General features: G+C 52.5%; 47 protein-coding genes (2 of these 47 only partly in view). 38 read left to right on the forward strand and 9 right to left on the reverse strand.

Annotation, left to right across the window (positions count from 1 at the left end):
• From nrdG to JSQ80_RS18405, 12 genes are all read left to right on the forward strand, one after another.
• Window positions 1-465, forward strand: the 3' portion of a protein-coding gene (nrdG, locus tag JSQ80_RS18350) for an anaerobic ribonucleoside-triphosphate reductase activating protein (protein ID WP_206097654.1). It extends 15 nt beyond the left edge of the window; 465 of the gene's 480 nt are visible here — the last part of the coding sequence; its start codon lies off the left edge, out of view; the stop codon is at window positions 463-465.
• A gap of 51 nt (window positions 466-516) precedes the next feature.
• Window positions 517-1,587 (forward strand): AI-2E family transporter, encoded by a 1,071-nt coding sequence (locus JSQ80_RS18355; protein ID WP_087432427.1) that lies wholly within the window; start codon window positions 517-519, stop codon window positions 1,585-1,587.
• A 465-nt stretch (window positions 1,588-2,052) separates the two neighbouring features.
• The gene (gene alaS, locus JSQ80_RS18360) at window positions 2,053-4,695 is read left to right on the forward strand and encodes an alanine--tRNA ligase (RefSeq protein WP_206096242.1); all 2,643 of its coding nucleotides are present in this window, start codon (window positions 2,053-2,055) and stop codon (window positions 4,693-4,695) included.
• Window positions 4,696-4,850: 155 nt separating this feature from the next.
• Complete coding sequence (locus tag JSQ80_RS18365; protein ID WP_087433044.1) at window positions 4,851-5,111, forward strand: IreB family regulatory phosphoprotein; 261 nt, start codon at window positions 4,851-4,853, stop codon at window positions 5,109-5,111.
• A 99-nt stretch (window positions 5,112-5,210) separates the two neighbouring features.
• A complete protein-coding gene (ruvX, locus tag JSQ80_RS18370; RefSeq protein ID WP_087432429.1) occupies window positions 5,211-5,627 on the forward strand; it encodes a Holliday junction resolvase RuvX in 417 nt (138 codons plus the stop codon).
• Between the two features lie 9 nt (window positions 5,628-5,636).
• Window positions 5,637-5,936 (forward strand): DUF1292 domain-containing protein, encoded by a 300-nt coding sequence (locus tag JSQ80_RS18375; protein ID WP_087432430.1) that lies wholly within the window; start codon window positions 5,637-5,639, stop codon window positions 5,934-5,936.
• Window positions 5,933-6,232, forward strand: a complete 300-nt coding sequence (locus JSQ80_RS18380; protein WP_206096243.1) for a DUF1292 domain-containing protein — start codon at window positions 5,933-5,935, stop codon at window positions 6,230-6,232. The genes JSQ80_RS18375 and JSQ80_RS18380 overlap by 4 nt, the downstream gene beginning before the upstream one ends.
• A 90-nt stretch (window positions 6,233-6,322) precedes the next feature.
• Window positions 6,323-7,384: an endolytic transglycosylase MltG gene (mltG, locus tag JSQ80_RS18385; RefSeq protein ID WP_206096244.1), complete on the forward strand. Its 1,062-nt coding sequence runs from the start codon at window positions 6,323-6,325 to the stop codon at window positions 7,382-7,384.
• Between the two features lie 16 nt (window positions 7,385-7,400).
• On the forward strand, window positions 7,401-8,336 hold the full coding sequence (locus JSQ80_RS18390) for a peptidase U32 family protein (protein ID WP_206097655.1): 936 nt from the start codon (window positions 7,401-7,403) through the stop codon (window positions 8,334-8,336).
• Between the two features lie 17 nt (window positions 8,337-8,353).
• Window positions 8,354-9,694 carry a peptidase U32 family protein gene (locus JSQ80_RS18395; protein WP_206096245.1) on the forward strand — a complete coding sequence of 447 codons (1,341 nt, stop codon included), beginning with the start codon at window positions 8,354-8,356 and terminating at the stop codon, window positions 9,692-9,694.
• A gap of 311 nt (window positions 9,695-10,005) precedes the next feature.
• Complete coding sequence (locus tag JSQ80_RS18400; RefSeq protein WP_206096246.1) at window positions 10,006-12,132, forward strand: methyl-accepting chemotaxis protein; 2,127 nt, start codon at window positions 10,006-10,008, stop codon at window positions 12,130-12,132.
• A gap of 152 nt (window positions 12,133-12,284) precedes the next feature.
• Entirely contained in the window at window positions 12,285-14,072 is a 1,788-nt protein-coding gene (locus JSQ80_RS18405; RefSeq protein WP_240464167.1) for a peptidoglycan D,D-transpeptidase FtsI family protein, read from the forward strand.
• Between the two features lie 62 nt (window positions 14,073-14,134).
• On the opposite strand, the gene JSQ80_RS18410 is transcribed toward JSQ80_RS18405, so the two are convergent.
• Complete coding sequence (locus JSQ80_RS18410; protein WP_206096247.1) at window positions 14,135-15,262, reverse strand: AI-2E family transporter; 1,128 nt, start codon at window positions 15,260-15,262, stop codon at window positions 14,135-14,137.
• 145 nt (window positions 15,263-15,407) lie between these two features.
• Here JSQ80_RS18410 and JSQ80_RS18415 point away from each other — a divergent pair, with 145 nt between their 5' ends.
• From JSQ80_RS18415 to JSQ80_RS18440, 6 genes are all read left to right on the forward strand, one after another.
• Entirely contained in the window at window positions 15,408-16,781 is a 1,374-nt protein-coding gene (locus JSQ80_RS18415; protein ID WP_206096248.1) for a polysaccharide deacetylase family protein, read from the forward strand.
• A gap of 515 nt (window positions 16,782-17,296) precedes the next feature.
• Complete coding sequence (locus JSQ80_RS18420) at window positions 17,297-19,042, forward strand: ABC transporter substrate-binding protein (RefSeq protein WP_087432437.1); 1,746 nt, start codon at window positions 17,297-17,299, stop codon at window positions 19,040-19,042.
• Window positions 19,043-19,120: 78 nt separating this feature from the next.
• Window positions 19,121-20,077, forward strand: a complete 957-nt coding sequence (locus JSQ80_RS18425; RefSeq protein WP_087432438.1) for an ABC transporter permease — start codon at window positions 19,121-19,123, stop codon at window positions 20,075-20,077.
• A gap of 15 nt (window positions 20,078-20,092) precedes the next feature.
• A complete protein-coding gene (opp4C, locus tag JSQ80_RS18430) occupies window positions 20,093-21,019 on the forward strand; it encodes an oligopeptide ABC transporter permease (protein ID WP_087432439.1) in 927 nt (308 codons plus the stop codon).
• 10 nt (window positions 21,020-21,029) lie between these two features.
• Window positions 21,030-22,013, forward strand: a complete 984-nt coding sequence (locus tag JSQ80_RS18435; RefSeq protein ID WP_087432440.1) for an ABC transporter ATP-binding protein — start codon at window positions 21,030-21,032, stop codon at window positions 22,011-22,013.
• Window positions 22,010-22,978 (forward strand): ABC transporter ATP-binding protein, encoded by a 969-nt coding sequence (locus JSQ80_RS18440; protein ID WP_087432441.1) that lies wholly within the window; start codon window positions 22,010-22,012, stop codon window positions 22,976-22,978. Before JSQ80_RS18435 ends, JSQ80_RS18440 begins: the two co-directional genes overlap by 4 nt.
• Window positions 22,979-23,054: 76 nt before the next feature.
• On the opposite strand, the gene hemH is transcribed toward JSQ80_RS18440, so the two are convergent.
• The 4 genes from hemH to JSQ80_RS18460 are packed head-to-tail and all read right to left on the reverse strand — an operon-like array spanning window position 23,055 to window position 27,043.
• Window positions 23,055-24,080: a ferrochelatase gene (hemH, locus tag JSQ80_RS18445; protein ID WP_206096249.1), complete on the reverse strand. Its 1,026-nt coding sequence runs from the start codon at window positions 24,078-24,080 to the stop codon at window positions 23,055-23,057.
• On the reverse strand, window positions 24,073-25,086 hold the full coding sequence (locus tag JSQ80_RS18450; protein ID WP_206096250.1) for an ABC transporter substrate-binding protein: 1,014 nt from the start codon (window positions 25,084-25,086) through the stop codon (window positions 24,073-24,075). The genes hemH and JSQ80_RS18450 overlap by 8 nt, the downstream gene beginning before the upstream one ends.
• Before the next feature lie 59 nt (window positions 25,087-25,145).
• Window positions 25,146-25,952, reverse strand: a complete 807-nt coding sequence (locus tag JSQ80_RS18455) for an ABC transporter ATP-binding protein (RefSeq protein ID WP_206096251.1) — start codon at window positions 25,950-25,952, stop codon at window positions 25,146-25,148.
• Window positions 25,949-27,043: a FecCD family ABC transporter permease gene (locus JSQ80_RS18460; RefSeq protein ID WP_206096252.1), complete on the reverse strand. Its 1,095-nt coding sequence runs from the start codon at window positions 27,041-27,043 to the stop codon at window positions 25,949-25,951. Before JSQ80_RS18460 ends, JSQ80_RS18455 begins: the two co-directional genes overlap by 4 nt.
• A 253-nt stretch (window positions 27,044-27,296) precedes the next feature.
• Between JSQ80_RS18460 and JSQ80_RS18465 the strand changes: the two genes are divergently transcribed.
• Window positions 27,297-27,995, forward strand: a complete 699-nt coding sequence (locus JSQ80_RS18465) for a class I SAM-dependent methyltransferase (RefSeq protein ID WP_206096253.1) — start codon at window positions 27,297-27,299, stop codon at window positions 27,993-27,995.
• A 50-nt stretch (window positions 27,996-28,045) separates the two neighbouring features.
• Window positions 28,046-28,858 carry a glycosyltransferase family 2 protein gene (locus tag JSQ80_RS18470; protein ID WP_206096254.1) on the forward strand — a complete coding sequence of 271 codons (813 nt, stop codon included), beginning with the start codon at window positions 28,046-28,048 and terminating at the stop codon, window positions 28,856-28,858.
• A gap of 65 nt (window positions 28,859-28,923) precedes the next feature.
• Here the strand turns inward: JSQ80_RS18470 and ilvD are convergent, their stop codons facing one another.
• Window positions 28,924-30,609 (reverse strand): dihydroxy-acid dehydratase, encoded by a 1,686-nt coding sequence (gene ilvD, locus JSQ80_RS18475; protein WP_087432448.1) that lies wholly within the window; start codon window positions 30,607-30,609, stop codon window positions 28,924-28,926.
• A gap of 247 nt (window positions 30,610-30,856) precedes the next feature.
• Between ilvD and JSQ80_RS18480 the strand changes: the two genes are divergently transcribed.
• Window positions 30,857-32,074, forward strand: a complete 1,218-nt coding sequence (locus JSQ80_RS18480) for an amino acid deaminase/aldolase (RefSeq protein WP_206096255.1) — start codon at window positions 30,857-30,859, stop codon at window positions 32,072-32,074.
• Entirely contained in the window at window positions 32,071-33,378 is a 1,308-nt protein-coding gene (locus JSQ80_RS18485; protein ID WP_206096256.1) for a D-arabinono-1,4-lactone oxidase, read from the forward strand. Before JSQ80_RS18480 ends, JSQ80_RS18485 begins: the two co-directional genes overlap by 4 nt.
• 84 nt (window positions 33,379-33,462) lie before the next feature.
• On the opposite strand, the gene JSQ80_RS18490 is transcribed toward JSQ80_RS18485, so the two are convergent.
• Window positions 33,463-34,575: an acyltransferase family protein gene (locus JSQ80_RS18490; protein WP_087432450.1), complete on the reverse strand. Its 1,113-nt coding sequence runs from the start codon at window positions 34,573-34,575 to the stop codon at window positions 33,463-33,465.
• A 290-nt stretch (window positions 34,576-34,865) separates the two neighbouring features.
• Between JSQ80_RS18490 and JSQ80_RS18495 the strand changes: the two genes are divergently transcribed.
• From JSQ80_RS18495 to JSQ80_RS18535, 9 genes are all read left to right on the forward strand, one after another.
• Window positions 34,866-35,624 (forward strand): YwiC-like family protein, encoded by a 759-nt coding sequence (locus tag JSQ80_RS18495; RefSeq protein ID WP_240463714.1) that lies wholly within the window; start codon window positions 34,866-34,868, stop codon window positions 35,622-35,624.
• A gap of 136 nt (window positions 35,625-35,760) precedes the next feature.
• Window positions 35,761-36,729, forward strand: coding sequence for a sugar kinase (locus tag JSQ80_RS18500; RefSeq protein WP_206096257.1), 969 nt, complete (start codon window positions 35,761-35,763; stop codon window positions 36,727-36,729).
• 130 nt (window positions 36,730-36,859) lie between these two features.
• Window positions 36,860-37,543, forward strand: a complete 684-nt coding sequence (locus JSQ80_RS18505; RefSeq protein WP_206096258.1) for a bifunctional 2-keto-4-hydroxyglutarate aldolase/2-keto-3-deoxy-6-phosphogluconate aldolase — start codon at window positions 36,860-36,862, stop codon at window positions 37,541-37,543.
• A 178-nt stretch (window positions 37,544-37,721) separates the two neighbouring features.
• On the forward strand, window positions 37,722-38,042 hold the full coding sequence (locus JSQ80_RS18510; RefSeq protein WP_206096259.1) for a hypothetical protein: 321 nt from the start codon (window positions 37,722-37,724) through the stop codon (window positions 38,040-38,042).
• Entirely contained in the window at window positions 38,020-40,635 is a 2,616-nt protein-coding gene (locus JSQ80_RS18515) for a histidine kinase (RefSeq protein WP_206096260.1), read from the forward strand. Before JSQ80_RS18510 ends, JSQ80_RS18515 begins: the two co-directional genes overlap by 23 nt.
• Before the next feature lie 470 nt (window positions 40,636-41,105).
• Entirely contained in the window at window positions 41,106-42,116 is a 1,011-nt protein-coding gene (locus JSQ80_RS18520; RefSeq protein WP_206096261.1) for a 2-oxoacid:acceptor oxidoreductase family protein, read from the forward strand.
• A 30-nt stretch (window positions 42,117-42,146) separates the two neighbouring features.
• On the forward strand, window positions 42,147-44,453 hold the full coding sequence (locus tag JSQ80_RS18525) for a thiamine pyrophosphate-dependent enzyme (RefSeq protein ID WP_206096262.1): 2,307 nt from the start codon (window positions 42,147-42,149) through the stop codon (window positions 44,451-44,453).
• A gap of 314 nt (window positions 44,454-44,767) precedes the next feature.
• Entirely contained in the window at window positions 44,768-45,553 is a 786-nt protein-coding gene (locus JSQ80_RS18530; RefSeq protein WP_087432460.1) for an NAD-dependent protein deacylase, read from the forward strand.
• 4 nt (window positions 45,554-45,557) lie between these two features.
• Window positions 45,558-47,045 (forward strand): FGGY-family carbohydrate kinase, encoded by a 1,488-nt coding sequence (locus JSQ80_RS18535; protein WP_206096263.1) that lies wholly within the window; start codon window positions 45,558-45,560, stop codon window positions 47,043-47,045.
• 122 nt (window positions 47,046-47,167) lie between these two features.
• Here JSQ80_RS18535 and JSQ80_RS18540 read toward each other — a convergent pair whose 3' ends face one another.
• Window positions 47,168-48,127: an AraC family transcriptional regulator gene (locus JSQ80_RS18540; RefSeq protein ID WP_206096264.1), complete on the reverse strand. Its 960-nt coding sequence runs from the start codon at window positions 48,125-48,127 to the stop codon at window positions 47,168-47,170.
• Between the two features lie 329 nt (window positions 48,128-48,456).
• On the opposite strand from JSQ80_RS18540, the gene JSQ80_RS18545 reads away from it, so the two are divergent.
• From JSQ80_RS18545 to JSQ80_RS18565, 5 genes are all read left to right on the forward strand, one after another.
• Window positions 48,457-49,629 (forward strand): galactokinase, encoded by a 1,173-nt coding sequence (locus JSQ80_RS18545; protein WP_206096265.1) that lies wholly within the window; start codon window positions 48,457-48,459, stop codon window positions 49,627-49,629.
• 30 nt (window positions 49,630-49,659) lie between these two features.
• Entirely contained in the window at window positions 49,660-50,646 is a 987-nt protein-coding gene (galE, locus tag JSQ80_RS18550; protein WP_206096266.1) for a UDP-glucose 4-epimerase GalE, read from the forward strand.
• Between the two features lie 15 nt (window positions 50,647-50,661).
• Window positions 50,662-52,260, forward strand: coding sequence for a UDP-glucose--hexose-1-phosphate uridylyltransferase (locus JSQ80_RS18555; protein ID WP_206096267.1), 1,599 nt, complete (start codon window positions 50,662-50,664; stop codon window positions 52,258-52,260).
• 19 nt (window positions 52,261-52,279) lie between these two features.
• Window positions 52,280-53,185, forward strand: a complete 906-nt coding sequence (locus tag JSQ80_RS18560) for a hypothetical protein (RefSeq protein WP_206096268.1) — start codon at window positions 52,280-52,282, stop codon at window positions 53,183-53,185.
• A 191-nt stretch (window positions 53,186-53,376) separates the two neighbouring features.
• Window positions 53,377-54,915, forward strand: coding sequence for a copper amine oxidase N-terminal domain-containing protein (locus JSQ80_RS18565; protein WP_206096269.1), 1,539 nt, complete (start codon window positions 53,377-53,379; stop codon window positions 54,913-54,915).
• Window positions 54,916-55,015: 100 nt separating this feature from the next.
• Here the strand turns inward: JSQ80_RS18565 and JSQ80_RS18570 are convergent, their stop codons facing one another.
• Entirely contained in the window at window positions 55,016-55,768 is a 753-nt protein-coding gene (locus JSQ80_RS18570) for an IclR family transcriptional regulator (RefSeq protein ID WP_206096270.1), read from the reverse strand.
• A 182-nt stretch (window positions 55,769-55,950) separates the two neighbouring features.
• Between JSQ80_RS18570 and JSQ80_RS18575 the strand changes: the two genes are divergently transcribed.
• Together JSQ80_RS18575 and JSQ80_RS18580 are read left to right on the forward strand one after the other, a co-directional pair.
• Window positions 55,951-57,054 (forward strand): extracellular solute-binding protein, encoded by a 1,104-nt coding sequence (locus JSQ80_RS18575; protein ID WP_206096271.1) that lies wholly within the window; start codon window positions 55,951-55,953, stop codon window positions 57,052-57,054.
• A gap of 42 nt (window positions 57,055-57,096) precedes the next feature.
• A protein-coding gene (locus tag JSQ80_RS18580; RefSeq protein ID WP_206096272.1) for an ABC transporter ATP-binding protein crosses the window boundary here: on the forward strand, window positions 57,097-57,671 show its 5' portion. Its footprint extends 538 nt past the window's final position; the window shows 575 of its 1,113 coding nt (coding positions 1-575); its start codon is at window positions 57,097-57,099; the stop codon falls past the right edge of the window.

The raw sequence follows: 57,671 nt of genomic DNA on the forward strand, positions 1-57,671 counted from the left end.
ATCCTTCATGACAGCGTCGTTGATGGCGAAGGGCTGCGCACGGTCGTCTTCTTCAGCGGATGTCCGCATCAATGCCCCGGCTGCCACAATCCTGAATCATGGAATATGGTGAACGGTGCGGAGATGACCGTGGATGAGGTTGCGGCAGAGATCTTGTCCAACCCGCTGACAGATGTCACTTTGTCCGGAGGAGAGCCGTTCATGCAAGCCAAGGAAGTGAAACGGCTTGCGCGCAAGCTTAAGGAGGCCGGCCGCCATATCTGGTCGTATACCGGCTATACCGTGGAGCATTTATTGCAGCACGGCACGGATGATCAGCGCGAGCTGCTGCAATATGTCGATGTGCTCGTGGACGGTCCGTTTCTGATGGAACGGCGCCGTCCAGGCCTTCGTTTTTGCGGGAGCGACAACCAGCGCATTTGGCGAATGAATTACGGTCGACCCGACGGGTTAATTTTTCCTTGAGTTACATATACTCTACTGTATGATGCTCGTCCGAACGGAGTGTGGAGTGCAGTGGAACGTTTTTGGAAAAATCGGTTGTTCGTTTACGGAGTCTATCTATTGCTTGGTCTCATTATCGTCTACATTCTGCTCTTATTGAAGCCGCTTATTGGGCATGTATACGGGTTTTTGAAGGCCGTGCTGGCGCCGTTCTTCGTTGCGATGGTAATCGCATATGTGCTCAATCCCGTCGTTACGCTCCTGAACGAGCGCAAGGTGCCCCGCACGATGGCGGTGCTGCTCATCTACGTCGTATTCATTGCTTCTCTTACCGTCATTCTCATCAATATGATTCCAATGCTGCTGAAGCAGCTGGAGGAGCTTAACGAACAAATGCCGCATCTTAACGCGAAGGCGGAGAAGCTGATGGACGGTTTGAGCCAGTCGTCTATTATGCCGCCTTCCGTTCGAGCCGGGCTGAACGATTGGCTGTATGCGTTCGAGGAACGGCTCGGCAAAGGCATTTCTAACTTTATGGACAATATCGGCAGTACGATCAATATGCTGTTTATTGCCTTAATCGTGCCGTTTTTGATTTTTTACATTCTGAAGGATTTCGATGTGTTCGAACGGACGATTATCGCCTATGTGCCGAAATCGCACCGCAAGCATATGGTGATGATGCTCAAAGAAATCGATGCGGCGCTTGGCAACTACATTCGCGGCCAATTCCTCGTCTGCATCATTATCGGCGTATTGGCGTATATCGGCTATATGATTATCGGGATGCCTTATGCGTTGCTGTTGGCATTGTGCGTGGCGATTTTTAATATCATCCCGTATCTTGGGCCTTACTTCGGCGCGGCACCGGCGCTGATCGTCGCTTCAACGATTTCGCTCAAAATGCTCATTTTTGTAGCGGTAGTCAATACCATTTGCCAAATTCTAGAGGGGAACATCATTTCGCCGCAGGTGGTGGGCCGGACGCTGCACATGCATCCGCTCGTCATCATATTCGCGCTGTTGGTGGGCGGCGAATTGGCTGGAGTGATTGGTTTAATTTTGGCGGTCCCTTTCTTTGCGGCCCTAAAAGTGGTGCTGAGCCACGTGTTCACCTATTACATTTGGCGCAAAACGCCTTGAAGCCAAATGGTGCGGCTTAAGCGCATGCTGGAGCAGATTGAATATTTGGGATAGGCCGGATTGACAAGCGTTCGACATTTATTTATACTCTTTGATAAATATCTTATTGCAAAGCGAAGATGAAACCGAGTAAGCTGCAGTCCTTGGACCAGAGAGAAGATTCCGCGCGACTTCCGTCGCCAGGCTGGAAGAATCTTTACCATGAAGAGCGGCTGAAGGCTAGTTTCTGAGTGTGAATGAACTTCACCGGGACGTTCCCGTTATCAACGACGAGGCGATCGCAGACGCGGCACGACAGGTAGGCTGCTCCCATGAACGGGGGTGGGATACGATGTGCGCTGCATAAGCGATAACCAGGGTGGTACCGCGATACTTACAATCGTCCCTGTTCTACAGGAGGCGATTTTTTTATTTTCAGAACAAATCAGTATGATACCAAACCTATTGAACTGGGGGCTTCCATTCATGAAAGCAAGTGAAATTCGTGCAAAGTGGCTGCAATTTTTTGAAAGCAAAGGACATCATATCGAACCGAGCGCATCGCTCGTACCGCATAACGATCCATCGTTGTTGTGGATTAACGCGGGCATGGCCCCGCTCAAGCCGTATTTTGACGGACGGGAGAAGCCGGACAATCCGCGTATCGCCAATTCGCAGAAATGCATTCGCACCAATGATATCGAGAACGTCGGCAAGACGCGGCGCCACCATACGTTTTTTGAAATGCTGGGCAACTTCTCGATTGGAGACTACTTCAAGGAAGAAACGATTACGTGGGCATGGGAGTTTTTGACGGACAAGAAGTGGATTGGCTTCGATCCGAATCGGCTCTATGTTACCGTATATAACGAAGATGAAGAGGCATACAAACTGTGGAATGAGAAAATCGGCCTTTCCCCCGAACATATCATTAAGACCGGCGACGATAACTTCTGGGATATCGGTGAAGGGCCGTGCGGTCCATGTACGGAAATTTTCTATGACCGCGGCGTGAAGTACGGGAATCCCGAGACGGATCCAGAGTGCTATCCGAGCGGTGAGAATGAGCGCTATCTTGAAGTATGGAACCTGGTGTTCTCTCAATTCAATCATAACAAGGATGGCAGCTATACGCCGCTTCCGAACAAGAACATTGATACCGGCGCCGGCTTGGAACGTTTTGCATCCATATTGCAGGACGTGGATTCGAACTTCGATACCGACCTGTTCCAGCCGATGATTCAAGCCACCTGCCGGATTGCCGGCGTGAAGTACAACGAAAATCCAGAATATGATGTGGCACTCAAGGTTATCGCAGACCATGTCCGGACAGTAACGTTCGCCGTAGGAGACGGGGTGCTGCCGTCCAATGAGGGCAGAGGGTATGTCATTCGCCGCCTGCTGCGCCGCGCTGTGCGATATGGCAAAGTGCTTGGCATCGACCGTCCGTTCTTGGTCGATCTCGTTAAGATCGTCGGCGATGTCATGGGCGTGTACTATAATGAGGTGCTCGAGAAGCGCGAGTTTATTGAAAAAGTGATTAAGGGCGAAGAGGAACGCTTCCATGAAACATTGGTGGAAGGTCTCGCCATTTTGGCGGATATGGCTTCCGCGGCCAACAGCGAGGGCCGTTCTCAGATTTCCGGATCCGAAGCGTTCAAGCTGTACGATACGTATGGCTTCCCGTTCGATTTGACGGAAGATTATGCGGCTGAGCATGGTTTGACGGTAGATCGTGACGGCTTCGACCAAGCGATGCAGGAACAGCGTGATCGCGCCCGCGCCGCACGCCAAGATTCGGGAAGCATGAAGGTGCAAGGCGGACCGCTTGCTGATTACACGACTAAAAGCGAATTCGTTGGTTATAATGAATTGGTAACTGACGCCAAAGTGTTGGCAATTATCGCAGATGATCAGACTGTGGAGGAAGCGTCAGCCGGCATGACTTGCCAAGTCGTGCTTGATCGCACGCCTTTCTATGCGGAAAGCGGGGGGCAAGTAAGCGACTCCGGTCTGTTAAGCGATGTGGATTCCGGCTTGAAGGCGCGCGTTGAAGATGTGATGAAGGCGCCTCATGGCCAGCATGTCCATCTCGTGCAAGTGGACGGCGGAACGCTGCGCGTCGGCATGACTGTACAGGCGGCGGTAACACGTTCCGCACGTGAAGACATCGTTAAAAATCATACGGCGACTCACCTGCTTCATAAGGCGCTCAAGCAAGTGCTCGGCGAACACGCGAATCAAGCAGGATCTCTGGTGGAGACGGAGCGCATGCGCTTTGACTTTACGCATCTGGGCAGTATCAGCCAAGAGGAGCTGCAGGATATCGAACGCCGCGTCAACGAGCAAATTTGGATGGGCACGGATGTAGTCATTCAATCGAAGTCGATCGACGAAGCGAAAGCGATGGGCGCGATGGCATTGTTCGGCGAAAAATATGGCGATATCGTCCGCGTCGTTCAAGTAGGCGACTACAGCATTGAGTTGTGCGGCGGATGCCACGTTGGCAATACCTCTGAAATCGGATTGTTCAAAATTGTAAGCGAGAGCGGAATCGGATCGGGCACACGACGAATTGAAGCTGTTTCTGGCCGCCATGCGTATCAATATATGGAGGAGCAATTGGAACTTCTGAAGCAAGCGGCGGGCTTATTGAAATGCAATGTCACAGATGTGCCCAAGCGCATCGACGGGATGTTCATCCGCGAGAAGGAACTATCCCGCGAGAATGAATCATTGAAGGCGAAGCTTAGCAGCATCGAAGCCGGTCAACTGACTGACCAAGTCCGCACGGTAGCCGGTATCCAGGTGCTCGCTGCAAAAGTGAATGCCGGAGGTATGGACGCGCTGCGCACGACGGCGGACGAACTGAAGGCGAAGCTGCCGGAAGCGGTCATTGCGCTTGGTGCTGTGAATGAAGATAAGGTTAACTTCGTCGTGGCTGTAGCGCCTGCTCTCGTGAAGCAGGGATTGCATGCAGGCAAGCTGATTAAAGAACTGGCAGCCGTATGCGGCGGCGGCGGCGGCGGCCGTCCGGACATGGCCCAAGCAGGCGGCAAGGATGCCAGCAAGCTGGATAAGGCGCTTGGCCTGGTGGAGCAATTGGTGTCCCAACAAGCTGGCGCCTAAGTGCCGGGATTCCCGATTCAGTAAAGCAAGGTGGGAACAGAAGGTCCGCTTCATGGCATTCTCGTCAATTTTGTGAATTGATTGTGCAATGAAGCGGAATATTTTCTAGTTTGTTCGGGTATGTGTTATGATAAGAGTAAAGCGAGGTGACGGCGATGAATTCCATGGATAAGACGATGAAGTTCAGCGTGAAGTCGGAAGAGCAGGAAGCATCCAATCAAGACATACTTCTGTCTGTCTATGATGCGCTTCTGGAGAAGGAATATAACCCTATTAACCAAATCGTCGGTTATCTGCTATCCGGGGATCCCGCTTATATCCCGCGGCATAACAATGCTCGAAGCTTAGTGCGCAAGAAGGAGCGGGACGAACTGATTGAAGAATTGGTCCGCTTCTACTTGAATCATCACCGTTAAGCCGTCTTGATTAACGGAGTTCGCAACTTAAACGGCGCGTTTATACAGGTCGCTCGGACTTGTTAAACAGCCTCCAGAAGTGCGTGTAGGAGACATTGGATGAAGATACTTGGTTTGGATTACGGAGACCGCAAGATTGGCGTCGCGGTTAGCGATGCTTTCGGATGGACGGCGCAAGGGCTTGAAGTCATTGTGCAGCGCAAGCCGGAAGACGTGATGCGCCGAATCGGAGAGATCGTGCGCGAGCACGGCGTCGAGGAAATTGTTCTTGGCTTGCCGAAGAACATGAACGGCACGATTGGACCGCGTGGCGAATTAAGCAAGTCCTTTGCTGAACAATTACAGCAGTCGTTCGGATTACCCGTTCACCTGTGGGATGAACGCTTGAGTACGGTGTCGGCGGAGCGCACTTTGCTCGAAGCTGACGTCAGCCGCAAGAAGCGTAGACAAGTCGTCGACAAGATGGCGGCAACCATTATTTTACAAACATATCTTGACTATCAATCAAGAAGGTGAGGGGTTAACATGGCACAAGACAACCATTTGCAAGAGGAACCTGAGATCATTTATATTCCGGACGACGAAGGGAACGAGGAAGAGTTCGAGGTCATCATGAAATTCGAAGTGGATGGCTCGGATAAGAAATATATGATGGTCGTTCCTATGGATGCTGAAGACGATGAAGCAGATGAAGTGTACGCGTTCCGCTATGAAGAAGAAGGCGATGATCTGAAGCTGTATGTCATCGAAGATGAAGAGGAATGGAACATCGTTGAAGAAACATTCAATACGCTTGTAAGCATGGATGAGGAGACTGAAGGGTGAACCAACCGCTTGACATTCAATTCATCGACCATCTGAAGAGCGTATACGGCGATAGCATTGAGATAACCGACGAGCGCGGCGTAAGCCGCGTGCTGTCTTTGACAGCAGAATTTGAATACCGCAAGCGCGCGTATGCGGTGCTCTTGCCGGAAGGCGGGCGCGAAGCGGAGCCGGATTTGTTCCGAATCGTACGGGGCGATGCGGATCAATGGCAGCTCGAGAGCATTGACGATGACGACGAGTGGGAAGAAGTAATGGAACGTTATGATGAAGTTGCTTATCGCGACGAATTCTGACATTGCGATCCCGCGTTATAGAAGCACGTAAGCACGATCTCGGCGAAAAGAGCGGAAAACCGCTCTTTTTCCATGTAGGAGAGTGAATGGATGAGAACAGGTTCCAAAGTGCTGATTGCCATTCTCCTGGTTGCGGCCATCGCGGCCGGCGGGGGGACATGGTATATTTGGAGCGGAATACAGCCGCTTCCCACAGAAGAACGGAATATTACCGTTACGATTGAACAGGGAAGCGGTACGGCGAAGATTGCGTCTCAGCTTCAAGCTGAAGGCGTCATTCGCAATGCACTTATATTTAAAGGTTATTTGAAATGGTACAAGGAAGGAGCGCGATTCCAGGCAGGCACGTATGCGTTCCAGCCAGGCGTCACGTATGATGAAGTTATCGCGAAGCTTAACCAAGGTGAAGTCGTTCCTGAAGAAATGATTCGGTTTACCATTCCGGAAGGGTTCACGCTTGAACAAGTAGCGGATACTTTAAGCAAAGACGGCTTAGTGGACAAAGCCGAATTCATGCAGTTTGCCGATGACACGGCTTGGTTAACCGGCACATCTTCCGTCGTGCAGGCCATTCCAGATAACGGCAAGCTGAGGCATAAGCTGGAAGGTTATTTATTTCCAGAAACTTACGAGCTCAAAAAAGGCAGCTCTGCCAAAGATATAATTGCGCGCATGATTCAAGAGACCGAGAAAAGATTGACGGAAGCTTCGTCAAGCTGGGAAGCGGACATGAAGAAGCAGGGGCTGACGCTTCATGAGTTAATGACGGTCGCTTCATTGATTGAACGAGAAGTTGTCGTGGACAGCGAGCGGGCGCTTGTTGCGGGAGTCATCTATAACCGCATCGAAGAAGGGATGAAACTGCAAATCGATGCCACGGTTCAATATGCGCTGGACAAACCTAAGGAACGTTTGTATTTTAAAGATTTGGAAATTGACAGTCCGTACAATACGTACAAAATAGAGGGGCTGCCGCCAGGACCAATAGCAGGCCCGAGCGTAGCTTCGATTGAAGCCGCGCTTCATCCGCAACAATCGGATTATTTTTACTATGTGACGAAGAAAGACGGCACAGGCTCGCATTTGTTTGCGAAGACGTTTGCCGAGCACCAACGCAACATTGAGAAAAGCAAGCAAACTGCAGGGGAATAGAAAGTGGTGACAGATGATGACCTATGAACCGGAATTGCTCGTTACAGCCGGCAGCGTGGCCGAGGTGGAGCTCATGCTCCAAGCAGGCGCCAACGCCGTATTTGTAGGCGAGCAGCAATATGGCATGCGCCTTCCGGGCGAAATGACGCTGGAACGCATCAAGGAAAGCATGAGAGCGGTCCGCGATCATCAAGCAAAGCTGTATGTGGCGGTCAATAATATATTTCATAACGAACGTTTGGATGGGCTCTCCACTTACTTGCAGCGATTGGAACAGATCGGTGTAGACGCCATCGCATTCGGCGATCCAGCCGTGTTGATGACGGCAAGAACAGCTGCTCCTCATCTGAAGCTGCATTGGAATGCGGAAATGACGTCAACCAACTATATAACGGCTCAATATTGGCAAAAGCGCGGTTCTAGCCGGTTCGTCGTTGCGCGCGAGCTTAATATGGATCAGGTTGTAGAAATGAAGCATAAGCTTCCAGACATGGAGGTTCAAATTCAGGTGCACGGCATGACGAATATTTATCACTCCAAGCGTCATCTGCTGCAGCATTACTTGCGCCATATCGATAAAGAAGAGCAAGTGAACGAGGTTGGCATGGAGCGCAAGCTCTTCCTGATTGAACGGGAACGCCAGGACGAAAAATTCCCGTTATATGAGGATTCGAATGGCACGCATATAATGAGCTCGGATGACGTATGCATCCTTGAGGATTTGAAGCAATTGCTCGATGCGCGCATTGACAGCTTTAAAGTGGAAGGACTATTGAAATCTGCCGCGTATAATGAGACCGTCGTGCGGGTATACCGCGAAGCGATTGACGCTTATATCGCCGATCCAGACAGTTATCGTTTCAAAGAAGAATGGATGGAACGCATTCGCGCCGTTCAGGACCCGGAGCGCGAGCTGTCGTTTGGATTTTTCTATAAAGAGCAAATGTACTAAAAAGGGAGCGAATAGTAATGACAACACAAGTGAAGCCGCAATATAAAGGCAAACGATATCGTCTCGACAAGCCGGAATTGCTCGCTCCCGCCGGCAACTTGGAGAAGCTGAAATTCGCCGTCCATTACGGCGCGGACGCCGTCTACATCGGCGGACAAAAATACGGTCTGCGTTCGAATGCGGACAATTTCAGCTTCGAAGAAATGCGCGAAGGCGTGGAGTTCGCAAAAAAATATGGCGCGAAGGTGTTCGTCGCGACGAACATTTACGCCCACAATGAAGATATCGAGGGATTGGAAGATTATCTTCGCAACCTGCAGGACGTCGGCATCAGTGCGATCATTGCGGCAGATCCGTTCATTATTGAAACGGCGCAGCGCGTTGCTCCAGGCCTGGAAGTGCACGTAAGCACGCAGCAATCGATTGCGAATTGGCAGACCGTGCAATTCTGGAAGGAAGAAGGTGCTCCGCGTGTCGTGCTGGCGCGTGAGACCAGCTTGGAAGAAATCGCCGAGATGAAACGGCACGTCGATATCGAAATCGAAGCGTTCATACATGGCGCCATGTGCTCTTCGTATTCCGGCCGCTGCGTATTGTCCAACCATTTCACGGATAGAGACTCCAACCGCGGCGGATGCTGTCAATCATGCCGCTGGAAGTACGATTTGTTCGAGGACGATCGCCCGGATGCAGATGGGCTGATCAGCACACAAGAAGCAGCGCAATCCCCGGTGCTCGAACAATTCCGTCTCGGCGTGAATCAATTGGCGCTGTTCGATGAAGAGGACAATGCCTTCGCGATGAGCGCGAAAGATCTATGCATGATTGAGCATCTTCCCGATCTGATTGAAGCCGGCGTAGACAGCTTCAAGATTGAAGGACGGATGAAATCGATTCATTATGTCGCTACCGTAGTGAATGTGTACCGCCAAGTTATCGACAGCTATATGGCGGATCCGGACAACTATGTTCTGAAGCAGGAGTGGCTGGATGAAATTTATAAAGCGGCGAACCGTCCGATCAATACAGGCTTTTTCTATGAGGAGCCTGACCATGAAGATCATATCTACGAGCCGGAAGACAAGCCGGCGCCATATGATTTTGCGGGTCTGGTCATGGATTATGACGCCGAGACCGGGATGGCAACCATTCAACAGCGCAACCACTTTAAAGTGGGCGCGGAAATCGAGTTTTTCGGACCGAACGGAACATTTTTCAAACAGAAGGTAGAGCGTCTGTGGGATGCCGAAGGCAATGAGCTCGATGCTGCGCGGCATCCTTTGCAGCTCGTTCGGATGAAGGTGGAACAGCCGGTCACGTATTTCGATATGATGCGCAAAAAAAACGCGAAAGCGTAATAACAACGGCAGTGCACCCTGCATGATGCAGCGGATGGCACTGCCTTTTTTTATTCTCGATGCCGTCTATTCTCCTGTCGGCAGAAGATATGCCTGTTTCAGCTCTTGTCTCACTCTCCCCTTCATTCAGAGCGGCATGCTAAGGGGATGCTGCTAGGTTCGGCAAGGTTGCCGCTATGTTAGAAACTTGGATTTTGAATCAATGGGAGATTATTGAAATTGAATACAGGAATAAAGTGTATGGCGTCGAATGTTATAACTAGGACATATGTCTTAGGACAATATACATTCTTATGGGTGAGGTGCAGCATATGTATACCGGAAAACGCCATGTCACTAAGGCTTCACCGTCCGTAACCGAACAAAGCAACCACTCCACGAATCGACTATTCAGACCGCTGCGTTCCGTCGGAATGAAGCTATTTCTTATTTTCTTTGCAAGTATTACACTGCTCGTTGGTTCCGTTTGTCTTTTTTCTTACAGTCAAGCTCGCCAAATCATTGAACAGCAAATTTCTTATTCCCTAGAGCAGACGGTTATTCAGGCCGGAGAAAAGCTGGATCTATTCTTCAGCAAATATGCCGAACTCTCGCAGCAAATCTTGTTCGATCAGGATATACAGTCCGCTTTGTCAGCAGCGGCACAAGGACAGCGGATCACCGACTATGACAAGCTGCAAGCAGCCAAAACGATTGAAAAAAAATTAAAAGCGTACGTATTCGGCAATGATGCGCTGTACGGCATGTACTTGATTCCTGTGGAGGATGACGGCGCAATGCTGTTCACATCGGGATTGTCCGCCGAACGATTGCGGGAGCTGCGCCACGAGTCTTGGTTCAAAGAGCTGCTGCAACAATCCGCCAGCAAGCTCTGGCTGCCGACGAAGCCCAGCGGTGTCTCTGGGCAAAGTCCGAATGAAACCTTTGCTCTCGCCACAACGGTGAAAGGTATGAATCGCGGCAGCGCGATGTATGTAATGGTCATGGAAATCAAGGCGTCCAGTCTGAAGGAGCAGTTGGTCTGGAATGATGCAGACGGATCGTTGGTTCAGATGGTAAGCTCCGAGGGCAAGGTCGTATATGCCGAGGATACGACGCTGATCGATCAGCTTCCTCCGGTACGGTTGACAGCCGAACCATCAGCGGATAGCGGTCGGGATATGGTGGTGGATCCTGAAGGAAATGAACTGCTCGGCGTGTATTATCGTTCAGCTGTAACGAATTGGACGTTGAACGGATTCACGCCTGTACATGTCTTGCTGCAGGATACGTTGAAAATAAGGGACGCTTCATGGACGGCGATCGCGATTGCGCTCGTTGTAGCACTGTTTATCGGTTGGTATGTTATGCGCAGAATCGGACGGCCGCTTCAACGCATGCGAGATCTGATGAAAGAAGGGGCGCATGGCCACCTCGGCGTACGGATGAACGAGCGATCGCTTGATGAAATCGGACAAGTGGCTTCCAGCTTCAATACGATGATGATGCGTATTGGCGAATTGGTGAAGCAGACAGGTGAAGCGTCGGATTCAGTTCTGCAGACGGCGAATAGGCTGAGCGGAGCCTCGGAGCATACGGCTTTTTCAGCAAAGGAAATCGTCATGGCTACCGAAGAGATTGCGCACGGCTCGACTACACTTGCGGCGGAAGCGGAGCGCGGCAATGAATGGATGGGGCTTACCTCGGCGAAGATGCAGCAAGTCATCGATTTGAATGTAGATATGTATGACGCTGCCGGCGAAGTGGAAAAGGCGAGCCAGCGCGGCACGGGGTACATGATTGAGCTGAACCGCAAGACCGAGCTGTCGGAAAGCATGGTGCGGGCGCTCGTGTCGAAGGTGGATGCATTGAGAAGCAGTACGGCATCGGTACGCCATATCCTTGAACTGCTGACCCAGCTTGCGAAGCAAACGAACATTTTGTCGCTGAATGCGGCCATTGAAGCGGTGCGTGCGGGGGCGTCTGGCAGGGGCTTCCGTGTCGTGGCGGATGAAATCCGCGGCTTGGCCGATGAAACCAAGCGCTCGATTGAGGTGGTAGGAGAAATGACCGAGAAGATTGGACAGGATGTAGCCGAAACGGTATCTATGCTTGAGCAGGTTTATCCGGTATTTCAAGAGCAAATGCAGGCCGTGCAAGATACGGATATGATTTTCCATGACGTCAAGCGCCAGATGGGCCTGTTCATGAATAAGCTGGACCGGGCAACAGAGGCGTTGAACGAATTGGATGAGACGCAGAAGGTGATGACAGAGACAATGACGAGCGTTAGCACGGTAGCTGAAGAGGCCGCTGCCACTTCGGAAGAGGTCGCATCGTTAAGCAACGAGCAGGTGTCGGTATCTGACCAGCTTGTCGGCTTGTCCTCCGAGCTCGAACGGGTATCGCGGCATCTGTCGGAATGTCTGTCCCGCTTTGATTTGGACCATGAAGCCTAAATAATGATGCGTCATTAAAAAGAGTATTTTAGAACACCCTCTAAATGAGAGGATGTTATAACAGACGGATTATAGCCTGCATTATCGTCGATAATGGATATTATAAGGACGATACTGCGCTAGAAAAAGGGGGGAATCCGTCTGTGGAAAGAATGCGTCAATGGGGCAGAGCTGTGCTGATGAAACGGCTCGCAGTTCTCGTCGTTCTCTTTACCTTCATTATCATTGCATATGTAATACGGCTTGGCTGGCTGCAATTCATCGAAACGTATCGGGCTGTTCAGGCAAGCAGTCATACTCTGCTCCAGCGTTCCGTCATCCAGCGCGAACGAGGCATTATATTGGACGATGGAAGGGGGCGCATTCTGGACCGTTCCGGACGTTCATACACGGGACAGGCGGAGTATGCTCTCGTTCTGTTTCCGGTCCACGAGCAGGCGATGCTTGCCGAGGTGACGCGGACATTGGCACTATGGCTCCATGTGACGGAACAGGAGGTGCTGAACCGGTGGAAGAATGCGCAAGAGCCTTACATTTGGCCGGCCCAAGACGATGCGAAGCTTCCTCACCCGTTGACGAAGGAGCAGGTGGACCGGCTGCAGGCACTGGCTTGGGATGGCGTGCGTGCGCTTCCCGTCACAACCCGTTATCCGTTGAAGGGGCAGACGCCACAGTGGGTTGGCGCGGTGGCGGAGCGAGCTGACGCAGACAAGCCTTCAGAACGTTCTGTCGAGGGAGTGTCCGGCTTGGAACGCGCCTTTCAACCGCTGCTTGCAGGAATTGGTCCGACGACCTTCATACATTATACCGATGCGCTGCATCGACCGCTCTACGGGCTGGATGTCCGAATAAGACGGCCCGATAATCGGTATTATCCGTTGCAGCTGCTGACTACAACCAGCATGGAGCTGCAACGGAAGATCGAACAAGTGATGGATCGGAACGGCATAAAAAAAGGATCGGTCACCGTATTGGATGCGCAAACAAGGGATGTGATTGCCATGGTATCCCGGCCGGCTTTTGATCCGAATCATGTCGATCCGGATAAGGAAGATTGGAACAATCGAGCGCTTAAAGCGTTGCCTCCCGGGTCCATTTACAAATTATTCATTGCTGCCGCAGCGCTGGATTCCAAGGTGACGGATCCGGAAGAACTGTTCCATTGCGACGGGAAGTATGGAAAGTACGGATTGTCTTGTTGGCTTCCTGAAGGGCATGGGGCATTAACTTTGCGGGAGGCGCTTGCAAAATCATGCAATGTGGTCTTCGCGGAACTAGGTGAGCGGCTCGATGCGCGAACGATTGCAAGCTACGCCTCCAAGCTTGGGGTTAGCGGCAAGGTAGGGATGGTATCAAACGATGGGATCGGCCATTCCGCGTTGCGCCATTTCGATGGGGAAGAAGACAGCCGCGTCTTTCATTCGTCAGCTGATACGCATGCTATCGACGGCGGCGTTAAGGCGCAGCTGGGCATCGGGCAACGGGATGTCCGGCTCACACCGCTTGCGGCCGTGAATTTCGTCGTTACATTATTGCAGGATGGTGCGAATGGAGAACCCAGGCTTGTGCAAGAGGTTCGGTATGCGCATGGTCTGCCGCTTGTTCACTTTGCCGCGCGGCCTAAGATGGAGCAGGCAATAAAGGCGGCAACGGCTCGGAAAATCCGGCGTTGGATGGAAGATACCGTACTGTATGGAACAGGGCAGTCGCTGCGTTATGCGAAATGGCGGCTGGCCGGCAAGAGCGGGACCGCGCAAGCCGATGCTTACGGAACGAATCGGCTCCATACATGGTTTGTCGGATACGGGCCGGTTCAGAAGCCGGAATTTGCCGTTGCGGTAGTCAGCGAAGAGGAAGCAGCAGGCTCATCCCATCGAGCTACCCTCGTCTTTGGTGAAGTGATGAATGTGTTGGCAGAGCATTCTCCTCACAATAAATAACGCCGCCTCTCCGGGTTTGGAGGGAAGCGGCGTTTTTGCTTATTCAGCGGGATGTGCAGGTCTTAAGATTCTTTTACCTCATCTGGCGAAGCATCAAGCGGATTGGAGGGGAATTCTTCTTTAGGCATACGAATCCATTGTTTCAAATAACCTTGATCGTATAGGGCTTTCACTAAGATAAGCAAAATCGGAGACAATACTACGCCGATAACGCCGAACATCGATAGCGACAAGATCATGAAGGCTAACATGGTAAATCCGGATACGCCGAGTGTATTCCCCGTAATCTTCGGGTCGAGAATTTGACGGACGAGGAGCGTAAGCCCTAGGACGACCGTAAGCCAAATAGCTAGCGTGCTGTTCCCGATAATGAACAGGTAGATGATCCAAGGTATGAAAATAAACGGTATGCCGAGTAAAGGCAGCAAATCAAAAAGGGCGGACAGCAGTCCAATAAAAAATGCATTTTTAACGCCCAAGAGCAATAACGATACGAAAATAATCGAAAATGTAACGGAAATGAGCTTCAGTTGGGCTTTCAGATAGACTCCAATGCCACGCAACACGTTCTCTTTAAGGAAGTGATACGCGTTTTGAAACGTCCGCGGCGTCTTGTCACGGGCAATCCGGCGCCATGTATCGATCTCGATGCTAAGGAAATAGGCAAGAATAATCGCAATGCCGAAGTTGAGCGTAAATGCGGAAAATGATGAAATATTATTGATGAGCCAGCCTAAAAAATCGGCTATCATCTTTGAGCCTGATTTGGTAATGATGCCGACATATTCATTCAGGCGACTTGTCACCTCAGGCGGCAGCGTTTCATATTTATGAGTAAGGAATGTTGTAATGTTCACGAACTCCCGCTGAATGGCGCCTACGTATTGAGGAAGCCTCTCCTGCAATTCCGCCGCTTGCTTCAGAAATATGAATCCAAGACCGAAGAGTGCGCCCAATATGATGAGGATGAATAGGAGCACGGAGATAGCCGAAGCGATAGCCTTCTTGACACCGCACCGGTTCAGAAAGGCAGCGAACGGCTCGATCAGCATGAACACGATGAACGCTAAAAATATAGGCGCGGCTATGGAATACAGGAAACTGAACGTGTACATGACGAGATAGACCGTCAATGCCAAGAGGGCGATGTCAAATGCGGTCCTCCAATATTTTTGATAAAATGAGATCATGAATCCGACTCCTTTTCTTCCTTAAATATCTAGTTATCATTGTACACGAAAATGAATTCCAGTGCCTATTTCTTTACGCAATATGTTACAATATTGACAGTTGCACGTATGAGTAAGATATAAAGAAAGAAACGGGGAAAACGGGATGGAATTCATTTTGTTATGGGGCTTTTACATCCTGACGTTTTATGCGTTTCTCCCAGGCATCATCAGCCGACTGTTCGGATTTAGAGTGTTTCAGAAAGGACGATCTGACCGCAACCTTGCCCTGACGTTTGATGACGGTCCGGATCCTGTGTATACGCCGCAGCTCTTGGATCTATTGAAGAAATACAATGCCAAGGCAACCTTTTTTGTCGTTGGAATTCATGCGGAGAAATATCCGGAATTGCTTACGCGCATGCATGAGGAAGGTCATTTGATCGGCATTCACAACTATGTTCATAAATCCAATTGGCTCATGCGCCCTAAGACGGTGAAACGACAAATCAGCAAGACGTCGGATATTATTGAATCGGTCACAGGCAAGCGGGCGACTTATTATCGTCCGCCATGGGGAATTGTCAATCTGTTTGATTACGGCAATCTGGGTCACTTGCAAATTATATTATGGTCTGTTCTATTTGGTGATTGGCGCAAGAAAGTCGGTGTAGACAGACTGTATAAGCGCATGATGAAACGCTGCCGCGGCGGGGAAGTGCTGTTGCTCCATGACTGCGGACTAACCTTTGGGGCAGACCGCGAAGCGCCGGCGAACATGCTGGCCGCTTTGGAACGGTTTCTGCTGCAAGCCAAAGCCCGGGATTTGCAATGTATCCGCATTGACGAGCTGATTCGGGAAACCGATCAGGAACGGGCGAGCAATCCTTCATGGTTAAGACGTGGCATCGTCCGCATGTGGTTTCTTTATGAGCGAGCGTTCCATCTTGCATTTGGATTAAAGACGACGAATTGCGAAGATCCGGTGTTTCATTTCCGGGTGCGTCCTTATCACGGGAAATCAATGATGCTTGATGACGGTATAGAACTGAAGCATGACGACCTTATTTTAGAACTTCATTTTGATAATAGGCGATTATATGATATCGGACGGCGATCGCGCACTTCGATGCAGCTCGCCATCCAGATGATACGTTCAGTCGAAAAGACGCTGCCGGAGCTGGCGGAATACGTGTTGGATCATCCAGAGCTTAGAGTGAATGTCAAGGCTTTATACGGGGTAAGCATGATTAACCGCGGACCCGAACAATTCGGCTTCACAGTTCGCGACATGTCCAATGGCCTCTTCTCGTGGATGACCAAAAAGTATTTGCGGCTTCTGATGAGCGTCATTCATCCGCAAGGCAAGCGCCGCCTGCGTCAACATGCGGAACAGATGATTCCAAAGGTTATGACCATGTCGGTAGAGACGTTAATTGAGCGATACGGAAAAACTAGAAATTATACATTCGAATCAAGAACTGCAGATCGCATGATTTTGCTTGATCAAGGTGTGGAAAATATGCCGCACCCATTGTAATATATTGCCTGTCCATACGAAATAAGATAAAAAGCCCCAGAGTGTGAATGTTTAACATCTCTGGGGCTTTTTCTATACGGAACTGGAATAAACGAATTATGCATGTTTTATGCATGGTTATGAAATTATTGAATATTGCACATGAGAGGTGGAATTTTTGCGCGGATGTATTTCTAGAGGTGGACAAAACGACAAGAAAGGATGTCGAATCCAATTTTTTAGTCTGAAATCTTTCATATATCGCTACTTTTCCGCAAGTATCGATAAAAAAATCTTATCGTGGAAAAATGAAAAAGTTTTAATCTAAAGCTGACATAGGGATTTACAAATCCGAAATTATAAAGTAGTATTATGAAAAAATATTCGTTTCCTGCTCATGGAACGGGCCTGCTTAACAAATTATTTGACCATTGTTCTATAAAGCATTAACGAACGTTTTTTATTTTCATCGCGATGAGTATGTATACAACTTTATAATTAAATATAATATGACATCATTGTAGGGGGAGAATGAAGTGAAAAAGAGATTTAGCATCATCATGTGCCTGCTTTTGTCCCTGACGCTTGTCTTATCGGCATGCGGCGGTTCCAAAGAGGGCAGCGGAGACACATCATCTGCGGGTCAAACATCAGAGCAATCCGGTGAGAATAGCGGCGAAGGAGAATTGGTAGCAGACGGTCTCATCAAGGCAACAGACCCGTCGAAATCTCCGGCAGCGGCAACTAACCGTAAGGATATGGTAATTATCGGCTTCTCAGCTCCAAGCGGTATCTTCAACCCAGTGTATAGTGAATCAGCATATGACACATATGTAACTGAAGCATTGTTCGATATGATGCTGCAAGTGAACAAGGATGGCACGTATTCCGAAGCGCTTGCAGAAAGTTACTCCATTTCGGATGACAAATTAACCTATACGTTCAAGTTGAAGGACGGCTTGAAGTTCAGCGATGGCTCTGCATTGACGGCGGAAGACGTAGCGTTCACGTTGACTGTGCTCCATGACAAGTCATACGACGGACCGTCCGACATTATCAAAGACGCCCACATTAAAGGCGGGCAAGAATATAAAGACGGCAAAGCAACTACAATCGAAGGCATTAAAGTTGTCGACCCTAGAACGATTGAAGTAACGACTACCGAGCCGAGCGCGCTTGCATTTTCCGCAATCGGCGGGACTGGCATTATGCCAAAAGCTTACTACGGCAAAGATTACAAGCAAGGCGACTTGGGCTATATGAAAGATTTGTTTACGAAGCCGCTTGGTTCCGGTTCGTACAAGCTTGAGAAGTTCGTAGCAGGCCAAGAAGCTGTATTGACTGCCAACGAAAACTACTACAAAGGAAAACCGAAAATTCCTAACTTGATCTTCAAATTTACAACGGACGAGACGAACGTTCAATTGCTGCAAACAGGCGAAACGGATATGGACATGGTTACAGTGTCCAAAGACCAAGTCGAGCAGTTGAAAGAAATGGGCTTCTTGGATGTAAATTTGTTCCCGACGAATGGTTACGGCTATATCGCATTTAACCACAACCGCGACCAATTCAAGGACAAGCGTGTTCGTCAGGCGCTTACTTTCGGGCTTGACCGTCAACAAATCGTTGACGCGGTATACCAAGGATATGCGGACGTAATCGATATTCCGCAATCCAAAGAGTCTTGGTCCTATACAGACGAAGTGACAAAATACAACTTCGATCTGGAAAAAGCGAAGCAATTGTTGGATGAAGCAGGCTGGACAGTCGGCGCTGACGGCATGCGCGAGAAAGACGGCAAGAAATTCAAAATCATTTTCACGGCTACAACGCCTAACCCGGTCAATGACGCCATCATTCCGGTAGCGCAAGCCAATTATAAAGAACTAGGCATCGAGTTCGTTGCAGAGCAAATGGATTTCAACGCCGCTGTCGAGAAACGCAAAAAGGGCGATTTCGACATGATGTTCTTGGCATGGAGCTTGACGCCAGACCCGCAATCTTCCGAGAACGTCTTTAAAACAGGCGGTTCCCAGAACGATATCGGATATTCGAATGCCAAATTGGATGAATTGTTCACGCAGGCCGGCAAGGAAGTAGACATCGAGAAGCGCAAGCCAATCTTCAAAGAAATCTATCAAGAGCTGAACGAAGACTTGCCTTACATCTACATGTACCAACGCCGCGATATGTGGGCAACGAACGCGCGTATTCAAGGTTTCGATATGTCGCCTTACCGTAAATTTACGAATGATTTGAGCCAAATCGAAATTAAATAATACGGAAATGTGCTGCATACCAAATGCTCAGCCGACAGGCTGAGCATTTGGGCTTATCTAAAGCTAGGAGGAATATTTATGAAACAATACGCCATTCGGCGGCTGTTGCAAATGATTCCGACCATAATCGGCGTGTCTGTCCTGCTCTTTATCGTGTTTGCGATGGCGCCGGGGAACTTCATCGATTCGAACCCGACGATCTCCAAAGAGCGCGCGGCTGAATTGAAGGCCATTCACGGGTTGGACAAACCTCTTGTCGAGCGTTATTTTACTTGGGCGGAAAATACGATTAAAGGCGACTTGGGGATGTCGTTGCAGCATAAGCAGCCGGTCACGACGGTTCTTAACCGTTACATGTGGAATTCATTTTTGATTGCTGCCATCGTGCTTGTCTTAAGTTGGACAATCGCGATTTTGGTCGGCGTCTTTTCTGCGATCAGGCAGCACTCTATTTATGATGCGCTCATAACCTTTCTCGTTTTTGCATTAATGTCCTTGCCGTCCTTCTTCGTCGGACTGTATGCGATCAAGCTGTTCGCAATCGATTTGCAGTGGACCCCTGTCGGCGGTATGTATACGTCAGGAAGCAATGCTACCGGGCTGGCCCGTATATGGGATCTGTTGGAACACTTGGCGCTGCCGGTCATCGTGCTTACATCGCTTAGCGTCGGAGGTCTGACCCGCTATTTCCGGACGAGCATGCTCGACGTCGTGCGCCAGGACTTCATTCGCACGGCACGCGCCAAAGGATTGAAGGAACGGACCGTCATATTCAAGCATGCGCTGCGCAATGCTCTGTTGCCTGCGATTACGCTGCTTGGGATCGAATTGCCGGGATTGTTCTCCGGTGCGATGATTACCGAAAAAATATTCAACTGGCCGGGTATCGGACGCATTAACCTGGATGCGATTAACGCCCGTGATTACTTCTTGTTGATGGGCTTTACGATGTTTTTGGCATTGTTGACGATGTTGGGTAACTTGTTGGCCGATTTACTGTATCGAGTCGCCGACCCACGTGTACGGATGAAATAGAAAGGGGAGTTAGTTGTGTCTCAAACGGTAGCTGAATCTACAGCACAAGATATTAAAGTGCAAAAGCTCAAACCGGCTTCCCCGTGGAGGTTGGCATTCAAACAACTGCTTAAAAACAAATTCGCGGTCGGTGGACTGGTCGTTATCGTACTTATGTTTCTCATTTGCTTTCTCGGGCCGTTATTCTCGCCTTATTCTTTGGAAACAATGAATATCCGCAACGGCAATAAGGCGCCGAGTGCCGCACATTGGCTTGGAACGGACAACCTGGGCCGTGACATTCTGCTGCGCGTCATGCTGGCAGGACGGGTGTCTCTGCTTGTCGGTCTCGTAGCGATGATGATCTCGGTGGCCATCGGGAGCACACTCGGCGCTTTGGCCGGTTACTATCGCGGTTGGGTCGATTCCGTCATTATGCGCCTCGCGGATATTATGATGTCGATTCCGAGCTTGCCATTGCTTATTATTCTCGGCGCGGTGCTGTCCGATATGAAGGTTCCGCCTGATAAACGCATATATGTCGTCATGTTCCTGCTCGGATTTATGTCCTGGCCAAGCTTGGCCCGTCTTGTGCGGGGCCAAATATTGATGCTTCGCGAGCAAGAATTTATGCAGGCGGCAGAAGTGCTCGGTTTGCGCGATCGGCGCAAAATATTCCGTCATTTGCTGCCGAATACGATTCCAATTATTATTGTCGTGGCTACATTGATGGTAGCTGGTGCTATTTTGCAAGAATCCGTTTTGAGTTATTTAGGTCTCGGGGTCGTCCCGCCGACGCCGTCTTGGGGGAACATGATTACGGCGGCGAATAACTTAATCGACTTTCAGAAGCGTCCATGGCTGTGGGTTCCGCCTGGAGTCTGTATCTTCTTCACAGTAATTGCGATTAACGTAATTGGTGATGGTTTACGCGACGTGCTCGATCCGAAAATGAAGAGGTAGGAGATACGATATGGCAAACAATTTGATCGAATTTCGCAATCTGCGGACGAATTTCTATACCAGTGGCGGCGTCGTGAAAGCGGTCAATGATGTCAGCTTCGCGATTAAAGAAGGCGAAACGCTGTGCGTCGTCGGTGAATCCGGCTGCGGCAAGAGCGTTACCGCAATGTCGCTGATGCGCCTTGTCGCAGCTCCGGGGAAAATCGAAGGCGGGCAAATTTTATATAAAGGGAAAAACTTGCTTGATCTCAAAGAACGCGAAATGCGTGAAATTCGCGGGAACGAGATCGCAATGATTTTCCAAGAGCCGATGACATCCTTGAACCCAGTCTTTACGATCGGCGAGCAGCTGACCGAACCCATTTTGCTTCATCGCGGCGTAACGAAGAAAGAAGCGAAGAAGCGCGCGATTGATCTAATCGAGCTCGTAGGCATTCCGCGGGCAGCGCAAATCTTCGACGCGTATCCGCACGAGCTAAGCGGCGGGATGCGGCAACGGATCATGATCGCGATGGCGTTGACCTGCGATCCGAAGCTGCTTATTGCCGATGAGCCGACTACGGCGCTGGATGTAACGATTCAAGCACAAATTCTGGATTTGATGCGCAATATTAAGAGCGAATTCAATACGGCGATTATGCTGATTACGCACGACCTTGGAGTCGTGGCGGAAATGGCGGATCACGTTGTCGTTATGTATGCCGGCAAGGTCATTGAAGAAGCGCCGGTTATAGAATTGTTCAAAAATCCAAAGCATCCGTACACGCAAGGGCTGTTGCGGGCAAAACCTGTTATCAACCAGCGCATGAATCGCTTGTATACGATACCAGGACAAGTGCCAAATCCAGTAGAACTGGGCAACAACTGCTATTTCAATGACCGTTGCGAGCATTGCATGGCGATCTGCACGGAGAAGCAGCCAACTCTTCAAACTTACGAGAAGGTGCACAAGACGGCATGCTGGCTGTATGAGAAGGAGGGGGGAGCTCAATGAGTCAACAACCGTTACTTGAAGTAGAGAACCTAAAGAAATATTTCCCCATCCAGGGCGGTATATTTTCACGTACAGTAGGACATGTTCGCGCAGTGGACGGTGTTACCTTCAGCTTGAATAAAGGGGAGGCGCTCGGACTCGTCGGAGAGTCCGGCTGCGGCAAATCGACGACCGGACGGACCATTTTGCGGCTGCTTGATAAAACGGACGGTAAAGTGCTCTTCAAAGGGACGGAGATTCATGACTTATCCCGTAAAGAGCTGCGCAGCATGCGTCCGAAGATGCAGCTCGTGTTCCAAGATCCATACAGCTCGTTGAACCCGCGGATTAAGATCGGCGATGCTATCGGAGAAGCGTTGCTGGACCACGGCATGGCATCGAAGAACGATATCCGCGACCGGGTGAAAGAGATTTTGACGATTTGCGGCCTTGCGCCATACCATATTGACCGTTACCCGCACGAATTCTCAGGCGGTCAGCGCCAGCGTATCGGGATTGCGCGCGCACTCATTATGAACCCGGAATTTATCGTGGCGGACGAACCGGTATCCGCATTGGACGTTTCGATTCAAGCACAGATCATCAACCTGCTGAGCGATCTGCAGGAGCAAAAGGAATTGACTTATCTATTCATTTCGCACGATCTGTCTGTGGTTGAGCATCTTTGCAACCGGATCGGCGTCATGTACTTGGGATCGCTCGTAGAGATGGCGCCGCGCGACGAGCTGTTCAGGCAGCCGCTTCATCCGTACACCAAAGCGCTGTTGTCGGCGATTCCGGTGCCGGACCCAACGAAGAAGCCGGAACGAATCGTGCTGCAGGGAGATATTCCGAGCCCGGCTAATCCGCCGTCTGGCTGCAAGTTCCATACCCGCTGTCCGTTTGCCACAGATATTTGCAAACAAGCGGTGCCGGAATACCGCGATGTGGGCAGCAATCATTACGTTGCTTGCCATTTGGTATAATCATTTATATGACAGACTAGAAGAAAGACTGCAATGGCCGGAGCCATTGCAGTCTTTTTTAGGTGTATATCCTTGGTCACTGTGAACAATAATCTCCTCTTAGCAAATGAGCAGCGACGATATCGGCCATGAAGCCCATAAAATCATATGCATCATTTGCATATTCCGTCCGTACGAACTGCATGCCGCATTGCTCCGCCACTTGCTTCGCTTCTTCGCCAAGGTCATGATACACTTCGATATTATCCGTCATCGACGTCAATTCGCAGACTACGACCGCTTGACAGCCCTCGGCTGCTGCCTGCTGAATAACATCCTTAATATCAGGACCGAGCCATCGTTGTGGTGCAGGCATGCCGCTCCGGTAGGCCATATCCCAGCGGCCGATCTCTGCTTGCTCCGCAATCAGGCGGGATAAACGGCAATATTGCGCAATAAAGGCTTGATGTGCCGTAGGCAAGCCGGGCTTGCTGTGAACCGTAAATATGACCCGGGCTGTCGCCAAGCTTGCCGAGGGCAGCCATTGATAGGCATCCCGTAAACGGCGGGCCATCAGCTTGATGAAGGCCGGATGCTCCTGCCAGTCCGACACGACGCTAATCTGGAGGGAGGCGCCTGCGGCGGCAATTGCTTTTTTGGCTTCCCGCACATACATTCCCGTGCCAGTCGGCGTGCTGAACGGTGTAAGATGCAGTATAGCCAACTGAGTGATGCCATCATGCGCGGCTTGGCGTACCGCATCGGACACGAACGGCTTCGAATGCTTACAGCCGATATAGACGGGGATCATTGTTCCGCATTTCATGCCGCTTATCTGTGATATGGCCTCCGCTTGCCTCTTGGTCACCGCATATAGCGGATCGCATACCCCAGTCCGCCTGTAGCGCTCGACTCCCTTAATTACCGTGTCCGCTGAAGGCCTATGTCCATAAAGAATATGCTCGTACAGCGCCGGCACATCGTCAATGGACGATGATGCGCCATAAGCTGTCAACAGAACGGCTTGTTGCGGCTGTTCTGTTCCCGTCATTGCAGCTCTTTGTTCCATGGGTGGCTGCGGGGAAGGATCCATTTGACGGGGGCGTGGAAAATGCTCATTCATCGCTCTTCTCGCCTCCCTCCCATAAGTCAGGATGAAGCCATGCTGACATTTCCATCAGTCCGTCCACTGTATAACGGTTAGGTGCCAGCAGATGTTTGGCTTTCATCGTGGTAATACGGCCGTTCTTCACTGCTCTCAGCGCATTCCATGATGGTTGGGATTTCAAATCCGACAGCCACTCTTCTCCCGTGCCGTCCCAATCTCCAAGCACGATATATTCGGGATCGAGGTTAATCAAATCTTCAATCGACGCTTTGGTCGATTTTTTGATTCCAAGGGTATTGGCTGCCGGCTCCGCACCGGCAAGTCGAATCATTTCATCGGCAATGTTGCCCGGACCGATGACATATGGCCCGGTATTCGGGCCGACCGGCGATAATACAAGCACGGTTGGCTTGGTGGTGAGCGTCGCTGTGCGTTTGTACACTTCATTTAATTTCTCTTTTATTTCGTTCCCGATGATGTTGGCCTTCTCGGGCGCCCCTACCGCTTCGCCAATCGTATGGAAATTTGCGATCAGCTCATCAAAAGTCCCCCATTGCTCAAAAGTAACCACCTTAACGCCGGCTTGCCGCAGCAATTGCTCAGCATCGCTCTCGCTATTATGCAGCTTCGTAATAAGCACGATATCCGGGTTGAAGGAGAGGATGCCTTCCGGATCGAGACCAGCGGCTCCGCCAACTTGTCCGGCAACTTGCCGGCCCTTCTCGTGGTTGGAAGCCAAGTAAGGGTTGGCGATGCTTTTTGGCACAGTGACGACCTGTTCGGGCGCGACGAGCTCCAGCACTGCGTCGGCGGTATCCAGAGACACGGAAGCGACTTTCAAGGCTTCTCCCGCTGCAGCTTCTGTCTGGACCGGAGCGGCATCTGGCAGAGCAGGTTCGGATGCGGCCGTGCGCGACTCGCTGGATAAAATGTTAGTTATCAGTGCTGCCGCACCGATGATGATGATGAGTCCAGCCAATAAAAGATAAAGTTTTCGTGTTCTTCGTGTCTTTGCATTCATTCGTTGATTCCTCCAAGTTGCATCTAGTTCGTAAAGTTATAATCGGCAAGCGATTCTTTTTAATCTAAGGCGATGACAGACAATCCTGACGTATCCGGCTCCTTGCGTATGATGGCATGAATCCCATATACGGCATGCAAAGCCGCTGGCGTCAGCACTTCTTCCGGCCGGCCGCTAGCCTGTATGCGTCCATCGCGCAAGAGCAGCAGCCGATCACAGTACCTGGAAGCAAGTGACAAATCGTGCAAGGAAGCGGCCACGGTAAAGCCTTTCCCGGCAAGTTGCCGCAGCAGGGACAGCGTCCGCAGCTGATGGCGGATGTCGAGTGCGGATATTGGCTCATCCAGCAGCAGCAGCCGCGGCTCTTGCGCCAGCGCCTTGGCGATGAACGCCAACTGACGCTGTCCGCCCGAGCAAGCATGGATGTAGCGGCCACGCAGCGCGTCGACTCCGCACTGGCGCATGGCCCATTCCGCGGACTTGATGTCTGCTGCGGATAGGCTGCGGAATAGCGAACGATAGGGGTGACGTCCCATCGCAACGATCTGCTCAAACGTGAAATCGGCCTCGAGCGAGCAGTCTTGCGGGACATAGCCGATAATTCGCGCGCGCTCCTTGGCGGAATAGGCGGAGTACGGGCGTCCCGCGAGCATGAGCCGTCCTTGTTCCGGCTGCAGCAGACCGCACAACATGCGGAGCAAGGTAGACTTGCCGCTGCCGTTCGGACCGATAATGCCGAGAAATGAGCCGGGATGCAGTTGCAACGACACGCCGTTAATAATCGGCCGTCCGCCGATAGAGCAGGTTAACCGCTCGGCTTCCAACAACGCGTCAGGGCTGATGTCCGATCTCCTATCCGTACTCATGGCGAGACCTCCTTTCGTTTGCGCAGCAGCATCATCATGAACAGAGGGGCGCCAATGCAAGCACAGACGACACCGACTTGAAGCGTAATCGGCTGCAGCACCATTCTTGACGCGAGATCGGCAAGGACAAGAAATGATGCTCCGAATATCGCGCTGAACGGAAGCAAATACCGATGATCGGCGCCGGCGATCAAACGGACGAGATGCGGGATGACCAAGCCGACGAAGCCGATAATGCCGCTAACGGATACCGCCGTCCCGGTCAAGAACGATGCCAAGAGAAGGATTGCATAGCGCGATCCTTGCACGGGGACGCCGGATGCTTGCGCATGCTCGTCACCAAGCAGCAGCAAGTTAAGCGTACGGCTGAACATATATAAGAGTGCGCCTGCGATCGCAATCGGAAGGGCAATGATATGTACATGCTCCCAAGTTCTCGCTTCCAGCCCGCCCTGAAGCCAAAATACGATGCTGCGCAGCTGTTGCTCATGGGGCGCGCTGGCGATAATGACGTTGATGACGGCCGACAAGAGCGCATTCATGCCGATGCCGAGCAGGAGCAGCGTCGTCACGTTCGGCTTGCCGCTCGCCCGCCATATGGCGAGGATAAGCACAACTGCACCCAATGCGCCCGCAAAGGCAGCCAGAGGCAGCGCGAGTGGAGAGTGCCGGGCGAAGCCGAATGCAATGCACAATACGGCACCTGCCGCAGCTCCGGATGACACGCCGAGATATCCCGGCTCAACCAGGGGATTGCGGAATACCCCTTGCATGGCCGCACCAGCCATCGACAATCCGGCTCCAACAAATACGCCGGCAAGAACACGGGGCAGGCGGATATCGGTGACAATCGTCAGATTGCGCTCCGAGACATCGGCAGGATCCAGCCAACCTGCTGCATGAAGCATTGCTGCGAATGTATCCGCAAAGGGGATGGAGACAGGACCGATGGAGCAGCCGGCGATGACAGACAACAGCAGCATCAATATCCCTGTGACAGTCAAAGCGGTGATACGCAGCCGATGGGAGGTCATTGTGTGCCGGATGACGGATTCCTGATGTTCTTGAGCCGGCTTCATCGTGAAGTTCATGTTGACCTCCTTCCCAAACCTAAAAAAATTTGATATATGCAAATAAGTTGCACATAGGAAACATTTATTACTATAGCGCAGGCATGAGGAGTCGTCAATGGCTCAATTCGACAGCCCTCGGTGTTTAAGCAACAATAAAGCAGTGAACGAGTGGTTTTTCCGGGTAATGAACCGCCTCTTTTTCCGTTGCTGGATAAATGTTTATACCGATATGCCTTGATGGAATAGAGTGATATATGGAGGTGGAAGCGGGATGCTTGTTTTTTGGGAAAAAGTGATTTTGCCCTTGTTGAATTGGGCCGGAGCAAAAAAAATCGTCGAGATCGGGTCCGAATTCGGCGGGAACACTTACAAGTTGCTCAATTATTGCGGTGCCACAAACGGTCAATTATTTGCCATCGATCCTGCGCCACAATATGATGTGCATGAATACAAGCGGATGTTTCACAAACAATTCCATATGATGATGGATTACAGCTTGGAGATATTGCCGCATCTGAACGGGTACGATTTTGTGCTCATTGACGGAGATCACAATTGGTACACCGTGTTCAACGAATTGAAGATCATTGAAACGATGGCTATGAAGACAGGAAAATTCCCTGTCGTTCTGCTGCACGATACGGAGTGGCCGTATGGGAGAAGGGACATGTACTATTTTCCGGAATCGATACCGCCTGCCTTCACGATTCCGTATGCGCAAAAAGGGATGGAGCATGGCCGTTCCGAATTGTTGGAATCGGGCGGGGTCAACTGGATGCTGAACAATGCGATTTATGAAAATAGGGAACGGAACGGCGTGCTGACCGCGATCGAGGACTTTTTGCAGCATACCCGGCTGCATCTCAGCTTCCATCAGCTTCATTCCCACAATGGGCTTGGAATCATCACGACTAAAAACAGGTATTCCGATGAACAAATCAAGACGATTCTGTCTGCCTCGCAATTATAATAGCGCAGAGCAAACCGGATGATGCGTTCTTATGGAGGTGGGAAGGACTAATGAGTGCGTCTCTATTCGGGATCGTCATTCCTGTCATGAATCAAATGGAAGTGACCAGAGAATGTATCGCTCACATTCGCAGCCATTCCTGCGGGCAGCTGCCGATATTGATTGTTGATAACGGCTCCCGCGCCGAATATATGGATGAGCTTCGCTCGCTTAGTGATTACTATATTCGAAATGAAGAGAATATCGGCGTGATTCCAGCCATGGATCAAGCGTGGCAGGTGCTCGACACCCCTTATATCATGTACCTGCATAACGATTTGTTCATTTTGGAACCGGAGTTTGATGTGCGGGTGAACCGGATACTGACGGAAGTTCCTTTTGTTGGGGTAGCCGGTTTTGGGGGAGCACACTCTGTCAATTGCGTCGGAGTGAGAACTTCATTCACAAGCAACTTGGTTGATGCCGAGAGCCATGGAACGAGACTGCTCGAAGACTACGCTCCTTCGGTCGTGCTGGACGGGATGTGCTTGATCGTAAGAAAAGAGCTGATACAACGGCTCGGCGGCTTAGTCAATCATTTTTCGATCCATCATTATTACGATATGGATATTTGTCTGGAAGCCATTTACCGGGGGTATAAAGTGCTCACGATTGGCGTCCCGATCCATCACCTCGGGAGCCGGACTGCTTCACAGCCTGAATATGCGGCATGGCTCGGCAAGAAAGGGTTGACAGACTGGGACTTGTTCGAAATGAACCGCAATCGGTTCGTGTCAAAGTGGGGGGGCCGGCAATTTGTTGTTGTGGATTCGCAATTCAACTACTGTGACGCACATGGCCCTATCTACATGAAAACAACATAAAGAAGAAAGCCAGTTCCGCACCGCAGCAGAACTGGCTTTCATGTACCGGTGAGGCGCTGCACCGCTTAAATCTTGAGGATACCGCCTTGGCTGGCGTTGGTGACCAGCTTGGAGTAACGAGCCAAGTAACCCGTTTTCACTTTTGGTTCAAAGTCCTTCCAAGTGGAGCGGCGGCGTTCGAGCTCTTCATCGGACACCTGCAGCTCAATTTTGCGATTGTTCAGATCCAATTCGATAATATCTCCGTCTTCCACGAATGCAATCGGTCCGCCTTCGGCCGCTTCCGGGGAGATGTGGCCGATGCTGATGCCGCGGGATGCGCCCGAGAAACGTCCGTCCGTAATGAGACCGACCTTCGCTCCCAAGCCCATGCCGACAATTTGCGAAGTTGGCGCTAACATTTCAGGCATGCCCGGTCCGCCCTTCGGACCCTCGTAACGGATGACGACAACATGGCCCTCCTTCACTTTGCCGTTCGCGATGCCGGCGAGCGCCTCGTCTTGCGAATCGAAGCAGATGGCAGGACCGATGTGACGGCCGCCGACGGATGGATCAACCGCGCCGACCTTCACGATGGCGCCTTCCGGAGCCAAGTTGCCGAACAGGACCGCGAGTCCGCCGCGCTCGCTGTGCGGATGATCAAGCGTGTGAATGACTTCGGCATTCTGAATGTCACAGCCAGCTACATTCTCGCGCAGCGTCTTGCCCGTAACTGTAATGCACTCGCCATGCAGAGCGCCTTCCTTCTTGAACAGCTCGTTCAAGACTGCGCTCACGCCCCCGGCATTGTGCACATCTTCGATGTGATAATCCGACGCCGGAGCGATCTTCGCCAAGTGCGGCACGCGCGCGGCCACCTCGTTAATGCGCTCGATCGGATATTCAAAGCCAGCTTCTCTTGCAATGGCCAGCGTATGCAGAACCGTATTGGTCGAACCGCCCAAAGCCATATCAAGCGCGAAGGCGTTGTCGATCGCCAGCTCGGTGACGATATCGCGCGGCTTAATGTCGTCTTTAATAAGGTTCATCAATTGCTTGGCAGAGCGCTTGACGAATTCGCGGCGTTCCGGTGACACGGCGAGAATGGTTCCATTGCCCGGGAGGGCGATGCCGAGCGCTTCCGCCAAGCAGTTCATCGAGTTCGCCGTGAACATGCCGGAGCAGGAACCGCATGTCGGACAGCCGAATTGTTCCAGCTCCTGCAAGCCTTCTTCATCGAGCTTGCCGGCCTGATAAGCGCCGACCCCTTCAAATACGCTGGATAAGGAGATGGAGCGTCCGGACGAATCTTTGCCGGCCTTCATCGGCCCGCCGCTGACGAATACGGTCGGTATATTGACGCGAAGCGCGCCCATGATCATGCCGGGTGTAATCTTGTCACAGTTCGGGATGCAGACCATGCCGTCGAACCAGTGCGCGGATACGACGGTTTCCAGCGAATCCGCAATAATCTCGCGGCTCGGCAAGGAGTAGCGCATGCCGATGTGTCCCATCGCGATGCCGTCATCGACGCCGATCGTGTTGAACTCGAACGGCACGCCGCCCGCTTCGCGTATCGCTTCCTTAACAAGCTTGCCGAACTCTTGCAAATGAACATGACCCGGAATGATATCGATATAAGAGTTGCACACCGCAATAAACGGCTTGTCGAAATCCTCTTCTTTGACGCCTGCAGCACGCAGCAAGCTGCGGTGAGGCGCACGATCAAAGCCTTTTTTAATCATGTCTGAGCGCATCTTTTTGGCTGTCATAAATGGTGAACCTCCGTCTCTCTTGCTCCCCGTTATGCGGGATGAATGGAATGTTAGCTTGCTTTTTTCAAAGTACGCCAATGGGTATTTCTTAGAGTCTATCATAACTGCTCTGCTTTTTCTACCAACTTTAAACAAGCTTTAGGCCGCATTCCAACAGGGAAAAACCGGAAAATCCAGCATGTTTTTATCGCTGAAAACGTATACATACTACGACATTATTCTCATTCTGTATGGAGGCATGGCGATGATGAAATCACCCCATCCGTATGAGCAATATACAGAACAGTTCGCAGAGCTGCAAGCGCCGCTCGCTTGTCTAAACCTGGATCTGTTGGAGCAAAATGCGCAGGAAGTGCTGAGACGCGCTGGCGCCAAACCGGTGCGCATCGCCACGAAATCGATCCGCTCGCTTGAGGTGCTGCGGTACGTCCTGACGCTGAGTCCAAGGTTTGAAGGGATCATGTGTTATTCGCCATGGGAGGCGGCTGCTCTGGCGCAGGCCGGATTCGCCGATGTTCTCTTGGGATATCCTACGATGGATGCCGCGGCATTGGCGGAAATAGCCAGATTCTCATCGAGAGCGCACTGGACGAATGACATCACTCTGATGGCGGACTGCCTAGAGCAGCTCCAATTGGCTGAGGCGATCGGGCGGGAGAAGGGCGCATGCTTCGCGGTATGTCTCGACATCGACATGTCCTCCTCCTTATACGGCATCCATTTCGGTGTCCGACGTTCGCCGCTCCGCACCGTTGAAGAGACACTGCGGCTGGCGGAGTACGTCCGCCGCTCCCCTTCGTTGACGCTCAGGGGCGTCATGGGTTATGAAGCGCAGATGGCGGGGGTAGCGGATTCCGTACCGGGCGCCGCCATGATGAACGCCTTCGTCCGCCATTTGAAGCGGCGATCGGGCAAGGACATTCAGGCTCGCCGCTCCCGTATCGTGCAGGCGCTATCTGCCGAAGGGCACGAGCTTGCCTTCGTGAATGGCGGCGGCACGGGGAGTCTGGGCTTTACCGCTGCGGATGCCAGCGTAACGGAAGTAACGGCCGGGTCTGCCTTCTTCAACCCTGCTTTGTTCGACCATTATGCAGGCTTGAAGCTGTACCCCGCCGCTTCGTTCGCGCTGCCTGTCGTCCGCGTTCCGAAGCAATGCATCTATACATGCTTCGGAGGCGGATACGTAGCTTCGGGGGCGGCGGGCAAGGATAAATATCCACGACCGATATGGCCGGAAGGCGGAGTGCTGCTCCCGAGCGAAGGAGCAGGCGAGGTGCAGACGCCGGTGAAATATCCGGCAGGGGGCAGCGCCGTATCGCTTCAGAGCGGGGATTGGATATGGTTCAGGCATGCCAAGGCAGGCGAACTATGCGAACGATTCCGGGAGCTGCACGTTGTGCAAGGCGGCGTCAGACTTGGAACGTGGGCAACTTATCGGGGAGAAGGGTGGTGCTTCGGATGAGATCGGCTTCAGAGCGGCTGCGTTGGAGCAACTGGTCGGGAACCGTGCAGTGCGAACCGGAGCGAATATTGCGCCCAGACACGGAAGACCGGGTATCCGAGCTTGTTCAAGCGGCAGCGCGCCTAGGAAAAACAGTGCGCATTATCGGCGCGGGCCATTCGTTCACCCCGCTTGGCGAGACAGCGGAATGGATGGTGCAATTGGACCGGATCCAGGGCATCCGCGAGCTGAACGAAGCGGAGGGCACCGCCACCGTCTACGCGGGCACGAGGCTGAAGGATCTGGGCGATCTGCTCTTTGCGAATGGATGGGCGCAGGAGAATCTGGGCGACATCAACCGTCAAACGATTGGCGGCGCAATCGGCACGGGCACGCACGGTACCGGGGCCGGATACGGCAGCTTGGCGACTCAAGCCGTGCGGTTCAGGACCGTGCTCGGGGATGGAAGCGTCGTGAACGTCGATGCCGGCCGTCCTGATTGGTTCAAAGCAATGCAAGTGTCGCTCGGCGCCTTCGGCATCATTACGGAAGTGACGCTGCGCATTGTGCCCGCCAAGCGCAAGCGCCTGATCAGCTTCCGCACGACGCTCGAGGAGACGCTGGCCCGGCTTGACGAGTGGCGGGTTCAGCACGAGCACTTTGAATTTTTCTGGTTTCCCCATACGGCTGGCACACAGGTGAAGACGATGAATACGACTGCAGTCGAGGCGAGGCCGAACAGGCGCTGGAATGAGTGGAGCAAATATGTGGTGGAGAACGGGCTGTTCTGGGGCATGTCGGAAGCATGCCGTCTCATGCCGTCTTTAAGCAGGCATGTCAGCCGGGCATCCGCGCGCTTCGTGCCCGTGTTCGATGAAGTGGGTTACGGTCACAGGCTTTTCGTCACGCCAAGACATGTGAAGTTTAACGAGATGGAATACAGTGTCCCGGCGGAAGCGATGCGCGGGGCTCTCCTCGACATTCAGCGCGCGGTGCAAAAGCGCCGTTTCGCCGTTCACTTTCCGGTGGAGTGCCGATATGTGCGGGGAGACGATATATGGCTGTCTCCGGCTTATGGCCGCGATTCGGCTTATATTGCGGTGCATATGTATAAAGGGATGCCGTTTCAGGCGTATTTTGAGGAGATGGAGCGTATCTTGCTGCATCACGGCGGCAGGCCGCATTGGGGGAAGTGGCATTCGCTGGCGGCGGAACAATTGCGCCCTCTTTATCCGAAATGGGGCCATGCGATGGCAATCCGCGAGCAATGCGATCCGGCCGGCATCTTGATGAATGGCTACGTCAGGCGGTTATTAGGGGAGTGACTTCGGGGGCGCACAACGAACCGCCCGTCAGCTCAGGAGGGCGGTTCTTATATTACCTATCATGTCTCCATGACGACATGGATTTTATTTTCTTTGCGCTTGCCGGCTCATTCTTGTCATTCCGCGGTGCAGCACGGACCGGCGCGTCCACGCCGCGATTTTGTCCCATTTCGGTTCAATGATTGGATGGCAGCATTCCCGAACCTGAGGCTGCGCCAGCATGATCGCGCCCGCAACCGAAGCGGCAATCAGCAGCGCCGTTTCAAACCCGGCGGAAATATGATTGTAAATCCCGGAATACACGACAAAGCGGATGACGATGCCGTGAATCAAAAAGACGTACAGCGTGCGTTGACCGAGAGCGGTAATGCCGTTGTTCCGCTGGGGCACCCATGCCAGAAAAGCGATGGAGGCGACGAGCTCCAATCCATAAATGCCAAGCCGCAGAACGGATGCCGTCAAGAAGCCGCCCGTCCATCCCAGCTCGCGGAATGTCATGTTGTTCATCAGCCAGACCGGATTAATTCGATTCGCGGTCATGTACAGCGCAACGAGAATTGCTGCGGATAAGGCTGCCGCCAGCAGGCGGAGCGCCGGCGTAATGCGGGCGCGGAACGCATCGAAGTTGAAGGCATAGCCGATGACGAAGAACGGCAAATATACGACGGACCGCGAGATGCCGAGCCATGCGCCTTCCACCGGAAGAAATCCGACGAGCACGCCGAGCATGATCGACAGTATGATCGGATGGCGGACTTGACAGCGAGTGAAGAGCATCATCATAAGCCGCCAGAACATGTGCCCGACAAGGAACCATAGCAATAGATACGGCATAAAGAACGAGTGCGTAATGCCCGGAACCCGGAACAGGAGCACATCGAGCAAGGAATATATCGATTGGAAAATGACATACTGCAGGGCAATCTGCTTCAATACGCGGATACCTGCTTGACCGTTCAGGTTATGACGAGCGAAATAACCGGTCACAAAAACGAACAGAGGCATATGAAACGCATAAATCCACAGAAATAGAGCTTTGATTTCCGGCATGCCGCCAATCAGAGGTTCGATGGCATTGCCGACAAATACGCATACGATTAATAAAAAACGCAAGTTTAATGCAAATGTTTCTCCACTCCCATGCAACGTTGCCAATGCTTTCTCGGGGGCGGTCCGTGTCAACCAGCGCTCCCTCATGGTATAAGTCCCTCCCTACGACATCAACCAATCGGCCTTTCTTTATATGTGAGACGTGATTCAAAAAGTCCGTTTACCTTTGAGCCCGCTCTGTTGGCCGAAATTTCTTATTATTTACAATTTAAAATTATCATAGCTGGTTGGCGTATATTGTGATTAACATCACAAAGACGGAGACGAAAGCGCTGCGCACTTTTGACAGAATTGCGAACGTTGCCCTGACTCCTTAGACACAAGCTCCTTCTTGAAGTAACATATCCGCATAGGGAAATTGAAAGGGGATGCAGAATATGTCTGCCGTGTCTGCTGATAGCCGCAGCCGCCGGCTCCAGCGTGTGCGAGCATATATACCGAATCAGCATGGAGCATGGGCCATGCTGATCGTGCCTTTCGCAATCGGCATGTTGGCGAGCCGGCCCAACATGACGCATGTGTGGCTGTTTGTGGCTTGGCTTGCTGTGTATTGCGGTTCCTTCGCATGCATGCAATGGTTAAAAACGAGGCGGACAACGGTGTACCGGGGTCCTATGCTGGCATACGGAGCAACATTTGCCGTATCGGCCATTGTCGTGGTTGCGCTGCGCCCCGATATTTGGCGGATGGGCGCGGTGATGCTGCCGTTGTTCGCCGTTAACCTGATGTTTGCCAAGCAGAAGAACGAGCGGCATTTGTTGAACGATTTCGTTGCCGTGTTGCAATTTTGCTGGATGCTCGTCATCTCGTTCGAGATCGGCGGCGGCACGGATTGGAGCCTGGCTTGGCGCTTGTTTGCCGCTTGTGTGCTGTACTTTGTCGGGACTGTATTTTACGTGAAGACGATGATACGCGAAAAAGGAAATCCCGTATATTATGCGTTATCGGTCATCGTGCACCTGATTGCGGCTTCTGCCGTTGGACTGTTGTTTCCAGCGTGGATTGCAGTGCCGTTCGCGCTCTTGTTCATCCGCGCGGTGTGGATGCCGAAGCAAGCCGTAACGGTGAAGCAGGTCGGCATTGCGGAGATCGGTTTTAGCGCCGTCACCGCTTGCTCGCTCATTGCGGTTCTCTAAACTGGCAAGGCTGTTCTGCCTGAATTGGGGAGAGCCTTGCCTTTTTATCGATTGACGGTGTGGCAAATATAGGATTATGATTAATGGCATGAAAGATAGAACCAATGGGTTGTGGAGCGAAGGAGGTTGCAGCATCATGCAAGCGTTGTCAAGGGGGAACGAACCAGAAGTAGTAACTTTTGGCGAGTCGATGGCGCTCTTTAGTTCTGCCGACACACGGGGGCTGGAGTACGCGCAGACGGTAGGAAAATCGTTCGGTGGCGCCGAGAGCAATGTGGCTATCGGCTTGGCGCGCTTAGGCCACCGTGTCGGTTGGTGCGGCCGGTTGGGGAAAGACCCGCTGGGCCGTCATATCTGGAAAGCGATTCGCGGGGAAGGCGTTGACGTCTCCCGGGCCGCGCTTGTCGGCGATGCGCCGACCGGCCTGATGATGAGAGAGCTTGTGGCGGGCAAATCGTCCGTATACTACTATCGTAAGGGGTCGGCCGCAAGCCGTATGGAGACGGAACATTTGGATATGCAATATATAAGTTCCGCACGCATGCTGCACGTTACCGGCATTACATGCGCCTTGAGCGACAGTAGTGCGGATACGGTGGCGGCTGCGGTTCGGACGGCGAAGGCGGCGGGTGTGAAGGTGTGCTTCGACCCGAATTTGCGGCTTAAGCTGTGGACGATTGAAGAGGCGCGGGCGCGTCTGCTTCCGTTGTCTCTCGAAGCGGATTATTTTATGCCGGGGCTCGACGAGTTGAAGCTGTTGTACGATACAGAGGATGAAACGGCGATCTTCAAGCGTCTATCTGAGCTGCCGGGCATCAGCATCGTCAAGGGCGGACAAGGCATGAACTACGTCGTCGAAGGTTCGCATATCGAGGAAATCTCCTATGAGCTGGTCGAGCATGCCGTAGATACGGTCGGTGCGGGCGATGCCTTTTGCGCCGGCTTTCTGTCCGGAATATTGCGCGGCAGCACTCCGGCCGAAGCCGTTTCATTCGGCAATGTGATGGGGGCGATGGTCGTGCAGGCGTTCGGTGATTGGGAGGCGATGCCGACTTGGGAGCAGGTGCAAGCATCGCTTACGAATGCGGTTCATATCGAGCGCTGATCGCTGATTAGGTTCCGCAAGCTTGATTTGCAATTCAGACCGCCCGATTTTCAGTTCGTTGCGGTGTTCCGCGCTTGGCTGCCGCACAGAAGATTAAAAGTAAGGTGCAAGTATGGGGAGGAGAGTCAACATGGAAAAAATTCGCGTTATCCAACAAATACACGAACAAGGTGTCGTTGCCGTACTGCGCGGGAATTCGCCTGAAGAGGTCGTTGAAATGGCGGCGCAGGCCATTGCCGGCGGCATTTGCGTCATTGAAGTGACGATGACGGTGCCGAATGCGCTGCAAGCGATCGAACAATTAAGACGGATGTACTCTTCGCAATCTTCCAATGTAGACCGCTTTGCGATTATTGGTGCCGGCACCGTGCTTGAGCCCGCCACCGCGCGCGCCTGCATTTTGGCCGGATCCGAGTTCATCGTCGGCCCGTCGTTGAATGCGGATACAATCAAGATGTGCAATCTGTACCGCATTCCGGTCATGCCTGGCGTAATGACGATTGGCGAAGTGCAGGAAGCGCTTGAACTGGGGGCGGACATTATCAAGCTGTTCCCGGGCAATCTGTATGAGCCGTCGATTATTGGAACGATTAAAGGCCCAATGCCGCAAGCGAACATCATGCCGACCGGCGGGGTCAACGTGGCGAATCTCGGCGATTGGATCAAAGCCGGAGCCGTTGCCGTAGGCATCGGTTCCGATTTGACGAAGGAAGCGATCGCATCCGGCGATATGACCTTGGTGCGCAAGAAGGCGGAGCAGTATATGGAGGCGTACCATCGGGCCAAAACCAATCTGTCGCTGCAGCCGCAATAGCAGCAACCAGCTCTTATGACTCATACAACCTCCTCATTTCCATGAAGCCGCGCATCGCGCAGCAATTTATTATGGAGCGGGGAGGTTGTCTATTTTCGGGAACGTTTGCTTGTAGGAACAGACAGGGCCGTGGTGAAGTGAAGAAAAAAGAAGGCGTTTTCAAGAGGCGGTGACCATCATGCCCTATCCGGAGCCGGCGCCACGCTTGAGCAAGCGAAGCCGCTTGCTGTGGAAGCGGTTGATTTCGTTCATCCATCAATGTCTCAGGCAGGTTACGATACGCCGCAGACTTACGACGACACTCGTCATTTTGGCGATTGTCCCTGTTTTGATCATGGGGGGATTCACGTTCACACAGACGACGAAGGATGTCCGCGATAAGGTCAGTTATGCATCTATCCAATTGCTCAATCAAGTGGCGAAAAATATTTATTACGTCAATCAACGCTTCGAATCGCTGTCTGATTACATTATGTATGACACCATGTGTGTTCTATGATATCGGCTACAACCGGTTCCGAGAATCCGATATTCAGGCGCTGTACCGCCAAATCGAAGCGCATACGGCATCGAACCGCCCCCGGGAATTATGGACGCACGTGAAGATGGTAAACGGGGATAATTGCTTGGTATACGCCCGCCCCATCAACAACATGAACGACTGGAGCCAGCGGATTGGCTATATTGTCGTAGCGGTGGATGAATATTTATATTCGACCTACACGTATGGCGATGTCACGATGGGGCAAGGCTCCAGCCTGTTCATCGTCAATACGGCGGGCAAGGTGATGTCGGCAAGCGATTATAGGCTGAAGGTGGGACAGTTCTATCCCGAACCGCATTTCAAGGACCGACTGCAAGTGGATTCGGAACGCTTGAACGGCGTCTTCACGATGAACCGGACGATTGATGGCTCCGAGGATCCCTATTTATTTGTGTATACGTACAGCGTATTCAATGATTGGTTTTTGGTCGGCTCCATACCTTATAACTATTTGAACGAGGAAGCGTGGAAGGCGCAGCGCGACTTCATCATGATTAGCGCCGTGCTGCTTGCGCTGTCGCTTGTCATTACGCTCGTCATCTCCACGAGCATTACGTGGCCCTTGAAGCGTCTGACGGATGAGACCAAGCGGGTATCGATGGGACGCTTGGACAATCGGATTGTGGGCCAAGGAAATGACGAGCTCGGCTTTCTCACGCACAAATTTAATGATATGGTCATTCAAATCAAGGACCTTATCGTGCGGACGGAGGAAGAACAGCGGCTGAAGCGGGAAATAGAATTGCAAATGCTGCAAGCGCAAATCAACCCGCACTTTTTATTCAACACGTTGAACTCGTTAAAATGGACGGCGGCTTTGAGCCAGGCGGAAAGCGTCAGCAAGGGATTGGGCGCCTTGGCCGACCTGCTTCGCCATACGATAGTGGACAAGAAGGAGCTTGTCACACTCCGCGATGAATTCCGCCAGCTGCGCAATTACGTGACGATTCAAAAAATGAGGTACGGGGAATTCGACGTCATTTTCGATGTCGATCCCGCGCTGCACGATATGTGCGTCATCAAATTTCTGCTGCAGCCGATCGTGGAGAACGCCATCATTCACGGGCTTGACACCGGGAAGGCGGAACGGGTCATTCAGATAACCGTTCGCCAGGTGACTGTGTCCGAATGCAAGAATGCACAGGGAACGCTTGACACGGCTGCAGGCTCGAAGGCAATGAAGGATTGGCCGGTGCTGCAAATCCAAGTGAGCGATAACGGTAAGGGCATGGATGAAGACACATTGTGCTCCTTTTTCACAAAGCAGCCAAAATCAAACCAGCGTCTTGCGAATATCGGCGTTCATAACGTGCTGGAACGCATTCGCCTTCAACTGCGTGTTGCCTTGAAGGAGAAGGAAACGAGAACGCGCAATGAGCTGTGGAAGGAGTGGCTTACGGACACGGACGCGGCCCGGAATGAAGCGGCTTGGGTGAAAAAAGCCGAACGGGCCGGCATCGGGCAGCATCTTAAGCAATGCGCCATGCTGCACATCACCGTTGATCGGTATGAGCAGGCGATTACGGCAGGCAAGATTAAGGACAAGCATTTGCTTCGCTTTTCTATCCAAAATTTCGTAAGCGACGTGCTGAATGAATATAAGCATTTCGAATGGATAGAGCTGAATAATAAAGACTTCGTGGTGCTGCTTGCCGAAGACGGGTATACGCGCGCGCTTATCCCCACATTGGCCCGCCATATTCAAAAGACGCTTCATATGTATTTAAATGTAAATGTAACGGTCGTATACACGGACGCATTCTCCCCCTTACAGAGTTGGCGCGGGGAATGGCATCGCTGCCGCCATACCGGAGAGCTCGTGTTCTATATGGACGATACGGAATCGCTGGAAGATATCCCGTGTCTGCAGGCGGAAGAGATGGAAGCCATGCGGCGTGAAACGAGCGAAAGCAAGGCGATGCTCTCTGCCAAAATGGCAGCGTGCGGATGCGATGGAGATTGGGCGATATTGATGGCTTCCGTTGATTATGTACTGGATGAAGCAAAAACAAACCGCATGCCGCCCCATGAGTTAAAGCGTCTGGCGGTAGACGTGATGAGGGAGATGAAGCTGGACACGAGCCTGGAGAACGAACAGCTTCTGGCGCGGATGCAGCAGTCCGAATCCTGTTATCAGCTGCGCGACTGCTGGTACCGGGCTATCTCCGCCCTCGCCGAGGCGCGCAATAACGATCTGGCCAGACATCGTCAGGAAATACGGGATGCCATTCTATTCATGAAGCGCAATTACCAGCACAAAATTACTTTGGGCATGATCCCGAGCGAAGTGAAAATGAACGAAAGCTATTTATCACGCTTGTTCAAGCAGGAAACCGGCCTCAATATGATGCAATACTTGACGGATATCCGGATGGAAAAAGCCAAGGATCTGCTGAAGGACCCGCAAGCGAAGGTGAAAGAGGTGGCGGCCATCGTCGGCATCGAGGATCCGTTCTACTTCAACGGGCTGTTTCGCAAGACGTTCGGTGAAAGTCCATCGCATTTTAAGGAGAAAATGAGCAGGAATTCCATCGTCTCCGTCGAATAATATAGCGACGCATGTAAAAGCGTTCACGTATTGAAATTCATGTAAGCGGTATACTTTTGTCATTTACGGCATACATATACTACACCTCCATTCAGACTCTGCTTTAGCGGAAGAAGGGCAAGTCTTCCGATACATGCCCTTCCTTCCATGCTTCGACATCATGCAGCATCATGCGGCATCCCAAACTCATGCGTAACCCTTCCTATATTGATATGAAACGTGTCATTCCGCCCATCACGATTACCCTTTCTTTTAAACTTGAAAAGTTCAAATTTCACACGTTGGCCATGATACAAACGCATTCAAGTGACATTTATCATACAGGATAGCCTGCTCCGGGTTTACCATTTTGTCATAACATCACAATTTGGCTCGACCTGTTTTCATGACAGCTTATCATAACGACAATCGTCCTGCCTCGCGGTGCACATCATCATTTTCGTATCAGGAGTTAGGAAAGGAGCAACTTTATGGTCACTTTGCCCAAAGTAAACGCACTTGGTTTCTTTGAGATCCGGCTGGAATCCATCGGAGGGCTTGGCGCGAATTTGGCTGGGAAAATGCTGGCGGAAGCCGGAGTAAACGGAAGCGGATTGAACGGCGTCAGCTTCTCTTCGTACGGTTCGGAGAAGAAAGGATCGCCGGTGAAGGCGCATATCCGATTCTGCATGCCAGAGACGCTTATCCGCGATACGACGCCGGTCGAACGTCCACATATCGTAGGTATATTCCATGAGTCGCTTCATAAGACAACGCATGTCACAAGCGGTATATACGAAGACAGCCTCGTGCTCGTGAACTCGACAAAAACGCCGGAGGAGTTGAAGGAGAAGCTGCGTCTCTCCGGAGGGAAAATTGCAGTCGTAGACGCAACCGGCATCGCTTTGGAGGAGAAGAACCGCGTCAATATGGCAATGCTGGGCGCCTTGTTCCGGCTGTGCGATTTTTTGGACGCGGAACAGATGAAGAGCGTCATCCGCAAATCGCTGGAGAAGAAATATCCGAACGCGGTGCAGCCGGCGCTGAACACGTTCCAGCGCGGGTACGATGAAGTGAAGTTCCGGACGTTCGCCTTCCCGGAAGGCATTGATCTGCCTGAGCCTGTGCGCTGGGACACGCCGATGCTTGGCTATGATACACAGCCTATCGGCGGGGTGGTCATAAATCCGGGCAATTCGATCCTCAAGGATTTGAGCATTTCGCGTGCGGGAATGATGCCGCACTTTTTATCTGACAAGTGCATTCATTGCGCGGCATGCGATAATGTATGTCCCGATTACTGCTTCGTATGGGAAGAGAAGCCGGATAAGAAGGGGCGCCCGCAGATGTTCCTGCAAGGCATTGATTACCAATATTGCAAAGGCTGCTTGAAGTGCGTCTATGCTTGTCCGACTGACGCGTTGTCCAGCGAGAGGGAAGAGGACGGGTATGCGGATGAGCACCGCGTTCCGCATCTGTTCGATTTAGCTGTGCGCCAGTAAATAGAGTGAGGTTAAGGGGGATGAGGACTTGTGGCAATCGAGTATGAAAAAGAAATGAAGAGCGGGACAGCAGAGCAGCGCATGGTGTACGAATCCGGGAACGAAATGGCCGCTTACGCCGCTCACCAAATTAATTATCATATTATGGGCTACTATCCGATTTCGCCGTCGACGGAAGTGGCGCAATTTCTCGACTTGATGAAAGCGAACGGACAGCACGATGTCAAGCTCATACCGGCGGACGGAGAGCATGGCTCGGCAGGAATTTGCTACGGCGCATCGACGGCGGGCGGACGCGTATTCAATGCGACGAGCGCCAACGGATATATGTATATGCTGGAGCAGATGCCGGTGCAATCGGGCACGCGCTTCCCGATGGTCATGAACTTGGTATGCCGCTCGGTATCGGGACCGCTCAACATTCATGGCGATCATTCGGATTTGTATTTTGCGCTCAATACGGGCTGGCCCATTTTGCTGTGCCGGGATCCGCAAGCGGTCTATGATATGAATATCATGGCGATTAAGCTGGCAGAGGATGCAGAGGTGCGCCTGCCGGTGCTCGTCGCGTTCGACGGCTATTTTACATCGCATCAGAAGCGCCGCGTGCACACGTTCGCCCACCGGGAAGACGTCCACCAGTTCATCGGGGAGCAGCCGGTGCGCGGCTTCGCCGACACGCTTGATCGGCACAATCCGATTACGGTCGGACCTTACATGAATGAGCCGGATTACATTAACAACTGCTATCAGCAGTCCATGGCCATGTATAAAGCCGGCGAGGTGTTCGACCGCATCCGCCAAGAATATGCTGTTCTGACCGGGCGCGATTATCCGATTTTGGATCTATATCGGATGGAAGATGCCGAGGTCGCCGTATTTTTGCTGAATTCGGCGGGAGAGATTATAAAGGACGTCGTCGATCAGCTGCGGGCAATGGGGATTAAAGCAGGGGCCCTATCGCCGAACATCATCCGTCCGTTCCCGGCGAAGGAGATCGCCGAGGCGTTGGCGCATGTGAAAGCCGTTACGATCGGCGATCGTGCGGATTCCTACGGCGGACACGGCGGCAACATGGTGAATGAAGTGAAAGCGGCGCTCTTGACGCACGGCAATCGCGACACGATGGTCATTAGCCGAATTTACGGGTTGGGCGGCAAAGACTTCTACTCCGAGGACGGGCATGCTTTGTTCGAATTCGCCTTGGAAGCGGTGCAGAAGGGGCGCGTCGAGAAGCCGTTCGATTATTACGGCCACACGCCGGGAGATGCGGTCAAAGCGCCGCAACGGGTACTGGAGCCGATGAAATATGAGGATTTGAAAACCGGGCTCATTACGGTCAAGCAGGATGAAGAGACAGGCAAGCTCAATGTCCGCATTCCGCCGCTGCGCCAATTGACGAAGAAGCCGAAGCGCATTGCCCCGGGGCACGGCGCATGTCCGGGCTGCGGCATTTTTTCGGGCTTGGAGCTGTTCTTCAAAGGGATTGAGGGCGATATCGTGGCTCTCTTCCATACGGGCTGCGCGATGGTAGTGACGACGGGCTATCCATACTCCGCACATAAAGCGACCTATATTCACAACTTGTTCCAGAACGGGGCGGCAACATTGTCTGGTGTCGTCGAAATGTTCTGGGAGCGCAAGCGGAGAGGCGAGCTGGACCAACTGAACTTGCCGGATGACTTCACGTTCGTCATGGTGACGGGCGACGGCGGCATGGATATCGGCATGGGGCCGGCCATTGGGGCCGCTTTGCGCAATCATAAAATGATTATTTTGGAATACGACAATGAAGGGTATATGAATACCGGGGCCCAATTGTCCTATTCGACGCCGCTCGGGCACCGCACCTCGACGTCCAACGTAGGCAGCGTGCAGGCGGGCAAGATGTTCCATCATAAGGATACGGCGCAGATTATGGCTGCGACGAACATTCCTTACGTATTTACGGGCAGCGAAGCGTATCCCCAGGATCTGCTCAAAAAGGCGGCCAAGGCGCAGTGGTATGCCCAGAACGAAGGATTGGTGTACGGCAAAATACTCATCACTTGTCCGCTGAACTGGCTGTCCGAGGATAAGATGGGGACGCAAATCGTAAATGCGGCTGTAGAATCCTGCTTCTTCCCGCTCTATGAGGTGGAACGCGGCGTTACGAATATTACGTACAATCCGGAAGAGAAGAACAAGAAAATCCCGCTCTTGGATTGGCTCAATATGATGGGCAAGACCCGGCATATGGCGAAGCCGGAAAATGCGGACACGCTCAATCAATTCGAACAAGAAGTAGAACGCCGATGGAGCGTGTTGAAAGCGAAGCACGAGCATCCGGATTTATAAGGAACAGAGTAAAAAGGCAAACCTGCGAGGCATCTTCAATTCCGGAATGATGCTCCGCAGGTTTTTTTGTGTCCGTGGATATGCGGAAAAAGGAAAATAGGGGATGACAAGGTGGTGATCAAGTTCCATTCTCCCAATGTGTCAGAAAGGGTGAACAAAGGCCCGTGCTTCAGACGGTTGCAAGCACCAGCCGATTGAGATTGAGTTGAACTCCCGGGCGATACTGGAATCGCTGGCCGAGGTTTTCCCATTGCGGCACTGTGCGCTATACTTAATTACATAATAATTTAAATAAAAAAGGGAGGAAAGCGAACATGATGCCAAACGGACATTCCGATTCAATGCTCCAAGCCCATGCCAATCAGCTGGCAGACTGGCTGAGCCGCAGCCGTTCCGTCGTCTTCTTCGGCGGCGCCGGCACTTCTACGGAGAGCGGCATTCCCGACTTTCGTTCCAATGACGGTATTTTTGCGGATGACGAGACATTCCGCCACCCGCCGGAGGTTATATTAAGCCGTTCCTTTTTTGCGCACGATCCGGACACGTTTTATCGTTTTTACCGGGCGAAAATGATTCATCCAGCGGCAGAGCCTAACGCGGCCCACCGCGTGCTCGCCCAGCTGGAGCAAGATGGCATCGTCAAGGCCGTTGTTACGCAGAACATCGACGGCTTGCATCAAGCGGCAGGAAGCGAAGAGGTATGGGAACTGCACGGCTCCATCCATCGCAACGAATGCATGGCATGCCGGGCGAAATATGGACTGGACAGCGTTCTGCACAGCGAGAGCGCGATTCCGGCATGCCCCAAGTGCGGCGGCATGTTGAAGCCGGACGTCGTGCTGTACGAAGAGCAGCTGAATGATGACGTCATTGCGCATGCCGTCTCGCGGATTCGCGAGGCAGACTTGCTCATCGTGGGCGGGACTTCGCTCACGGTGCAGCCGGCGGCCAGCTTTGTCCGGCTGGCGGCCAAAGCTAAGCTTATACTGATGAACCGGACGGCAACGAGCGTTGACGCATACGCGGACGCGGTCTATCGCGAACCGATGGGGGCGCTCTTCGAGGCAGCCTATAAGCAGCTACGAGGAAAAGGGGAATAAGAGCATGCGGATGATGGGGATTGACTTAGGCACGACAAATCGTAAAGTCGGCCTGTTTGATGAGACGGGACAGCTGATTGGTCAAGTGAGCCGTCCGACGGAAACGGTAGATTCGAAAGAAGGCTTTGTCGCATATGACCCGGAAGCGCTGTGGAATGACGTGGCCGCGATGATTCGCGAGCTGATGGCGGCATTCGGGACAGAGCCTGTCGCCTATATTGGCATTACCAGCATGGCGGAGAGCGGATTGCTCGTGAACCGCAGCACCGGAGCGGTGCAATCCCCGTTCCTGCCTTGGTTCGAGACATGCTCGGCCCCGCAGGCCGAGCGGATTCGCCGTGAAGGCACACCGCTTGAGCTGTTCCAACGCACTGGGCTGCATTTATCCTTCAAGCATGGCTTAGCGAAGCTGCTCTGGCTGAAGGAACGCGATCCGGCCATGTTCGATGATGCTGTCTGGCTGTCCGTGTCCGGTTATATTGCCTACCGCTTGACCGGCGTGATGGCGTGCGACCCGACCCTTGCGACGCGCACCTATGCTTACAGCATACCGAAGCAGGCGTGGGACAAGGAATGGATCCGTCATTTTGGCTTGAACGAGGACCTATTTCCGGAGGTTCGTCCGAGCGGCGTGCCGCTTGGTCCCGTCACTGCGGCCACGGCCGCGGCGCTGCGTCTTCCGGAAGGGGCTGCGGTAGGTATCGGCGGGCACGATCATGTATGTGCCGCTCTCGCGGTCGGAGCCGTAGATCCCGGCGACGTATATGTGTCGATGGGGACGGCGGAGACGCTCGTGGGGACAATCGAGAAGCGGGCATTGGGCCAGGCTGAATTTGAAACGGGATTATCCTACGGCTTTCATGTCGTTCCGGGATATCATTTCTGGATGGGAGGCAACGCTTCCTCCGGCGGCGCCGTGGAATGGATTCGGCGGCAGCTCGCAGACGAGGCCTTATCCTACGATCAGATTAAAGAGCTGATGCTTGGGGTGAACGAAGGGCCTGGCGAAGCGATGTTCTTCCCGTATTTATCGGGCAGCGGCGCGCCATTCCCGAATTCACGCACGCGAGCGGCATTGATCGGGCTGGCTCAATCCCATGGCAAGAAGGAATTACTGCGCGCCGTGTTTGAAGGGACCGCCTATCAGCTTGAAATGATCCGGCGAAGCGCGGAACGGAACTCGGAGCATGCCATTCGCTTCATGCGGGCGGTTGGGGGCGGCACGAGGCTGCCGGCATGGCTGCAGATGAAGGCCGACATATCCAACATTACGCTCGTCGTGCCGCCGATTGAAGAAGCGACGATGCTGGGGGCGGCTTGCGCGGCCGCGCTTGGCGCTGGATTTTACGGCAATGCCGAAGAGGTGCGCGTGGCGATGCAGAGCCGCGGTGTCGTGGAGTATGCGCCGGATGCGGGGCGCCATGAACGTTACCGTCAAGCATTCGAGGAGCGATACGTCCCGATGGCGGCGCATTTAAGAGGTTTGTCTTGACGGATTCATAAAGATTAAAAAGCCGCCTGCATCAGGTTAACGCTGCAGGCGGCTTATGATTTTATTACTTTTTTTTCAATATGGACGACAGCTTCTCACTCCGCGGCGCGGCAATCAGATTGCTATTTACTGCGAGCATCCGCCTGATCCGGTTGCAGCGTGCTGCTCCGGTAGAAGGTGGGCGACTGCCCGTAGAAGCGCCGGAATTGCCGCGAGAAATACAGCGCGTCAGGTATGCCGACAGAGGCGGCGATTTGCTCGATGGTCAAATTCGGACGCTCCCGCAGCAGCTGCCTTCCTTTGTCGATGCGCAGCTTCAAGAGAAAGGTGACCGGCGTCATTTCGGTGACGCGTTTAAATATACGAGATAAATACGCTCTGCTGTAACCTAAGCTGTCTGCGATCTGCTCGATGGATAACGGGTGCGCATATTGCGTTGACATCATCTGAATCATTTGTCTTACCGTCTGTTGAATTTCGGATTCCGGTCTGAGCCGGACATCCTCACCGGCGCTGCGCTGATGATCCGCATACTCTGCCATAATGAGATGGAGGCAGCCGTGCGCAACTAAATCGGCAGCCGCGCGCCGCTCGTGAAAAGCATGCCGAATCCGGTCCATCCATTGCGGAGCTTCACATTGCAAGCCTGCGCTGACGACCGGCCGCTGTGGCGTAAAGCCGGCAGCGCGCACTAGCGGCTCGGCGCGTTCCCCCTTGAAGGCGATCCAGCGGTATTCCCATGGGGCATGCGCATCGGATGCGTAACTGACCAGTTCATTCGGCGCAATGAGAAAAGCGTCCCCCGGTCCTAGCGGATAGGACTGCGTCTCGGTTATAAACGTGCCGTGACCGTCCATAATATGGTGCAGCAAATAGTAATCGTACAGCTTGGGACCGAGCTTGTGGAACGGAGGAGTCTGACTCTCGCCGGAGAACAGGACATGAATCCCTTCCCGCTCGATCAACATCGGGTTGGAGGCTACGGAATACGTCTCGTCCTTGGGCAAGGCAATCCGCGCCGGTTCATCGACAGCATCCGGCTTGCTGTTGTTCAGGTTCAGATCATCTATGGAGCGTGTCATGCTCTCACCCCCTTGCGCTAACCGTTCTATTCATGTCTATTGTATCATGAAAATAAACCGGGGTCACATTTGTCTATATGATGTGCACATCACTATATTACAGCATCCTGCGTATTACAGTATGATGAACGTAAGAACCAAAATAATATGTTGAATTTTCAGAGTCGTTCAAAAACCCCCTTTGATCGCGAAGTTGCGAGATGCTCTTCGACATCGAATCTCGCATCACTCCGGAATAATATATACTTTCAAAGCAGGTTGCCTGAGAAGCATTTCCAATGCTGAAAAGCGGTCTTTTTGAACACGGACTTATTAGGAGGTAAAGTGTCATGGAAGCAAACGCATTGCTCTCGCGATTCGAGCAGGAATTTGGGACAAGTCAAATACCGGTTCGTTTTTTCCATGCCCCAGGCCGGGTGAATCTGATCGGTGAGCATATCGATTATAACGGAGGCTACGTTCTTCCGGCTGCATTGGAGTTCGGGACGACATTGCTGATTCGACCACGCGGGGACGGGATCATTCATTTGGCAACGACCAATTTCGATGTTCAGCGCAGTGTAAATATAGGCGATATCAAGCATGCGAAGAGCGGGGAGTGGACGGATTACCCGATCGGCGTCATGATCGAGCTTCAGGAATCCGGACGCGGTATCGCGACCGGGTATGACTTGCTGTATCATGGGGAAATCCCGAACGGAGCCGGGCTGTCCTCATCTGCTTCTTTGGAGGTCGTGACCGCTTATGCCTTGTTAGTCTTGGAAGGGCGCGCGATTGATCGCACGGATATCGCCGTCTTGTCCCAACGGGCAGAGAATCGATTCGTTGGCGTCAATTGCGGTATTATGGATCAGTTTGCCGTGGCGAATGGCAAAGAAGGGCACGCCATTTTGCTTATGTGCGATACGCTGGAATACGCGCATGTGCCGTTCCATACGGACGGCTATAAGCTGGTTATTGGCAACACGAACAAGCGCCGCGGACTGGTTGATTCCAAATATAACGAGCGCCGTTCCCAGTGCGATCAAGCAGTGCAGGCGCTGCGAAGCGTGTGGCCCGAGCTTGAACTGCTGGCCCAGCTCAGCGAAGTGCAGTATCAAGCGAATCAGCATGTCATTGCCGACGAGACCGTACGCAGACGGGCGGAGCATGTCATTGCCGAGAACGGCCGTGTGCTGCAATCGGTGGAAGCGCTCAAAGCGAGCGATCTGGAACGATTCGGCGAGCTGATGATTGCTTCGCATGTATCGTTGCGCGACCTGTATGAGGTCAGTTGCGCCGAGCTGGACGTGATGGTGGAGGAGGCGCTCCGGGTGGAAGGGACGCTTGGCTCGCGCATGACAGGCGCCGGATTCGGCGGCTGCACCGTATCCCTCGTGCGCGAGGCGGCGGTTGAACGGTTTATTGCACAGGTCGCAGCAGAATATGAGCGGCGCACCGGATTGAAAGCAGAGTTCTATGTATGCAATGTCGGTGACGGCGTGCATGAGATAACGAAATAGAGTGCAACAATGGAGGGGGAGGCATAAGAAATGGCTGTGTTAGTAACAGGCGGCGCAGGTTATATCGGATCGCATACGGCAGCGGGATTGCTGGCGCGCGGGGAAGAGGTTGTTATCGTTGATTCGTTGGAGACCGGGCATGGGGCCTCGGTGCTGGGGGGCACGCTTCATGTCGGAGATATCCGTGACAAAGCCTTCTTGGAAGACGTGTTCGGGCAGCATGATATCGATGCGGTCGTTCACTTTGCGGCTTATTCTTTAGTAGGAGAAAGCATGCAGAACCCGGCCAAATATTATGACAACAATGTGCATGGCACGCTCGTGCTGCTGCAAGCGATGCAGCAATTCGGGGTAAAGCGCATCGTCTTCTCTTCGACGGCCGCGACGTATGGCGAACCGGAACGGACGCCGATTGAAGAGACGGCCAAGACGAACCCGACGAACGTATACGGCGAGACAAAGCTGACGATGGAGCGGATGATGCGTTGGTTCGGCGAGACGCACGGCTTGAAGTACGTGTCGTTAAGATACTTTAATGCGGCGGGCGCGCACGAGAGCGGGCTTATCGGAGAAGATCACCGGCCTGAAACGCATCTGGTGCCGCTCGTGCTGCAGACCGCGCTTGGCAAACGGAAAGAAATGGCCGTATTCGGCAACGATTATCCGACCGCGGACGGCACATGCATACGGGATTACATTCACGTAAGCGATTTGGCGGATGCCCACTTGTTGGCGGTAGATTACTTGCGGCAGAACGGGAAGAGCGACGTGTTCAATTTGGGCAGCGGCAACGGGTTCTCCGTCTTGGAAGTGATTCAAACGGCCGAACGCGTGACGGGGCTGCCGATTCCGACGGTCATTCGCGAGCGCCGCGCCGGCGACCCTGCCGTGCTCATCGCCTCGGCTGACAAGGCGAAATCGGTATTGGGCTGGGAACCGAAGCGGGAAAACATGGAGACGATTATCCAGAGCGCATGGCGCTGGCATCAAGCGCATCCCAATGGATACGCGGAATAGGGGAGGAGAAGGACGATGGCGCATGACATGATGAAAGAAGCGCGAGATTCAGTCTCAACCGATCGTGCTGCCTGGCAGATTGAAAGGCTGGTTCGCTACGCGTTACACAAAGAGATGGTCGGCACATCCGATCTGCCTTATGTCCGCAATCAATTGCTCGATCTGTTCCATATTGCCGAGCCTTGCGCGGGGTACGGAAACGACGCTTGGAACGATGTCCCGGACGAACCCCAATCGATGCTTGAAGACCTGCTTGATTACGCGCATGTCATCGGGATGATACCGGACAACACGATCACCCGGCGCGACTTGCTTGATGCGAAAATTATGGGTCTGCTTATGCCGCGTCCCTCGGAGACGAATGCGCGTTTCGAGCGGCTGCGGGCAGAAAAGGGGATTGAGCGGGCGACAGATGACTTTTATGAGTTAAGCAAAAACTGCAATTACATCCGGATGGATCGCGTTCGGAAAAATGAATACTGGCTTCACCACAGCGAATTCGGCGTAATGGAAATGACTATCAATCTGTCCAAGCCGGAAAAAAGCCCGCAGGAGATTGCTCAGGCAGGGCAAGCGTCCATATCGGACTATCCGCAATGTCTGCTCTGCGTCGACAATGTCGGATATGCGGGGCGGCTCAATCATCCGGCTCGTCAAAATTTGCGCGTCATTCCGCTGCAATTGAATGAGGAGACGTGGTTCTTCCAATACTCGCCGTATGTGTATTACAATGAGCACAGCATCATATTCCGCAAGGAACATGTTCCGATGACGTTGACTCGCAGCACCTTCAGCCGTCTGCTGGCGTTCACGGAGCAATTTCCGCATTACTTCATCGGCTCGAATGCGGATCTGCCGATCGTAGGCGGCTCTATACTGAGTCACGATCATTTTCAGGCAGGCAGGCATACGTTTCCGATTGAAAGGGCGCCGATGGACACGGAATTTACGCATTCTGCTTATCCGGGAGTGACGGGGGGCATCGTGCAGTGGCCGATGTCAGTGCTGCGCTTGCGTTCCGATATTAAAGATATGCTGCTGCAATGTGCGGATGAGGTATATGAGCAGTGGAAGGGCTACAGCGATCCAAGCGTAGAGGTGCTCGCTTCGACATCCGGAGCTGACGGGGAGATTAGACATAATACGGTGACGCCGATCGTGCGGCGCCACGGAGCGCTGTACGAGATGGATCTTGTGCTGCGGAACAACCGGACCAGCGAGCAGCATCCGGAAGGCATCTTCCATCCGCACCGCCATCTGCACCATATCAAAAAAGAGAATATCGGTCTCATTGAAGTGATGGGGCTGGCGATACTCCCAGGCCGTCTGCAGCAGGAAACCGGACGAATCGCGTCCTTGCTGACAGGCCGGGATGATTGGCAGACGCTGCGGCTGGATGAGAAGGACGCACTATATCCGCATGCCGCATGGATTGACGCGATGCTGGAGCGTGCGGGCACGACGAATTCACCAGCGGAAGCGATGGACATCATCCGCAGTGAAATCGGAACGAAATTCGTTGAGATTTTGGGGACTGCGGGTGTGTTCAAGCGGGACAGTCAGGGGCAGGAAGCGTTCCGGCGTTTCGCAGCCGCTGCCGGGTTCCAGAGTTGAATGATGGGGGGCGAAATGCTTGAATCAACTAAGCATTGATAAGATACAACATGAGCGTTTTGGTGCAAGTCTGAAGCTGGAGAACGAAACTTATCGTATTATCGTGCCGCTTGTCTATGGCATTCGAATTATGCACCTGAGCTTAAAGGAAGGCGAAAATGTATTTTTTGAGGATACGGAAGGAAGCATCCGCCAAGCGGGACCGGAGTTCCATGCATTGGGCAGTGATGGCTGGCTGCTGCGCGGGGGACACCGTCTATGGGCAAGCCCGGAAGCATATCCGCGCACATACGCGCCGGACGATAAGCCCATTGAGTATGTGTTGACCGAATCGGGAGTCAAATTCATCTCGCCGGTCGAGCCTTGGACGCATATCAGCAAAGAGATCGAACTTATTTTTACTGATGAAGAGATTACGGTGCTTCACGTTATAACGAACAAGGGGCCATGGCCAATCGAGCTGGCGCCTTGGGCGTTATCGGTCATGGCGCCGGGCGGCACCGCGGTCGTTCCGCACGCCACACGTGAAACAGGCTTGTTGCCGAACCGTTCGATCGCGCTATGGCCATCTGCGAAGATGAACGATGAGCGCGTCACTTGGGGCGAGGAGTCGATAGCCGTTCGTCAATCCTCTGAATTTCAACAGGCATTTAAATTCGGGATGCACAATGAGGAAGGCTGGGCGGCGTATATCCGGAACGGCGTTGCGTTTGAAAAGCGTTACGAGCCGCAGCAGGATGTCCAGTACCCGGATTTCGGCAGCTCGTTCGAACTATATACGAACGCTCACATGCTAGAGCTTGAAACATTGGGGCCGCTGGTCACAATCCAGCCGGAACAGACGGCGAGCCACACGGAGTATTGGCGTCTGACCGCTTGCCAAGATGCAGAACACTATTTACGTCTCAGATCGGCAGCCCGATAAGCCGGAGTGATTTGCGGCGCCCTCTCCTCCCGATAGCATTAAATCCGCTTGAATGCGAAGTAAATGCAGGCGGAGAGGGCATCTGTCTTGAATTCGCATAATTGATACGAAAGGGTCTTTACAATCGGATGGAAAGACGGTCATAATGAATCCGTGGGAATCATAGCCTCCATAATGAAGGGAGAGATATTATGCGTATTCGTAAATGGCTGGCGCTCGGACTAGCCGCCATGCTCGTCGTGGTGGCGGGCTGTCAATCGATCGGCGGGCTTGATGTAGCGAAGGTGCTGAAGCAGCAGCTTGATGTCACATCGGCTGAATCCAAGAGCACCGTATCATTAAAGCTTGATCTGGCAGACCATGCGAAATTGAGCGATGAAAACAAGCAAGTCATTCAATGGTTGAATGATGCGCAGATTACCATCGATGCCAAAGCGCAAGACAGCACTCATGTTTCGATGGAAGGCAAGCTGAAGGCGGCCGGTCAGGAAGTGCCGTTTAAGCTAGGCATGCAAGATACTCAAGTGGCATTATGGGTGGAAGGCGCGAAATCGCCGCTTCTCATCGGCAACCAAGGCTTGGCAGCCGGTATAGTCGCGCTGCCGACGGATGAAACAACGAAGCAAGCGCGATCCTTCATGAAATCAACAGTGGATTTGTTCGTCAAACATGCTCCGAATCCTAAGAAAGCCGACGTATCGTCTGTGAACGAACAGATTGCAGGTGAATCTTTGCCGCTCAAGAAGCTGCACATGGAATTTACCGGCGAGGAACTGATTCCTTGGATTAAAGAAACGCTGCAATCGGTTCTGAAGGATGAAGAGGGATTGAAGGCATGGTTCCAAGAGATGGGCAAACTGTATGGTCCAATCTTCGTGGCAGGCATGGTTCAGTCGTTCGGCGATGAATCGACGCAGATGGATTTCTTGAAAGACGGCGAAGTGCTCGGTTTGACGGCATACAAGTGGGTAATGGAAAATGCGCCGAAGCTGGTGAACGAACTCGATGCGGCATTTGCCGGACTGGTCAAAGAAACGCCGGAACTGGCAACGGTGCTGGGTCCGAATACGAAGCTGTCGCTGGACTACTATGTAGACGGGCAGTCTAATGTTCGCAAATCTTCCGTGCAGCTCAGCGTGGCACTGCCGGCTGGCCAAGACATTCCGCTAAAAGGCATTACATACGCGATCACGTCGGAACTTAGCAACATCAATGGCAACGTGAAGGCGGATGTTATGGATACGGCGAATGCCGTCAAGGTGGACGATCCGAGCATGACGCCAGGAAAGTGGCTTAACCATTTCGATTCCAAGTCGGTTGTATACAGCTGGCTGCAGACGACGGGCATTACGCACAAAATCGCAATGCTGCCGATGAAGAGCGGCGACTTCGACGATTGGTTCTATGACGAGCCGCTTCCGTACAACAAGAACGGCAGCATGATGGCTCCTCTTAGTGGCGTCACGCAGCAGTTTGATGCAGTGTTGAAGTTCGACAGCAGCACGAAGCAAATCGCTATCATTGATGATATAACTGGCAATCGCATTGAAATGAAGCTTGGCAGCAAGGAAGCGACAGTCGGCGGACAGGCAATGACGTTGCCGGTCGCGCCGGAAATTAAGGACGGCAAGCTATACGCTCCGCTTCGTTCTCTCGGAGACATGCTCCACTTTACGATTAAGTTCGAAGAGACGGAGTATGGCAGCTGGATTACGCTAGAGCGCAAGTAAATAGATGCGGCACCAAGGAAGCCAAAGCTTGAACCGGATGGTTCGGGCTTTGGCTTTTTGCATGTGAAGAAGGCCGGATATGAAGAGCGCCTAACAGGCGTCATTTATAACCGACCAAGCGGGACATTTCCTGCGTCATTTGCAGCAGCGCGCTGAGCCAGCGTTCTACATTCGGCTCCATCCGGTCACTCGGTCCGATGAGACTGATCGAGGCATTTACACTGCCATCCGCTTGATAGATCGGAGCGGCGATACCCGTAACGCCGACATTGCGCATGTTGGAGCTAATCTCATAGCCGCGGCTGCGTATGAGTTCGAGACGATGGCGGATTTCCTCGGGATCGGTGAGCGACTGTTCCGTAAACGCGGCAATCGGGTCGCTGAGCACGGCCTCCCGCATTTCCCCGGGACTGAAAGCGAGAATAACGCGCGATGCGCTCGTCGCGTACAGGGGGAAACGGCGGTATGCATCGATGATGAAGCGGATAGGCAATGGAGAATCCAGCTTGTCCACATAGATGGCATCACGATGGTCCCGAATGCACAGACAGACGGATTCTTTCGTCAATTCAGCCAACTGCTGCAAATAAGATCTGGAGAAGCTGACCCAATCGTCGTCATGCTTTACTTTGTTGCCCAGCTCCAGAAGAGTATAACCGAGCGAGTACAGCTTCGTGCGTGAATTCTGCTTGATGAATCCCTCGCTTTCAAGCGTGGACAGCATTTTATGCACAGCCCCTTTGGACCACTGCAGTTCCTTGCTTAGGTCGGTGACGCCCCATTCTTTGTCGCCGTCAAGAAATACTTTAAGCAGCGTACAGCATTTCTGTACGGAAGTCAGATAATGTTCCATATCCACTCTCTCCCAACCCTGCATCTCAACACGAATCAACATTTTTCCAAAAAAGTGATTAAAATGTGACAAAATTCATGGTATCTATATTGAACATACCAAATTGCTGTGCTAAAATCAAACCAATATTCACCATTCATAAACAATGTTCACTATATGTGAACAAATTGGGGAGGGAAATAATGAAGGCACATCGCTGGGGTTCGTTGATATTGGTTTTGACGTTGGCAGGCTCTTTGTTGGCAGCTTGCGGAGAATCGGCTTCGACCCAAAGTAATGGAAGCGATTCCAATTCTTCAACTGCGCTTGCAGGCGAACTGATTGTTGCCGGTAACGGTGCGACGGTCGAAGCCTTGATGAAGGATGAAATTTTCAAAAAGTTTAATGAAAAATACCCGGAGGTCAAGCTGTCCTATGTGTCGGGCGTGTCGACCGATATCGTAGCGAAGGTCGCTGCCCAGCAAGGATCGCCGCAGATAGACGTCGCTGTCATCGAGGGCGGCGAACATGAGGCGGGACGCGCAAAAGGCCTGTGGGAAACGCTTGAGCCGAGTCAGATTCCGAATATGTCCAAAGTCGATGAAACATTAAAGGTGAATGAAAACAGCGGAGCAACCGTCAACTTCACACCGATGGGCATTTCGTACAATGTCAAGCTTGCGCAGGAGAAAGGGCTGCCTGTTCCTGACTCATGGAATGACCTGGCCCGTCCGGAGATGAAGGGAAATATCACGCTGACGGAAATGTCCAGCAACTTCGGGCGCTCCGCTACGATTATGCTTGCTTATGCCAATGGCGGATCCGAAAAAGACATGACCGCAGGATTCGAAAAACTGAAAACGATTGCCGCGTACATGCCTACCTTCGCGAAGACGGCCGCCCAGCTGCAGCAAAATTTACAAAATCACACATCCGTGTATACGGCCTGGACGATGGCGCGCAGCATCGTGCAGAAGGATCAAGGCGTGGAGCTTGAATTCGTTATTCCGAAGGAAGGGGCGAATATCGTGCCTAACGTTGCCTCTTTGGTGAAAGGCGCCAAGCATCCGGAGGCTGCAAAAGCGTTTATTGATTTCCTGTTGACCGAGGATGTCCAGATACTGTACGCGACCAAGCTGTATTACAATACGGCCGTCGATGTGAAATTACCGGAGGACACGGGCAGGCTGCTTGATTTTGACAAGAGCAAAATCGTGGCGCTCGATTACGGGGTCATCAGCCAAAATACGAAGGATTGGCTAGATACGTTTAATAAGGAAGTAGCACCTCAGGTCGGCAAGCAATAATTCGGGTTCATGGCGAATACTTATCGGAGCGGAGGCATGTTCATGACACAATATGACGTAGAACTGCAGGGCGTCCACAAGCGCTTTGGAGGAACGGCCGTCGTTGACAATTTCAACTTGCAGGTTGAGCGGGGAGAGTGCGTCACGTTTCTCGGTCCTTCAGGCTGCGGGAAGACGACGACATTAAATATGATCGCCGGCTTCTTGGAACCGGATGGAGGAGAATTGCGCATTAAAGGCAAGCCGATGAATGGGGTCCCTGCGAACAAGCGCGATCTCGGCATGGTGTTCCAGACCTACTCGCTGTTCCCGCATATGACTGTGGAAGAGAATGTCGCTTATGGCCTGAAGCTAAGAAAGACGTCCAAGAGCGATATGCGGGCGCGTGTGCGCAAGGTGCTCGAATTAGTAAAGCTGCCGCATGCGGCGGATCGTTATCCGAAGCAGTTATCCGGCGGGCAGCGTCAGCGCATTGCAATTGCGCGGGCGCTGGTGACGGAGCCGTCCCTGCTCTTGCTTGACGAGCCGCTCAGCAACTTGGATGCGAAGCTGCGGGAAGAATTGCGCGAGGAGCTGAAGCGGCTGCAGCAGGAGATCGGGGTAACGACAATTTTCGT

The organism is Paenibacillus apiarius, from assembly GCF_017052585.1.
GTDB lineage: Bacteria > Bacillota > Bacilli > Paenibacillales > Paenibacillaceae > Paenibacillus_B > Paenibacillus_B apiarius.

Excerpts from the sequence above, each read along its gene's own strand:
- JSQ80_RS18520 (WP_206096261.1), top strand. The coding sequence starts at position 41,106 with ATGGTCACTTTGCCCAAAGTAAACGCACTTGGTTTCTTTGAGATCCGG.
- JSQ80_RS18515 (WP_206096260.1), top strand. The coding sequence starts at position 38,020 with ATGACACCATGTGTGTTCTATGATATCGGCTACAACCGGTTCCGAGAA.
- JSQ80_RS18450 (WP_206096250.1), bottom strand. The coding sequence starts at position 25,086 with ATGAATGCAAAGACACGAAGAACACGAAAACTTTATCTTTTATTGGCT.
- JSQ80_RS18575 (WP_206096271.1), top strand. The coding sequence starts at position 55,951 with ATGAAGGCACATCGCTGGGGTTCGTTGATATTGGTTTTGACGTTGGCA.
- JSQ80_RS18495 (WP_240463714.1), top strand. The coding sequence starts at position 34,866 with ATGTCTGCCGTGTCTGCTGATAGCCGCAGCCGCCGGCTCCAGCGTGTG.
- JSQ80_RS18530 (WP_087432460.1), top strand. The coding sequence starts at position 44,768 with ATGATGCCAAACGGACATTCCGATTCAATGCTCCAAGCCCATGCCAAT.
- JSQ80_RS18490 (WP_087432450.1), bottom strand. The coding sequence starts at position 34,575 with ATGAGGGAGCGCTGGTTGACACGGACCGCCCCCGAGAAAGCATTGGCA.
- mltG (WP_206096244.1), top strand. The coding sequence starts at position 6,323 with ATGAGAACAGGTTCCAAAGTGCTGATTGCCATTCTCCTGGTTGCGGCC.
- JSQ80_RS18425 (WP_087432438.1), top strand. The coding sequence starts at position 19,121 with ATGAAACAATACGCCATTCGGCGGCTGTTGCAAATGATTCCGACCATA.
- JSQ80_RS18555 (WP_206096267.1), top strand. The coding sequence starts at position 50,662 with ATGGCGCATGACATGATGAAAGAAGCGCGAGATTCAGTCTCAACCGAT.
- JSQ80_RS18460 (WP_206096252.1), bottom strand. The coding sequence starts at position 27,043 with ATGAACTTCACGATGAAGCCGGCTCAAGAACATCAGGAATCCGTCATC.
- JSQ80_RS18400 (WP_206096246.1), top strand. The coding sequence starts at position 10,006 with ATGTATACCGGAAAACGCCATGTCACTAAGGCTTCACCGTCCGTAACC.
- JSQ80_RS18365 (WP_087433044.1), top strand. The coding sequence starts at position 4,851 with ATGAATTCCATGGATAAGACGATGAAGTTCAGCGTGAAGTCGGAAGAG.
- hemH (WP_206096249.1), bottom strand. The coding sequence starts at position 24,080 with ATGAATGAGCATTTTCCACGCCCCCGTCAAATGGATCCTTCCCCGCAG.
- JSQ80_RS18375 (WP_087432430.1), top strand. The coding sequence starts at position 5,637 with ATGGCACAAGACAACCATTTGCAAGAGGAACCTGAGATCATTTATATT.
- JSQ80_RS18465 (WP_206096253.1), top strand. The coding sequence starts at position 27,297 with ATGCTTGTTTTTTGGGAAAAAGTGATTTTGCCCTTGTTGAATTGGGCC.
- JSQ80_RS18470 (WP_206096254.1), top strand. The coding sequence starts at position 28,046 with ATGAGTGCGTCTCTATTCGGGATCGTCATTCCTGTCATGAATCAAATG.
- JSQ80_RS18395 (WP_206096245.1), top strand. The coding sequence starts at position 8,354 with ATGACAACACAAGTGAAGCCGCAATATAAAGGCAAACGATATCGTCTC.
- JSQ80_RS18440 (WP_087432441.1), top strand. The coding sequence starts at position 22,010 with ATGAGTCAACAACCGTTACTTGAAGTAGAGAACCTAAAGAAATATTTC.
- JSQ80_RS18545 (WP_206096265.1), top strand. The coding sequence starts at position 48,457 with ATGGAAGCAAACGCATTGCTCTCGCGATTCGAGCAGGAATTTGGGACA.
- JSQ80_RS18540 (WP_206096264.1), bottom strand. The coding sequence starts at position 48,127 with ATGACACGCTCCATAGATGATCTGAACCTGAACAACAGCAAGCCGGAT.
- ilvD (WP_087432448.1), bottom strand. The coding sequence starts at position 30,609 with ATGACAGCCAAAAAGATGCGCTCAGACATGATTAAAAAAGGCTTTGAT.
- JSQ80_RS18505 (WP_206096258.1), top strand. The coding sequence starts at position 36,860 with ATGGAAAAAATTCGCGTTATCCAACAAATACACGAACAAGGTGTCGTT.
- JSQ80_RS18435 (WP_087432440.1), top strand. The coding sequence starts at position 21,030 with ATGGCAAACAATTTGATCGAATTTCGCAATCTGCGGACGAATTTCTAT.
- JSQ80_RS18510 (WP_206096259.1), top strand. The coding sequence starts at position 37,722 with ATGCCCTATCCGGAGCCGGCGCCACGCTTGAGCAAGCGAAGCCGCTTG.
- JSQ80_RS18415 (WP_206096248.1), top strand. The coding sequence starts at position 15,408 with ATGGAATTCATTTTGTTATGGGGCTTTTACATCCTGACGTTTTATGCG.
- ruvX (WP_087432429.1), top strand. The coding sequence starts at position 5,211 with ATGAAGATACTTGGTTTGGATTACGGAGACCGCAAGATTGGCGTCGCG.
- alaS (WP_206096242.1), top strand. The coding sequence starts at position 2,053 with ATGAAAGCAAGTGAAATTCGTGCAAAGTGGCTGCAATTTTTTGAAAGC.
- JSQ80_RS18455 (WP_206096251.1), bottom strand. The coding sequence starts at position 25,952 with ATGAGTACGGATAGGAGATCGGACATCAGCCCTGACGCGTTGTTGGAA.
- JSQ80_RS18410 (WP_206096247.1), bottom strand. The coding sequence starts at position 15,262 with ATGATCTCATTTTATCAAAAATATTGGAGGACCGCATTTGACATCGCC.
- JSQ80_RS18480 (WP_206096255.1), top strand. The coding sequence starts at position 30,857 with ATGATGAAATCACCCCATCCGTATGAGCAATATACAGAACAGTTCGCA.
- galE (WP_206096266.1), top strand. The coding sequence starts at position 49,660 with ATGGCTGTGTTAGTAACAGGCGGCGCAGGTTATATCGGATCGCATACG.
- JSQ80_RS18485 (WP_206096256.1), top strand. The coding sequence starts at position 32,071 with ATGAGATCGGCTTCAGAGCGGCTGCGTTGGAGCAACTGGTCGGGAACC.
- JSQ80_RS18570 (WP_206096270.1), bottom strand. The coding sequence starts at position 55,768 with ATGGAACATTATCTGACTTCCGTACAGAAATGCTGTACGCTGCTTAAA.
- JSQ80_RS18565 (WP_206096269.1), top strand. The coding sequence starts at position 53,377 with ATGCGTATTCGTAAATGGCTGGCGCTCGGACTAGCCGCCATGCTCGTC.
- JSQ80_RS18405 (WP_240464167.1), top strand. The coding sequence starts at position 12,285 with ATGCGTCAATGGGGCAGAGCTGTGCTGATGAAACGGCTCGCAGTTCTC.
- JSQ80_RS18500 (WP_206096257.1), top strand. The coding sequence starts at position 35,761 with ATGCAAGCGTTGTCAAGGGGGAACGAACCAGAAGTAGTAACTTTTGGC.
- JSQ80_RS18535 (WP_206096263.1), top strand. The coding sequence starts at position 45,558 with ATGCGGATGATGGGGATTGACTTAGGCACGACAAATCGTAAAGTCGGC.
- JSQ80_RS18390 (WP_206097655.1), top strand. The coding sequence starts at position 7,401 with ATGACCTATGAACCGGAATTGCTCGTTACAGCCGGCAGCGTGGCCGAG.